Genomic DNA, 54,950 nt, shown 5'->3' with positions numbered 1-54,950 from the left:
CCAGACCGGGTTCTTGTCGTATTCGCCGAGGAAATGCGACAGGTAGCCTTGCGCCGCACCGATCCACGGGTTGAACTGCGGCGCATCCAGCATGAAGGCGATGAAGGCCTTGCAGGCATTCGGCACCTTGGTGAACTGGAAAGCGAGCATCGTGAAGGGCAGGTGCAGCTCGGTCGGCTTGCCGACGGGGCCGATCGGCATATAGGCGTGGTCCATGTCGGCCGCCATCTCGGGCTTTTCCTTCTTGGCCGCGACATAGACCGAGATGCCGTTGACGGTGGTGTGCAATTCGCCGGCGAGGAAGGCCTTGTTGTTCGAGGAATCGTTCCACGAAGCCGTGCCGGGAATGAAGGTCTCGTAGAGCGCCTTGCTGTATTCGAGCGCCTTGGCGGTTTCGGGCGAGTTGATGACGACCTTGTCGTTCTTGTCGACGAGGTTGCCGCCATGGCTCCAGAGCAGCCAATGCAGCCAGGTGTTGGCGTCGCCCGAGGCGTGGCCGAAGGCCATGCCCGCCGGGGTATTGTTCGCCTTCAGCGCCTTGCAGAGCTCGAGGAAACCGGCGGTGTCCTTCGGGAATTCCTTGAAGCCGGCCTTGTTGATCGAGGAGATGCGGTAATTCACCAGGCCGCCGCTGGCGGCGATCGGAATGCCGATCCATTTGTTGCCGAGCTTGCCGTAGGCCTCCGCCGAGGGGAACCAGCCGCCATGCTTCTCGCCGAGATATTTCGAGACATCCGAGAGATCGAGGCACTTCTGCGGGAACAGATGCGGCAGCGAATAGAGACCCCAGACCAGATCGAGTCCCTGCCCGGTATTGGCCACGACCGAGGCTTTGGGCTGCAGGTCGTCATAGGATTCGTTGGTGACGGTGATTTTGGCGCCGGTTGCCGCCTCGAAAGCCGCGACGAGCTTCATGAACTCGACGTCTTCGGCCTCGACGAAGCGCTTCCAGCGCATCAGGTTGATCTTGGCGTTCGGCTCCACCTTGAACGGCGAGGCCTGCGCCCAGGCCTTGGCATAGGCGAGCAGGTTCGTGCCGGCGCCGAGGCCCAGCGCAGCACCGCCCTTGATCAGCGATCTACGATCGAAATTCATTGTCATCCTCCCTGGGGATATGGGTCCGGCAGCTCTTTTTCGGCCGCCTTGAACCGGATCATCCGGTTTGCCTGTCAGCCCCGCCCGTTCGCGAAGGAATGGGCTGGGCTTGATGTCGTATATCGTTTCTCCTGATCGCCTGGACTGCTTGCTGCCGGCTTCGCGAAGCCGGACTCAGTCGATCCGCTTGCCTGTCGCCGCATCAAAGAGATGCGTCACATTGGTGTCGGGCGTGATGCCGATGTTCTCGCCGGGCTTCGCATCGATCCGCTCGCGGAAGACGCAGGTCATCTCCTGGCCGCCACAGCGCACCACCACCTGCGTCTCCGAGCCGGTCGGCTCGATGACCACGACCTCGGCCTTCAGGCCGTTGGGGTCGAGCCGGAAATGCTCGGGCCGGATGCCGTAGACCGCGGCCTTGCCGTTCGAATCCGCCGGGTGCTTGCCGATCGGCCAGGTGACACCGCCCTCGGTCACAAAGCCCTCGGGCTTGATCGTGCCCTTCAGCAGATTCATCGAGGGCGAGCCGATGAAGGCGGCGACGAAGAGGTTGTTGGGCTTGTCGTAGAGATCGAGCGGGGCGCCCATCTGCTCGACGATGCCGTCATGCATCACGACGATCTTGTCGGCCATGGTCATGGCCTCGATCTGGTCGTGGGTGACGTAGACCGTGGTGGTCTTCAGGCGCTGATGCAGCTCCTTGATCTCGGTGCGCATCTGCACGCGCAGCTTGGCGTCGAGATTGGAGAGCGGCTCGTCGAACAGGAAGACCTGCGGATCGCGCACGATGGCGCGGCCCATGGCGACGCGCTGGCGCTGGCCGCCGGAGAGCTGTCGCGGATAACGGTCGAGCAATTTGTCGAGCCCGAGAATCCCCGCCGCCTTGCCGACGCGCTCGTCGATCTCGGCCTTCGGAGCTTTGCGGAGCTTCATCGAGAAGGCCATGTTGTCGGCCACCGTCATATGCGGATAGAGCGCATAATTCTGGAACACCATGGCGATATCACGCTCTTTCGGCGGCACGTCGTTGACGACGCGCGGGCCGATGCGGATTTCGCCACCGGAGATGTTCTCAAGGCCGGCGATCATGCGCAGCAGGGTGGACTTTCCGCAGCCGGACGGACCGACGAGGATGACGAATTCGCCGTCGCTGATGTCGATGTCGACGCCATGGATGACTTGCGTCGTACCATAGGCCTTGCGCACGTCGGCAATCTGGACTGAGGCCATGTGAGCCTTCCTTTGGACTTGCTTCCCCGAGGACATGGTGCCGTCCGGACCAAGGCCCGAGCGTTCCACGCCGCTTGCTCTATCGGCTTCTTGTGACCGATCGATGCCAATGGCCGCAGTCCAGGCCACGCCTGTTGCGTCCAATTTCATCTGCGATAAAGTCATACGATACGGACAGGCGTGTCAAGCGCCGGAAGCGCAGTGAAGGCACCGGGTTTCCCGGCGCGTTTTGTTGCAATGCGGAAGGAACGCCAAGACGATGCGGGTGCGCGATTTTTCGCGGCCGACGACCTTGAACGCCGACCGCCTGTTCGGGCAGGTCGCGCAGAAACTCGCTGTCGCCATCATCTCCGGAACCTTCAAAGCCGGCGAGCTCTTGCCCAATGAGGACGCGTTGCGCTCCGAGATCTCGGTCTCGCGCACCGCCTATCGCGAGGCGGTCAAGGTGCTCACCGCCAAGGGGCTGGTCGAGTCCCGGCCGAAAAGCGGCACCCGCGTCGCGCCTCGCGAGAGCTGGAACCTGCTCGATCCTGATGTCCTGTCCTGGCATTTCAAGGCTGATCCGAACGAGAAATTCATCCGCGATCTCTTCGAGTTGCGCCGTTTCGTCGAGCCCAGCGCCGCGCGACTTGCCGCGATCCGCCGCTCTCCCGCCGACCTTGCACGCATCGAGGCGTCCTATCGCGGCATGACCGACAATCCGCCCTATGCCGAGGCGACGATCCGGGCCGATCTCGCCTTCCATGAGGCGATTTTCGCCGCGACGCAGAACTCCGCCCTGCAATGCCTGACGAGCGTCGTCACCGCGGCGATTCAGTGGACGCTGCTGCTCAAATCGACCGATGACCGCAATTATTTCGTCGAATCCCTCGTCGATCATGAGCGCGTCTTGGAGGCGATCATTCAGCGCGACGGCGACCTTGCGGCCTCGCGGATGACAGCGCTGGTGATCGACGCCCTGAATTCGACGCTGGCCTTTCTGGGGCCGAACAGCAGCGTGCAAACCCACAAAATCGCGTGAATAAGTCATACTACATATGCGCCCATCAGCGCTTTTCCCGCGTCGCGGGACGTGTAGAGATGGGCAGCAGTTGCGCGCGGAAGCACTCGACGCCGCAATCTAATCGATTCAGATTCGCCGAATCAAGTTTTCTCCCATTCTCCCCCAGACGATGGAAACGCACGCCATGACACGGCCCAACGCAACCGAGATCATCATGACGGGCCCGCTGATGGCCTATGCCGCCGACCAGCTGAAGGCGCGCTTCACCGTGCACGAGCTCTGGAAGGCCGAGGACAAGGCCGCTTTCCTGCGCGAGGTCGGCGAGCGGGTGCGCGGCATCGCCGGCGGCGGCCATATCAGGATCGACGGGGCACTGTTCGACGCCCTGCCCAAGCTGGAGATGATCGCGAATTTCGGCGTCGGCTACGACAATGTCGATGCGACGGAGGCCGGCAAGCGCGGCCTTGTCGTCTCCAACACGCCCGATGTGCTCTCCGACGAGGTCGCCGACCTGACCATCGGCCTGCTGCTCTCGACGATCCGGCAGTTGCCGCAGGTCGACCGCTATCTGCGCGAAGGCAAGTGGCTGAAGGGCGCCTATCCGCTGACGACCTCGCTGCGCAAGCGCTCGATCGGCATCGTCGGGCTCGGCCGCATCGGCAAGGCGGTCGCGCACCGGCTCGAGGCTTTCGGCGTGCCGATCGCCTATCACGGCCGCACGCGCCAGGCCGATGTGCCCTATCGCTACTATCCCTCGCTGGTCGAGATGGCGGCGGATGTCGACACGCTGGTCTCGGTCGCGCCAGGCGGCGCCTCGACCCATCACATCATCAATGCCGAGGTCTTGAAGGCGCTCGGCCCCAACGGCATCGTCGTTAATGTCGGGCGCGGCACCGTCATCGATGAGAAGGCGCTGATCGCGGCGCTGCAGAACAAGACGATCCTGTCGGCCGGTCTCGACGTCTTCGAGGACGAGCCGCGCGTGCCCGCCGAGCTCATCGCGATCGAGCATGCCGTGCTCCTGCCCCATGTCGGCTCGGCCTCGGTCCACACCCGCGAGCAGATGGGCCAGCTTGTGGTCGACAACCTGCTGTCATGGTTCGATGGCAAGGGACCCCTCACCCCGGTTCCCGAGACGCCATGGAAAAAGGCCTGAGCTTGCAGCGCAAATCCCACGGGATGCGTGGCCTGCCGTTGCTCGCGGCAGGCCTGGTCGCATTCGCGTGCGCCGCCCAGGCGCAGACCCCGGCCCCGCCGCGCGGAGCCGACAAGGCGCCCGACAGCCTTCGCCCGCTGCTCGGCGCCTGGGACCTGGAACGGGTCGGAGCATCGCGCAAATGCACCATCACGCTCGGCATCGAGCCTGCCGGCAATGGCCGGCAGGTGCGCTTTCCCGCAATCTGCCGCCGGGCGCTACCGCTGCTCGACCAGGTCGCCGCCTGGAGCGTCACACCCGATGGCGCCCCGCGCCTCGACGACAGCTCCGGCAAGACCGTGCTCGCCTTCGGCCGGACAGGTACTGAGGCCGGGCTGCAGGGCAAGACGGCGGACGGGCAGCAATATTCGCTCGACCCCAAGGGTTACCCGCGCGCGGCTCGCCGCGCGCCGTCGAACCCGGCGGAGTCGGCTGCAATCGCAGCCCAGCGGCCGACCGCTATCGATCCGGCGCGCGCGCCTGCCGCCGACACCCTGCCCGGCCGCTATTCGGTGATGCGCCAGCAGAACCGCGAGGCCTGCAAGCTCGTCCTGACGCCCGGTCCGCCAGACCGCGCGCCGGCCGCTTTGGAAGGGCCGTGCCAGGATACCGGATTGACGATCTTCGATCCCGCCGGATGGCGCTATGGCGCAGGTCGGCTCACCCTAGTCGCACGCAAGGGCCATAGCCTCGATCTCGTCTTCGAGAGCGGACAATGGCGCAAGGATCCGGCGGTCGGCGCGCCCTTGCTGATGCGCAAGCTGCCTTAGATCACGTGGGATTCTAAAAGCTTGGAGCATTTTCGAGCGAAGCGGACACCGGTTCGCGTGAGGAAAATGCGATAAAACAAGCGCCAAGAGCATTTCTGCGCTTCGGAGAAACGCGACAATGCTCTCGCACTCAGATGAAGAACTCGTTCTTCAGTTCCTGCGGAAAAAGCCGCTCGGCATAGAGCTTTCGAAAGCGCTCGGCGCCAATCGATTCCGCGGCATCCTGATTCAATCTCAGGATCGAAAGGACATGCCCGGTCCGAACGCCGAAGGGACTTGACGTCACCATCGGGTCGATGCGCTGATCCTTCAGCATCACCTGCTCGCCGGACGCACCCCCCTTGTCGTGTTCCCGCTTGAAATGGACGATATGCCGAATCGTCTCTTCGCCGCAGATGCCGTCGATGTTGAGTTGTCTGCCGCCGCTCGGAATGAAATTGTACTGTTCGCCGTCGAATTTCTGCGGCTGATCCTGAAGCAGCCGGATGAAGAACTGGACGAGCAGGACGTCACCCCGCTTGTTGGGGCAGCCTCGACCGACAGCCAGGTCGATCTGGTACATGATCTGGAGCGTTCTCGTCTCTCTGCTCAGAACCTTGAGGCGCGGCATGGCTTGTCTCTCCAAACCCATCGCGCCCCAATAATAGCAGAACGCGCGCCGGCTGAATACGAGCCGGCGCGCGTTCTGCGAGGTAGCTCCTATGCGTATCTCAGACCGCAGTTTGCGCCGGCTCGCCCTCGGCGTCGAACCCGGTCTCCTTGTCGAGAATCGCGTGCATGCGCTTCTCGTCGAGCGAGTTCTCCCATTTCGAGACCACGATGGTGGCGACGCCGTTGCCGATCAGATTGGTCAGCGCGCGCGCCTCCGACATGAAACGGTCGATGCCGAGGATCAGCGCGATCGAGGCCACGGGGATATGGCCGACCGAGGCCAGCGTCGCCGCCAGCACGATGAAGCCCGAGCCGGTGACGCCGGCCGCACCCTTCGAGGTCAGCAGCAGCACGGCGATGATGCCGATCTCCTGCGAAAGCGTCAGGTCGATATTGGTCGCCTGCGCCAGGAAGATCGCGGCCATGGTCAGGTAGATGCAGGTGCCGTCGAGATTAAAGGAATAACCGGTCGGGATGACAAGCCCGACGACGCTTTCCTTGCAGCCGAGATGGCTCATCTTGGCGATCATGCGCGGCAGCACGCTCTCGGATGACGAGGTGCCGAGTACGATCAGGAGCTCTTCCTTGATATAGGCGATGAACTTGATGATCGAGAAACCAGTCAGCCGCGCGATCGTGCCCAGCACCAGGAAGATGAAGAGCAGGCAGGTGGCGTAGAAGGCCGCCATGAAGCTGCCGAGCGAGACCAGCGTGCCGATGCCGAACTTGCCGATGGTAAAGGCCATCGCGCCGAAGGCGCCGATCGGCGCCGCCTTCATGATGATGCCGACGATCTTGAAGAAGACCAGCGAGATGTCGTCGACGAATTTCAGCACCGGCTTGCCGCGCTCGCCGATCATCTGCAGGCCGAAGGCGAAGAGCAGGGCGAAGAACAGAACCTGCAGGATTTCACCATTGGCGAAGGCGCCGACCACCGTGTCCGGGATGATCGCCATCAGGAAGGCTATGGTGCTCTGGTCGTGCGCCTTGGCCGTGAAAGCGGCGATGCCCGAGGTGTTGATCGTGTTGACGTCGACATTCATGCCGACGCCCGGCTTCCAGAGATTGATCACGACGAGGCCGACGACGAGCGCCAGCGTCGTGACCAATTCGAAATAGAGCAGCGCCTTGAGGCCGACCCGGCCGACCTTCTTCATGTCGTCCATCGAGGCGACGCCGTGGACGACCGTGAGGAAGATGATCGGCGCGATGATCATCTTGATCGCCTTGATGAAGGCGTCGCCGAACGGCTTCATCGCCTCGCCGGTCTGCGGGTAGAAATGCCCGAGCAAGGCGCCGATCGTGATCGCCGTCAGAACCTGCACGTAAAGATGGGTCCACCAGGGACCTTGATGGCCGCGAGTGAGCTCCGCCGTCGCCGTTGCCATGACCGTCCCTCCGAGCGCGCATCTGTTCCGATGCATCACGACAGCCGCTACGCCGATTTCTGCGGGACGACAAGATACCCCCAGCCAAACCGCCTGGCTGCTTGCGGACGGCGCCAAGCGCCGCCCGCGGTCATTCCGATATACGCTGGGGCGCGGGCCAGCCGAGCTGACGCCCGACTTCAGTCGTGTGACAGGCGGAGAGTGCAAGCAGCGCCAAGGCCGCGATCGTGACTCGTATCATGCTGACCTCTGGAGGTTGTTAGGGACTATGGGGATGAAGGCCGCCGCGGGCTCCGGCCACAATGTCTCAATCGTGATCACCCAAGATCCGGATCGAGCAGGATGCGAAAAAGTGGGAACCGGTTTCTCGCATTGATCCTGCTCTCGCTTTTAGATGAGAGACGGATTCAGATTTCGGCTGGGATCACTTCGTGATTCCAGCTGAAATCATCCGGCTCCAACGAGGCTTTCGACCTGATCGCGATGCGCGAACACGACGAGCCCGCTGAGGACGAACAGCACGATCGCCGGGATCGGCGAGCCCGGGATGGCGAGGAGATGAGCCAGGGTGGCGCCGACCATGATGGCCGCGAGAAGCGCGCCGCCGAAAGCGGCGAAGGCGGGAAGCAGGATCACGATGGCGCCGATCACCTCCAGCATCCCGGTGACATAGCGGAACCACTGGCCCAAGCCGAGATGCTCGAAATTCTCGACCATCATCGGCACGCCTGCGAGCTTGGCGCCGCCGGCCGCAAGGAAAACCGCGGCGAGCAGAACCTTCAGGCTCCATAGACCGATCCGCCGCCAGCGCGGCACCGTCTCAACATGGGTGAGTGACATGAATTCCTGCCGAACAAGGGGGAAGCGAGGGGAAAGCGGCCCTTCACCGACCGCTTCCTTCACTCACAATTCGGAGGCAGGATTGAAAACACAAGAAGGATGCTTTTTGTAACGCAGTATGAAAAACAAGACTATTGAAGCCCAAGACCCGATCGGCAACGCCGAATCCGACACGGATTCAAAGGCCTGCGCCGGCGCGCCGCCAGTCCGGCAATTTCAGGCGGCGATGCACATCCTGACCGGCAAATGGAAGGGCGAGATCCTCTGGCAGCTCACTCAAGGCACCTTGCGCTTCGGCGAATTGCGCCGGGCGATCCCCGGCATCACCCAGCATATGCTGACTACGCAGCTACGCGACCTGGAGAGGCATGGCCTCGTCAAGCGCACGCTCTATGCCGAGGTGCCGCCGCGCGTGGAATACGAACTCACCCGAGCCGCCTTCGATCTGCGGCCGGTTTTCGAGGCGATCCAGCGCTGGTCGGAGGCACATGCGATCATGCTGCATTCCGCGGCAGACGAGGCCGAGCCGCATGACGGGCCGGCGCGCCCGCGCCGCCGGAACCCGTGAACGGAAAGCTGCGTTCCAAAGGAAAGGGCGCAGCCATGCCGCCCTTCACTCGGCCGCCTGTGGGGCGGAAAGCACGCCGCGCCGGATCTGGTCCTCCTCGATCGACTCGAACAGCGCTCGGAAATTGCCTTCGCCGAAGCCGTCATCGCCCTTGCGCTGGATGAACTCGAAGAAGATCGGCCCGAGCACCGTGCCGGAGAAGATCTGAAGCAGGACCTTGCTCATGCGGCCCTCCTTCTCGCCGAGCGCGACTGCGCCCTCGCCATCGATCAGGATGCCGTTCGCCTTCAGCCGCTCGACCGGCTCGCCATGGCCTGGCACGCGCGCATCGACCTTCTCGTAATAGGTCTCAGGGGGAGCCGGCATGAAGGGCAGCGCATTGCGGCGCAGCCGTTCGACGGTGGCGTAGATATCGCGCGCGCCCATCGCGACATGCTGGATGCCTTCGCCCTTGTACTGGCGCAGATATTCCTCGATCTGGCTCTTGTCGTCGAGCGACTCGTTGATCGGGATGCGGATCTTGCCGCAGGGCGAGGTCAGGGCCCGCGAGATCAGCCCGGTCAACTTGCCTTCGATGTTGAAGAAGCGGATCTCGCGGAAATTGAACAGCTTGCCGTACCAGCCGGCCCAGTGATCCATGCGACCGCGATGGACGTTGTGGGTCAGGTGGTCGAGGTAATACAGCCCGGCCTGCTCGGGATGGGGATCGCGCTCAGCCGTCCATTCGAAATCGACATCCCAGATCGAACCCTTCTCGCCATAGCGATCGACGAAATAGAGGATCGAGCCACCGATGCCCTGCACCGCCGGGATCGCCAATTCGCCTGGGCCGACCTTGCTCTCATAGGGCTCGGCGCCGAGCGAGACCGCACGCTCGAAGGCATGTTTGGCGTCGACGACGCGAAAGGCCATGGCGCAGGCGCAAGGGCCGTGCTCGACCGCAAAGCCCTGGGCGAACGAGTTCGGTTCGGCATTGACGACGAAATTGACGTCGCCCTGACGGTAGAGCGTCACCTTCTTGGAGCGGTGCTGCGCGACCCGCGTGAACCCCATCCGCTCGAACAGCTCACCCAGCTTCTCCGGCTCGGGATGGGCGTATTCAACGAATTCGAAACCATCCGTTCCCATCGGATTGGCCTCGGAAATGGCGGGCGGGGCGGCGTCGAACGGAAACGGACCCATGGAGATTCTCCTGCAGATGACCTGCCATTATCCTTGCGCGTGAACAGGGCACGAAGCGTGCAAAAGCGCTTGCATGACCGCAGATTGCGCACAGAATGCGCGCATGAGAGGGGCATCATGCAAACACCACCCAATCTCGACAGCTTCGACTGGCGCCTGCTCGAGGCGCTCCAGCAGGACGCATCGCTGACCAACGGCGCCCTGGCCGAGAAGGTCGGCCTCTCCGCGAGCCAGATCTCGCGGCGTCGCCAGCGGCTGGAGCAGGACGGTACGATTCGCGGTTATCGCGCCCTGATCGAGCCCTCCGCCATCGGGCTCGGCATCACCGTCTTCATCCATGTCGCGCTCAACACGCATTCGCGCGACAATGCGCGGCGCTTCCGCGATCTGGTCCGGCTGACGCCGGCAATCCTTGAGGCCCATGCCCTGACAGGGGAAGCCGATTATCTGCTCAAGGTCGCAGTCGGCGATCTCAAGGAGCTGTCGCGTTTCATCAACGAAATCCTGATGCCGCATGAGAGCGTGGCGCGGGTGCGCTCCGAAATCGCACTCGAAACGTTGAAGGAACCCGGCCTGCTGCCATTGGCCGGATCTTAGCGCGCTTCGAGCTAAACGGGCACCGGTTCGCGCGAAGAAAACGCGTTAGAACAATGACGTAGAGCAATTGAGCGGCCCAAATAGATCGGAAATTGTTCTCGCCGCGTCATCATATTTTCGCAGGTCTGACCTGGAGATTGTACCGGATGGCGCTTACGTGCAGGCTACCACAATCACGGATTCTGGAGACCGCTCGATGTTCAACGCCAAATCGCTTCTCGATGCCCTGGTCAGTGCCGGCAGCCAGGCCGGCCAGGCAGGCGGACAATCGGGAGGCCTCGGCGCAGTGCTCGGCGGGCTGGCGGAACAGGTGCAGAAAGCCGGCGGCGTTGGCGGACTTGCCGGCATGGCCGGCCAGATTCTTGGTCAGGCGACGCAAGGTGTCGGCGATGCCGCCCGCCAAACCGGCGTCCAGCAGAAGACCAATGATGCGCTCGGCCAGGCCACTGGCGGGCGTACGCCGCAGGACATTCTGGCCCAGGCCAAGGGCATGTTCGACAAGAACCCGGCGATGGCAACGGCCGTACTTGGCGGGCTCGGCGCGCTGGTTTTCGGCTCCTCGGCCGGGCGGGCCGTCGTCGGCTCCGCCGCCAAGCTGGGCGGCCTCGCGCTGATCGGCGGGCTGGCCTACAAGGCCTATCAGAATCATCAGGCCGGCAAGCCGTTGCTTGACGCGCAGGAGCCGGTCCAGCCGGCTCCTGCCGGCACCGGCTTCGAGCCCGCGGCGGCAAACGAGGCGACGGCGCTGATCTTCATCCGCGCGATGATCGCAGCGGCCGCCGCCGATGGGGCAATCGACGAGGACGAGCGCAAGAGCATCCTCGGCGGCCTGCGCGAAGCCGGCTTCGACCCCGAGGCCAATGAGTGGCTAGCCAATGAGATGGCGCATCCAGCCTCGGTCGACACCTTGGTCGAAGGCGCAACCAGCCCCGAATTGGCAGCGCAAATCTATACGGCGGCGCGCATTGCCATCAATCCCGACACGGCCAAGGAGAAGGACTTCCTCGCCGGGCTGGCGGGCGCGCTCGGGCTCGACGCCGAGCTGGTCGCGAATATCGATGCGGCGGCGAGCGCCGCGAAGGTCTAGACCAGGGTGCGAAAAAGTGGGAACCGGTTTTTCGCACCAATCCTGCTCTAACTTTTTGATGAGAGCCGGATGACGCAGATCCGGGGTGCGTCGAGCACGGATTGACCATCCGGCTGACCCGGCCGACCTATGCGGTATGCAATCCCCCTCCCCGCATTGGTCGGCGCGCCTGCCATTCTACTATGGCTGGCTCATCATCGGTATCGCCTTCGTCACCATGGCGGTCGCCGTCAGCGCACGCACGGCGTTCTCACTGCTGCTGCCGCCGCTGATCGACGAGTTCGGCTGGGATCGCGGGCTCGCATCGGGCGCCTTCTCGTTTGGCTTCCTGCTTTCGGCCGCGACCAGCACATTCGTCGGCCGCGTCATGGACAAGCATGGCCCGCGCGTCGTGATCGAGACGGGCGTGGCGATGCTGGCGACGGGCATGCTGGTCGCGCCTGCAATCAGCACGGCCTGGCATCTCTACCTGACGCTCGGCGTGCTCGTCGGCTGCGGCGCCAACCTGATGAGCTTTTCGGCACAGTCGCTGTTCCTGCCGAACTGGTTCGTGCGCCGCCGGGCCTTTGCGATCAGCATCGCGTTTTCCGGCGTCGGCGTCGGTGCGCTGCTGCTGTTGCCCTGGCTGCAATCGATCATCAGCCGGGAGGGCTGGCGCGCCGCCTGCTGGATCATGGGCCTGCTCGTGCTTTTTCTGCTCGGCCCGCTCAATCTGCTGGTCCGCCGCAGACCCCAGGATCTCGGCCTCCTCCCCGATGGCGAGACCGGCTCGGCTGGAACCGGTGCGGCGCAGCGTGCGGCGGCCGTGGCCGATCCGGCCTGGGTCGCAGTGGAATGGACGCTGGCGCGAGCACTGCGCACCGCGCGCCTCTGGTGGATCATGCTCGGCTATTTCTGCGCATTGGTTGCCTGGTATGCCGTGCAGGTCCACCAGACCAAATACCTGATCGAGATCGGCTTCACCCCACTCACGGCCGCCTGGGCGCTCGGACTGGTCAGCGCCGTCGCCATCCCCGGTCAGATCGGCCTCGGCGCGCTGTCCGATCGCATCGGCCGCGAATGGATCTGGATGGTCGGCTGCCTGGGCTTTGCCATCTGCTACGCCGCGCTGATCGCGCTGGAGCAAAGGCCCTCGCCCGTGCTGCTCTATGTGATGGTGATCGCGCAGGGTTTCCTGGGCTACGCGCTCGCCTCGGTGATGGGCGCGATCGTCTTCGAGATTTTCGAAGGGCCACATTTCGGGGCGATCTTCGGGACGGTCACGGTGGCCCTGCTCGGTGGCGGCGCGGTCGGGCCCTGGCTCGCCGGCACGATTCACGATGCGACCGGCAGCTATCGCCTGGCCTTCCTGCTGGCGATCGCCTGCTGCTTCGTCTCGGCGACAGCGATCTGGCTGGCGGCGCCACGCAAGGTGCGGCTGGTACCCGGGCGCGTCAGGCGGTCGCCTTTGGCCGCGGAGTGAGCGCCATCAGTTCGACGAACCGTCACTCCGCTGTGCCTGACACCCCCGAACTGCTTCGCCGCTAGGGCCGGGTGGCCGGCGGCTCAATGGGCCGCGGATTCCGAGAACAGGTTGATGACGATCACCCCGGCCACGATCATGGCCATGCCGATCATCGCCGGGGCATCGAGTGTCTGGCCGAACAGCACAAGCGCGATCAGGCTGATCAGCACGATGCCGACGCCGGACCAGATCGCATAGGCGATGCCGACCGGGATCGTGCGCAAGGTCAGCGACAGGAAGTAGAACGCGCTGGCGAAGGCGATCACCGTGATCAGCGAGGGCACGAGCCGCGTGAACTCGTTCGACGCCTTCAGCGCCGAGGTACCGATGACCTCGCTGACGATGGCGATCGCGAGATAGAGATAGCTCATGCGGCCAGGCTCCGGCCCGCATCCGCGAGCGTTCGGTGGTCTTCAGGAAGAGGCGCGGCAGTCGGCGCTCTGGACACCGCGCTTCAAGGCAATGCCTCGATGTCGACCCTCAGCGCTCAAGGCGCGCGGCGCGCGCCCTGGTCGTCCTCGAAGACCGGCCTGAAGAAGGAGCGTTCATAGCTGAGGATGAAGCGGTCCTTCTCGTTCATCGCGAAGGCGGCCTGGCATTCGGGATCGTCGAAGGAGCGCTTGCGATAGTCCTCGTATGCCGCGAGCGATGGGAAGCTGAACATCGCCAGCGCCACATTGGAGACGCCCTCCGACGGCATGAAATAGCCGTGATGCTTGCCGCCGAATTTCTCGACGAGCCGGATCCAGAGCTTGCCATAGGCCTCGAAGGCCGGCAGCTGATAGGGGTCGACGATATAGCGCAGATGGCAGGTGATCATGCTCAGCTCGCCCTGGCGCTCTTGAGGAAGTCATCCATCCGCGCCAGCGCCCGCTCGATATTCTCCAGCGAGTTCGCATAGGACAGCCGGATATAGCCCTCGCCATGGACGCCGAAATCGGGCCCGCCGATGGTGGCGACGCCTGCCTCTTCCAGCAGGGCGGAGGCCAGCTTCTTCGCCTTCCAACCGGTCTGAGAGACATTGGGGAAGGCGTAGAACGCTCCCTTCGGCACAGCGCAGGAGACGTTGGGCAAGGCGTTCAGCCCCTTGACCACGGCCTTCCGGCGCCGGTCGAACTCGGCCAGCATCATATGGACTGCATCCTGCGGGCCGGTCAGGGCCGCGAGCCCGGCCCATTGCGCCGGCGCGTTGACGCAGGAATGCGAGTTCACCGCGAGCTTGCGGGCGTTCTCGTAAAGCGGCTTGGGCCAGACCGAAAAGCCCATGCGCCAGCCGGTCATGGCATAGGTCTTCGACCAGCCATTCAGCAGGATGAGGCGGTCGCGGATTTCCGGATAGCTCAGCAGGCAGACATGCTTCTCGCCGTCATAGAGCATCTGGTCGTAGATCTCGTCCGACATCACCGCGACATCGGGGAAATCAGCCAGCCCCGCGACCAGCTTGTCGACTTCCGCTTTCGGCGTGACACCGCCGGTCGGATTCGCCGGCGAGTTGATGATCAGGAGCCGCGTCTTCGGCGTGATCAGCGAGAGCGTCTCCTCCGCCGAGAAGGCAAAACCATTCTCTTCGCGGATCGGCACCGGAATCGGGGTCGCCCCGGTATATTCGATCATCGAGCGATAGATCGGGAAGCCGGGATCGGGATAGAGGATCTCGGCGCCGGGCTCGCCGAACATCAGGATCGCCATGAACATGGTGACCTTGCCGCCCGGCACGATCATCACCGCTTCCGGCGAGACCTCGACCTGGAAGCGCTTGTGCAGATCGGCGGCGACCGCCTCGCGCAGCGGCAAGATGCCGTTGGCCGGCGTATAGCCGTGATGACCGTCGCGCAAAGCCTTCACCGCCGCCTCGACGATATGGTCCGGCGTCGGGAAATCGGGCTGGCCGATGCCGAGATTGATGATGTCCTTGCCCTGGCGCTGCAATTCGGTCGCGCGCGCCAGCACGGCGAAGGCGTTCTCCTCGCCGATGCGGGCGAAGGACGGGACGACATGGAGCGTCATGACGGCGTTTCCTTAGGATAGGTCGAGGTCGATGCGGCCAGCTCTCATCGGGGCCTTAGGCCTGTCTTGGCCGCAAAGCCGCGCGCGATGCAAGTCGCGCGATGCACAAGTCACGCAATGCAGATGTCGCATGCGAGCCGCGCGATTGCGCCAGCCGCTGGCCCGCCCCCGCACGCCTGACACTTGTCACCCCGGTGCGCCGGGCCTTTCCTGCGCGTGCACGAGATCGAGCGTTCGGCATTGGCGGGCGATCCTGCATGCTGTATGCAGCAATCTCCAATAGTATGATTATCTGCGTCCAGGCCTCTTGCCGCGCCGTGGATCATCGGCAAAGTTGCGTGTCTCAAATCGTTTTAAAGAGACCGGCAAGCGGCCATCAGCGCCGCGCCGCGCGAGAGGAAAAGACGAGGATGGCCAAAGCACCTGCCGGCAAGAAGCCGGTCCGCAAGATCAAGCCCGAACAGCTGCGCTCGAAGGCCTGGTTCGACAATCCCGCCAATGCCGACATGACGGCGCTCTATATCGAGCGCACCATGAATTTCGGCCTGTCGCGCGACGAATTGCAGTCCGGCCGCCCGATTATCGGCATCGCCCAGACCGGCTCCGACATCGCGCCCTGCAACCGCCACCATATCGAGCTCGCCCATCGCGTCCGCGACGGCATCCGCGAGCGCGGCGGCGTGCCCTTCGAGTTTCCGATCCACCCGATCCAGGAAACCTGCAAGCGCCCGACCGCGAGCCTCGACCGCAACCTGCAATATCTCTCGCTCGTCGAAATCCTCTACGGCTACCCGCTCGACGGCGTCGTGCTGACGACCGGCTGCGACAAGACCACGCCGGCCCAGCTGATGGCGGCAGCGACCGTCGACATCCCCGCGATCGCCCTGCCCGGCGGCCCGATGCTGAACGGCAATTTCCGCGGCGAGCGCACGGGCTCCGGCACGATCGTCTGGAAGGCGCGCCAGATGATGGCCGCTGGCGAGATCGACTATAAGGGCTTCGTCGATCTGGTTGCGTCCTCGGCGCCCTCAGCCGGCCATTGCAACACCATGGGCACGGCGACGACGATGAACTCGATCGCCGAGGCGCTCGGCATGACGCTGCCCGGCGCCGCCGCGATCCCCGCGCCTTACCGCGACCGCTATGAGATGGCCTACCTCACCGGCCTTCGCATCGTCGACATGGTCTGGGAGAATTTGATCCCGTCCAAGATCATGACGCGCGAGGCCTTCGAGAACGCGATCGTGGTCAACTCGGCCATCGGCGGCTCGACCAACGCGCCGATCTCGGTCAACGCCATCGCCAAGCATATCGGCGTTCCCCTCGACAACGAGGATTGGACGGCGGTCGGCTATGATATCCCGCTGCTGGTGAACCTGCAGCCCGCCGGCGAATATCTCGGCGAGGATTACTACCGCGCCGGCGGCGTTCCCGCCGTGGTCGCCGAACTCGTCGCCAAGGGCAAGATCAAGCCCGCCATCACCGCCAATGGCAAGACGCTGGCGGAGAATTGCGAGGGCTTCTTCGCCGAGGACCGCCGCGTCATCAAGGCCTATGACGAGCCGATGAAGGCCCATTCCGGCTTCCTCAATCTGCGCGGCAATCTGTTCGATTCCGCCATCATGAAGACCAGCGTGATCACGCCGGAATTCCGCAAGCGCTATCTTGAGAACCCGAAGGATCCCAACGCCTTCGAAGGCAAGGCGATCGTCTTCGACGGGCCGGAGGACTACCACCACCGCATCGACGACCCGGCGCTCGCGATCGACGAGCACTCGATCCTGTTCATCCGCGGCGTCGGTCCGGTCGGCTATCCCGGCGCGGCCGAGGTCGTGAACATGCGGCCGCCGGACTACCTGATCAAGAAGGGCGTCACCGCGCTCGCCTGCGTCGGCGACGGCCGGCAATCGGGCACCTCCGGCTCGCCCTCGATCCTGAACGCCTCGCCGGAAGCGGCGACCGGCGGCGGGCTCGCACTTCTCAGGACCGGCGACAAGGTCCGCATCGACCTCAACAAGCGCAGCGCCGACATCCTGATCTCCGAGAAGGAGCTCGAGGAACGCCGCGCCGCGTTGAAGGCCGCCGGCGGCTACAAATACCCCAGGAGCCAGACCCCCTGGCAGGAGATCCAGCGCAAGATCGTCGGCGAGCTCTCCGAGGGCATGGTGCTGAAGCCTGCGGTCAAGTACCAGAAGATCCACAAGAAGTTCGGCGTGCCGCGCGACAACCACTGACGCACGAGCACGTACCGAACGCTATCCTCGTCATTGCGAGCACCCGGGTCTTGCCTTCGGCAAGCCCGAGTACAGGCGCCGCGAAGCAACCCAGGAATCACGTACTCCCCTGGATTGCTTCGTTGGCTTCGCCTCCTCGCAATGACGGCGACGGGCGCAGGAGCGCGGAACCATGCAGCTCACGCTGCGCCAGATCGAGGTGTTCCGGGCGCTGATGCGCTGCCGCACCGTGGTTGGCGCAGCCAGGGAGCTACGCATCGCCCAGCCGACCGTGACCAAGACGATCCGGCGCATCGAGGACGTTTGCGCGCTTGCCCTCTTCGACCGGCATGGCGGCCGGCTCGTGCCGACGGCGGAAGCGCACCGGCTGCTCGGGGAGGTCGATCTCGCCTTCGAGCAGATGGAGGGCGCGCTCGCCCGCGCATTGCGCATCACCCGCGCCGATGGCGGCTCGCTGCGCCTGGGAGCCTCGCCCAGCGTCGGGCGGCTCCTGGTCCCGCTGGCCACGGCCGATCTGCTGAAGGAGCATCCGGGCCTGAGCCTGCATGTCGATATCCTCTTCGTCAGCCAGGTGATGGACTATCTGCTCTCGGGCCAGGGCGAATGCGCCGTGACCTTGTTCCCGATCCTGCATGCCGGAATCCGCAGCGTGCCTGTCGCCAAGGCTCCGGTCATGGCGGTCGCCCCAAGCGACTGGCTGCCGGCCGGCGACGGCCCGCTGGCGCCGTCCTGCCTGATTGACCGGCCGATCATCGTGTTCGAGCCGCATTCCGTGCACGGTCTGGCGGTCGACGCTGTCTTGCGGGCGGGCGGCGTCACGCCGACGCGCACCCATGTCGCGCGCTTCGCCGAAACCGCGATCGGCCTGGCGGAAGCCGGGATCGGCGTCGCAATCGTCGATGCGTTCAGCGCGCTCGCAGCCGACCGGAACCGGGTCGCGGTCAGACGGCTCGACCATCCCCCGCCCTACGACATCTATCTGCATCGACCGATCGAGCGTGCGCGCAGCCAGCTGATGCAGCATTTCGAGATGGCCTTGCGGCACCAAGCGGCGGAACTCAGCGCGCAACCATAGCCTCAGGCTATGACGCACTCCAGATTTCGCCCTTGTGGCAGCTCGCCATCGCTGGCTTTCTCGCCGCTGGAGCGTTTTCGCGCGAAGTGGCCACCGGTTTTTCGCATCCTGCTCTAGCAAAAAAACAAAACTGATCCGGGGAGATGACCATGACCGAATGCGACGGCGCCCATGGAGGCGACATGATCTCACGCCGCGCGGCCCTGACTGGCGCCCTGGCGATCCTGGCGAGCGCGACCGCGCGACCCGCCTTGGCGCAGGCCTACCCCACGCGCGTGATGCAGTTGATCGTGCCCTTCGCGGCCGGCGGTGGCGTCGATGTCGTGGTGCGCGTCGTGGCGGAAGCCGCCGGCGACATCCTCAAGCAGCGCCTCGTCATCGAGAACCGCGGCGGCGCCGGCACGGTGCTGGGCTCGCAGGCCGTCGCCAAAGCCGAACCCGACGGCTACACGCTGCTCGCCGCACCCACCACCATGGTGATCAACCCGGCGCTGCGCAGCAGCCTGCCCTTCGACTGGAAGACCGATCTCGTCCCCGTGGCGATGATCGCAAAGCTGCCCTTCGTGGTGACCTCGGGCCTGAAACTGCCGGCCAGGACGATGAAGGAGCTCGAGGCGCTGGGCAAGACGCGCGGCACGCCGATCACCTTCGGCTCGGGCGGCGCCAACACCGTGGCGCATCTCGCCGGCGAGGTCTTTGGGCTCGTCTCCGGTGCGCCGGTCCTGCATGTCGCCTATCGCGGCGAGGCCCCGGCCCTGACCGATGCGATGAGCGGCAATATCGACGTGATGTTCTCGACGCTGGCTGGCGCCTCCGCTCATGTGAAGGCCGGCACCTTGCGAGCGCTCGGCGTCACCACGGCCAAGCGCACGAGCCTGCTGCCCGATGTCCCGACCGTCGCCGAGCAAGGCTATGCCGGCTACGACCTTTCCGCCTGGGTCGCGCTGGTCGCGCCGAAGAACACGCCGCCCGCCGTGGTCGCGACCCTCAACGCGGCGGTGAACGGCGCCCTTGCAAAGCCGGAGATCGCCGCCCGGCTGATCGAGATCGGCGCAGAACCCGCTCCCGACACCACCGAGGCGCTCGCAAGCTTCATGGCTAGGGATGGGCAGACCTGGGCCGGCGTGATCAAGGCGGCCGGCATCAAGGGCGAGTAGAGCGTTTTCGCGCGAAGCGGGCACCAGTTCGCGCGAAGAAAACACGTTGAAACAAAGATCTAGGCCGCGCCTTCGACAGGGACAACGGCATGCTAGCGCTTCGAAAACTCGCGCCCGAGCCGGGGATCGCCCTGTGCGACATATCCGAGCCGGCCGCGCCCGGGCCTGACGAAGTCGTCGTCGCGATCACGGCCGCCGGCATCTGCGGCACCGACCTCCACATCGCCGACTGGACCGCCGGCTATGCCGCGATGGCGCAGGCGATGCCGGTGACGATGGGCCATGAATTCGCCGGCAGGGTGGCCCGTCTGGGCGACGCTGTCTCGGATTTGCGCCTGGGCGACCGGGTCGTCATCCGGCCCTCCGTCGTCTGCGGCCAATGCGAACGCTGCCGTACCGGGCAGGCGGAGGATTGCGTCACGCGGCGTGGCATCGGCATCATGCGCGATGGCGGTTTCGCCGCTCTCGCCTGCGTGCCTGCCGAGAACTGTGTGCCGGTGCCCGAGCCACTGTCCGACACGCTCGCCGCATTGACCGAGCCGATGACCGTCTCGGCCGAGGCTGTCGATACCGCCGGAGTGAGGCAAGGCGACAGCGTGCTCATCATCGGCCCCGGCACGATCGGCCAAGGCATTGCGCTCTTCACTGAGGCGGCCGGCGCCGACCGCATCGTCATCGCCGGATACGACGACGCCGCGCGCCTGGCGACCCTGCGCGAAATGGGCTTCGTCGATACGCTCGACACGATCGGCACCTCGCTGCGCAAAGGCCTGGAACGGGCCGGGTTGCCTGTGTCCTATGACCGGATCATCGAGGCCGCCGGCGTGCCGACGCTTGTCGGCGAGGCGCTCGATCTGCTCGCTTTGCGCGGGGTGCTGACGATCTGCGGCATCCATGCCAAACCGGCCGCTGTCGATCTGACGAGCTTGGTCAGGCGCCACCAGCAGATCCGCGGCTCCTATCGCGCGCCCCTGGCGACATGGCCGCGCGTGCTCGGCTACCTCGCCGCCCATAGTGCGCGCATCTCCCACATGATCACGGAGGAGGTCGCGCTGGCGGATGCGTCCGCCGCCTTCGCGCGCGCCAAGAACCGCTCTGCCTCCAAGATCATGCTGCGGCCATGACGGCGAACGGAGCGGGCATGGACTGGCGCGGAGCTGGCTTCCTCGTCATCGCCAACTCGGTCGAGCCGGCGGCGCTTGCAGACTATGAGGCCTGGCACAGCTTCGAGCATGTGCCGGAGCGTTTGACCATGCCCGGTTTCCTTGGCGGCCGGCGTTTCGTGCGAGGCCGCGGACAGGAGCGCCGCTTCCTGACGCTCTATGATCTCGACAGCCCCGACGCGCTGGAAACCCCCGAATATCGCCGTCTCCTGGCGAATCCGACGCCAGCCTCGCGCCTTATGCGCCCGCTGATGGGCGACTTCCGGCGCTTCGTCTATCGCGAGCGCGTCCGTTTCGGCGCCGGCTGCGGCAGCCATCTCGGCTTTCTGCGCTGGGTGGCGCAAGCGGACGGCATGCAAGAGGAAGGCATGCAGAACGATATCGCGGCTCTCTCCGCCCTGATCGGGCAAAGCGGCATCGCCGCACTGCGCATCGGAAGCTCGCAGGAGACCGCGCCTCATCCCGCCTTCGCGCCCGATCCCGCCCTGTCGGTCAGGCATGCCGCTGCGATGCTGAGCGGAACCGATGGCGCCAGCCTGACGACCGCGCTCAAATCCATCGCGAACCGCCTGAGCGGGCCGGTGCTCGAACGCAACGTCTATGATCTGATCCTCGCCTATTGAGGCTCATGCCTGAGGCGCATTCGGGGCGAGCGCTTGCGCATGAAAGGAAGGGCTGACAAGAGCGCTCTTGCCGGACAGTATGGCTGCCCGAAGAACCAGCCGATTTGAAACGATTTAAAATGGGCTACTCCCCTCAGGTCGATGCCTTTCGCAAGCTGCACGAAGCCGGTTGCTTCGTGATGCCCAACCCTTGGGATCTCGGCTCCGCGCGCTGGCTGCATGGCCAGGACTTCAAGGCGCTGGCGACGACGAGCGCGGGCTTCGCCTTCACGCAAGGCCGCGCCGACCAGGACGTGCCGCGCGACATGATGCTCGCCCATATCGCCGAGATGGTGAAGGCGGTACCGGATTTGCCGGTCAATGCCGATTTCGAGAACGGCTATGCCGACACGCCCGACGGCGTCGCGGCCAACACCAAGCTCTGCATCGCGACCGGCGTCGCCGGCCTCTCGATCGAGGATGCGACCGGCCAGGCGGATGAACCGCTCTACCCGTTCGAACTGGCGGTCGAGCGCATCAAGGCGGCGCGGCGCGCCGTCGACGAGACCGGCTCCGGCGTCGTGCTGACGGCGCGGGCCGAATGCTTCCTCACCGGCCACCCCGATGCGCTGAACGAAGCGGCGCGGCGCATCGCGGCCTATGCCGAGGCCGGCGCCGACGTGCTCTATGCGCCCGGCCCGAAGACGAAGGAACAGATCGCGACGATCGTCGCCGCTGCCGGTGGCAAGCCGGTCAACCAATTGATCTATGGCGATTTCGGCCTCACCGTGCCGGAGATCGCCGCGCTCGGCATCCGCCGCATCTCGATCGGCGGAGCTCTGGCACGCGCAGCCTGGGCGGCCTTCATCGAGGCAACCCGCCTGATCCGGGACGAGGGCAGCTTCAAGGGTTTCGCCGGCAACGGCCCCTCCGCGCCGCTTAACCCATTCTTCACCGCCGATCTGAAGGCGCGCGACCTGAAGGCGCATTCGTGAGCGGCACGCTATTGATCGCACCGGCCTGGCTCGGCCTGAGCGGCCTCTGGACGCTCGACGCCAAGGGCAAGCGCAAACCGGTCGATGCCGAGGATATCGGCCTGTCCGAAGACCTTGCAGACAGGCTGGAGGCCTGGATGGATGCTTTCGACGCCATCTATGAAGAGGACAACGAAGCCCGCTCGCGCTTTCCCGACGCCGTCGAACAATTGGCGTGGGAGGCCGAGGGCGCAGCCCTCACCGAGGCGATCCGCGAGGAACTCGGCGCGAGCTGGACGGTGACGACGGATTTGAACGGCTGGCGGGAGACCACCCAACCATGACGACGCTGCTCGACTGGAAGGCGCCACCCTTCCCGCCCGCCAAGGTGCTCGAAGGCCAGTATTGCCGACTTGAGCCGCTCGACGTCGCGCGCCATCTCGACGAGATCTGGGCCGCCACGGCTGGCCACGACCATATCTGGGACTGGCTGCCAGCAGCACCGCCCAAGGACAAGGAGGCCTATCGCGCCTTGCTGACCTCGATGGTCGAGAAGGCCGGCATCGTTCCGCTCGCCGTGATCGACAAGGTCGACGGCAAGGCCAAAGGCCATCTCTGGATCATGGAGATCCGGCCCGAGCAGGGTGTGTTCGAAGTCGGTTGGATCACCTATGCGCCAAGCCTGCAGCGGACGCGGCCGGCGACCGAAGCGATCTACCTTGTCGGCGAATACGGCTTCTCCCTCGGCTATCGCCGCTATGAGTGGAAGTGCAACAATCTGAACGAGCCCTCCAAGCGCGCCGCCTTGCGCTTCGGCTTCCAATATGAAGGGCTGTTCCGCCAGCACATGGTGGTCAAGGGCAGGAATCGCGACACCGCTTGGTTCTCGATCCTCGACAGCGAATGGCCGGTCCGCGCGCAAGGCTTCCGGCGCTGGCTTGCGCCGGAGAATTTCGACGCGAACGGCGCGCAGAAGCTCTCGCTTGGCGCCTTCAACCAGCCGACGGCGCTCGCCGGCACGGTCCCGCTGCGCCGAGCCACCACGAACGACATTCCGGCAATCCTGGCGCTGAAGAACGCAGCCTACACGCCCAATGAAAGCATCATCGGCGTGCCTTCGCTGCCGCGCATCGCCGATTACGCCCAGGTCGTCGCCGAGCACGAAGTCTGGCTGGCTGATGGCGCAAGCGGGCTCGAAGCCGCGCTCGTGCTCGAGATCGAGGACGGCAAGTTCACGCTCTGGAGCATCGCTGTCGCGCCCGAAGCTGCCGGGCGCAAACTCGGCCGCGCGCTGATGGACTTTGCCGATGAGCGCGCCCTGGCGCTGCAATTCGACGCGGTCCATCTCTACACCCACGCCAAGCTGACCCAGCGCATCGGCTGGTATGAGCGGCTCGGCTACGTCATCACCCATCATCAGGAGTTGGCCGACCGGCGGCTCACTCACATGCGCAAGCAACTGCAAAAAGCCGGCTGAACAGGGACGAGATACCATGGCAGGACGTTTGAAGGGCAAGGTCGCGGTCGTCACCGCGGCCGGACAGGGCATCGGCCGCGCAATCGCCGAAGCCTTCGTCGCCGAGGGCGCGACGGTCTATGCGACCGACAAGGATGTCGCCTTGCTGGAGGGCATTCCGAAGGCGAAAAAGCGCAAGCTCGACGTGCTCTCGACCAAGGCGGTCGAGGCCTTCGCCGAGAAGATCGGCACCATCGACATTCTGGTGAACGCGGCCGGCTTCGTGCACCACGGCACGATCCTGGAATGCGACGACAAGGCCTGGGAGTTCTCCTTCGATCTCAACGTCAAGTCGATGCACCGCACGATCAAGGCCTTCGTTCCCGGCATGCTCGCCGCCGGCAAGGGCTCGATCGTCAACATCGCCTCGGGCGCTGGCTCGGTACGCGGCATCCCGAACCGCTATGTCTATGGGGCGACCAAGGCGGCGGTGATCGGCCTGACCAAGGCGGTGGCGGCCGACTACATCAAGAAGGGTATTCGCTCGAACGCGATCTGCCCGGGCACGATTCAGTCGCCCTCGCTCGATCACCGCATCAAGGATCTGGCTGCGCTGACCAAGACCAGCGAGGCCGCCGCCCGTCAGGCCTTCATCGACCGCCAGCCCATGGGCCGGCTCGGCACGGCCGAGGAGATCGCCTGGCTTGCTGTCTATCTCGGCTCCGACGAGGCGAGCTACACCACGGGCCAGATCCATCTCGCCGATGGCGGCTTCGCGCTCTAAGGCACAGAATGCGGGCGCAGGCTGTCAGGCTAGCGCCCGCAAAATCGGGCAACTGCGATCAACGCAGGCCATCCGCAGAGGAAACCCCAAGGGGAAGCCATGCATGTCCTCGTTACCGGTGCAGCCGGCATGGTCGGCCGCAAGCTCGCCGAACGCCTCGCGCGTGAGGGACAGGTCGCCGGACGCAGCATCAGCCGGCTGACGCTGACCGATGTCGTCCCGCCCACACTGCCTCCCGAACTCGCCGGTCGCGCCGAGGCGCGCACGGAAGATTTCGCCGATCCCGCCATCGCCGCGGCATTGATCGCGTCGCGACCGGATCTGATCTTCCATCTCGCGGCGATCATCTCGGGCGAAGCGGAGCGCGATTTCGACAAGGGCTACCGCGTCAATCTCGACGGCACCCGCCTATTGCTCGAAGCCATCCGCGGTGAAGGCGGCGGCGCCCGAGAAGGCGGCAGGGCCTATGTGCCGAAGCTCGTCTTCACCACCTCGAGCGGCGTCTTCGGCGCGCCCTATCCAGCGGCGATTCCTGACGAATTCCACGTCACGCCGCTGACGAGCTACGGTACGCAGAAGGCGATCGGCGAATTGCTGCTGGCCGATTACGCGCGTCGGGGCTTCCTGGACGGCGTCGGTATCCGCTTCCCCTCCATCGTCGTGCGACCGGGCAAGCCCAACGCTTCGGCGGGCGGCTTCTTCTCCGGTATCATTCGCGAGCCACTGCAGGGCCTGGAGGCTCTGCTTCCGGTCTCCGACGACACCCTCTTCACCCATGCCAGCCCGCGCTCGGCGGTCGGCTTCCTGATCCATGCGGCCGGGCTCACACGCGAGGCACTGGGACCGCGGATCAATCTGTCGATGCCCGGCGTCTGCGTCACCGTTGGCGAGCAGATCGAAGCGCTGCGCCGCGTCGCGGGCGACAAGGCGGTGAAGCTGATCCGCCGCGCGCCCGACAAGACTGTGGCCGACATCGTCGCCGGCTGGCCGACCCATTTCGATACGGCCCGCGCGACGGCGCTTGGTTTCCGGGCCGAACGCGATTTCGACGAGATCATCCGCGTTCATATCGAGGATGATCTCGGCGGCCGCCTGCCCGACTGAATTCATTCATCCAGAAGAATCACCAGAGGAACCCCAATGCATATTCTCGTTCTCGGCGGCGCCGGCATGGTCGGCCGCAAATTCATCGAACGGCTGGCCCATACCGGCGAACTCGGCGGCAAATCGATCGACAAGGTCACGGCGCAGGATGTCGTCGCCGCGACTGCGCCTGCGGCGTGCCCCTTCATCTTCGACGCGGTGGTCTCCGACCTCGCCAATGAAGGCGAGGCCGAAGGGTTGATCGCCTCGCGCCCGGAACTGATCGTGCATCTCGCCGCCGTCGTCTCCGGCGAGGCCGAGGCCGATTTCGACAAGGGCTACCGCATCAATCTCGACGGCACGCGCCATCTCTTCGAGGCGATCCGCAAGGCCGGCGACGGTTACAAGCCGCGCCTGGTCTTCACCTCCTCGGTCGCCGTGTTCGGCGCGCCGTTCCACGACAAGATCGAAGACGAGTTCTTCACCACGCCGCTGACCAGCTACGGCACGCAGAAGGCGATCTGCGAATTGCTGCTCTCCGACTATAGCCGCCGCGGCTTCTTCGACGGCGTCGGCATCCGCTTCCCGACGATCTGCGTCAGGCCGGGCTCGCCCAACAAGGCGGCTTCGGGCTTCTTTTCCAACATCCTCCGCGAACCGCTCAACGGCATCGACGCCGTGCTGCCGGTTTCCGACCAGGTGCGTCATTGGCACGCTTCGCCGCGCTCGGCCGTCGGCTTCCTGGTTCACGCCGCGACGATGGATACGGCCGCGATCGGCCCGCGCCGCAACCTGACGATGCCCGGCTATTCCTGCACCGTCGCCGAGCAGATCGAGGCGTTGCGCAAGGTCGCCGGCGACAATGTCGTGGCGCGCATCAAGCGCGTGCCCGATCCGGTCATCGACGGCATCGTCGCGGGCTGGCCGCGCAATTTCGATCCGCAGCGGGCGACCGCGCTCGGCTTCACCGCCGAATCGAACTTCGAGGAGATCATCCGCATCCATATCGAGGACGAGCTGGGCGGAAACTTCGTGAAATGACGCCGCTTCTCCGGCCATGACTTCTCTGGCCATGAATTGAAACAGGCCCCGGATCGCTCCGGGGCCTGTCTTGTTTCATGTCAGGGCAGGCTTCACGCCGTCATGCCGGGCAGGGCTCGCCGGATGCCGCCTCGACCTCGGGCGCGAAGTCGGGCGCATGCGCCCAGCCGCTCGAACCCCAGCTCTTCAGCGCCGCCCAGGTCGAGCGATCGAGCCGGAACTGCTCGCAGGGGAAGAGCCCGCCGCGCGCCGGCAGCGACTTGAGGAAAGAGCCCTCCTGCCGGAAGCCGGACTTCTCCAGCACGCGGCGCGAGGCCGGGTTGATGACGCGGGTGTCGGCATCGATCGCCGGCACGTCGACAAGCGTGAACAGCGTGTCGATCAGCGCCTGCACGGCCTCCGTCGCAAAGCCCTTGCCCCAATGCGGAGTGCCGAGCCAGTAGCCGATGAAGGGGACGCCCGTCGCCTGCTTATGCGCGCCGATCATGCCGATCAACTCGTTGGGCTTGGCGCGCGGCGTGATCGCCAGCACGAGATGCTCGCCCAGTGCGTTGCCCTTGCGCATCGCGAAGATGAAAGGCTCGACCGCATCGACCGGGTAGGGATGCGGAATCGCGGCCGTCATCTCGGCCACGGCTTTCTCCCCCGCGAGGCGCAGGATGGCGGAAGCATCGGCCATGCGGGTCCAGCGCAGCCAGAGGCGGCGGGTCTCGAGCCGGAAGACATCGTCGCGGGTCAATTCGGGGAACATCGGTCTCTCCGTCGGCGCAAACGAAAAAAGGAGCTGGGATTTTGTCCCACCTCCCCTTTTCCTTGACCTTCGGGAAACCCGCTTAGGGTTTAGACCCTTGATCCGATCCGGTTCGGTGGAACCGGCGGATCGAGGAAATTCCCTATCCGCCGTTTATTCTGCGGCCTGTTGGGCCGGGACTACGTTCACGAAAGCTCGGCCGAGCTTCGTAATGAATCGGACGCGGCCGGACGTGAGCGCGAACAAGGTATGATCCTTGCCCATGCCGACATTCACGCCCGCGTGCCATTTGGTTCCGCGCTGGCGGATGATGATATTGCCGGGAACGACCGCCTGGTCGCCGAAGCGCTTCACGCCGAGGCGTTTGCTTTCGGAGTCGCGACCGTTGCGGGACGAACCGCCTGCCTTTTTGTGAGCCATAACGCCCTACCTCAAAAACTCTGTAGCCTGCTTAACCCGAATCGGCGGCAAAAGCCACCGGGTTCGGAGATGAAACTGCGGGGATGCCTGACAGGAGCTGTCAGTAGTCCTCGCCGGACGCCAGTTCGGCCTGGTCCGCCTTGGCCCGCGGGGGCTTGCCGGCCAGGAGTTCCTTGGCCTGCTCGACCCATTCCTCGCGGGTGGCGCGGCCGCGGAGCTTCAGCTCCTCGTCCCACTTGGCGACATCGGCCTCGCTCCAGGCGGCGATCTCGTTCCACGAGACGATGCCGGCGGCGCGCAGCTTCTTCTCGATGGTCGGGCCGACGCCCGAGATCAGCGAGAGGTTCGAAGCGTCGATGCCCTCGGCCTTGGCAGCGCTCTTGGCGGCCTTCGGCTCGGCCTTGCCCTTGGTCGCGGGCGAAGCAGCCTTCAGAGCCACGGCGGAAGCGTCGCCCTTCTTCATCTCCGGCTTCTTGCCGCCGGTGAGGATGTCGGTGATGCGCACGATCGTCAGCTCGGCACGGAAGCCGCGCTTGCGCTTCGAGTTCTGGCGGCGGCGCTTCTTGAAGGCGATGACCTTCTCGCCGCGCGCCTGCTTGACGATCTCGCCGGCGACGGTGATGTCGCCGAGGAAGGGCGCGCCGACGGTCGACTTCTCGCCATCGGTCAGCATCAGCACCTCGCCGAAGGCGACGGTGTCGCCAGGCTCTCCAACGAGCTTGGCGATGGTGATTTCATCGTTCGCGGCGACGCGGAATTGCTTGCCGCCGGTTTTGATGACTGCGAACATCATTGTTCTCCATGTTCAGCCCTGCCCTGTCATGGCCCCCTCGAGGAGGCGCACGCGGGACAGCTTTTTGGCAGTCGGTTGCGTGGTTTGGTTTGCTCTGTCGGGTGCGGCACGCGAAACGCGAAACCAGAACGCCAAAAGAGATCGGGCGCGGGTTTCCCCACGCCGGACGAGGCTCGATAGTCCTTGGGCTAGGCGAGGTCAAGCAAAAGCACGTCAGGCTTGCCGATTTATGACGTTGCCAAGGCTTGTCTCCGCCCGATGTGGCGTGTAGTAACCAGCCCGCTTCGACGAAGTGCGACCGCGGACAGGTGGCAGAGTGGTTGAATGCACCGCACTCGAAATGCGGCATACCCGCAAGGGTATCGGGGGTTCAAATCCCTCCCTGTCCGCCACTTCCCGCTCGCAAGTATCTGGGATTAGCCGGGATTTCGTGGGGTTACCCCACCATTTGTCCCACCGGCCGGCAATGCACTCACTCGCATTCGATTCCTCGGCACTCCAGCCCGCCTCTGCCTCGAAACTGGCGATGCCCTTGGCAATTTCCTTTTTGCGCTCCTCCAGCGCATCAACAATGTTGAGGCCTCCGATACCATCGATGTGACCCACCGCCCCGCGGCGTGAACCGGATCGTTGTCTGACGGTGGTATCGGGAGGCCGGCTACCGAAACAGCTCGCGAAAATCGAACTTGCCCTTGGTAGCTGCCCTTCTGGCGACAATCCCATGGTCGGTCTGCCAGGATAACGGGAATTTTGAATCCTCTGCGTTACCAAGTTTTTTATTTACGTATGTTTCAATCGCCTTCAATCTTTCGCATGCAAGTATCATATCGTTTTCGAGCATCCGAAAAAGCATCACGAATATGCGGACAATCATAACAGCGGCAATCACTGCGAAGATAATGACTCCTACCTTCCTATTTGCAGAGACGAATCCGATCAGGCTTACCAAAGCTGCCAAGCATGCAAGCCCGCAGTAGAATGATTGGGTATTTCGCTGCAATACCTCTGCATTAAGCGCTTTATATTCCTCCAGCGCTACCGATACGTTGGGATCGGGGTCGGGCATTGATCGCTCCGCAGCTGTCGTGCTCGGGCATTTTCGTTATCAAAAATAATGCCAACCCCCAAATCACAGGATGAAGCTGCAGCGAGCGCAACAAATGAAGAAAGAGGGCTCGATCCGCTTTCGAGCCATCGGATGCCTGAGGAGGGCTGATTGAAAGACAGGGGAATCTACGTGTGGATTGCCGTCTTCGCCGTGGTCGTGGGCGTTCTGGTTTGGAGCCTCAGCCCCCGCCATTCGGAATATCCATCGATCGGCGGGGGCGGTTATGACCTCTCGGGCCTGGTCTACACCCTGGCGCTGCTCGCATTCACGGGCCTCTGGACGCTTGCGACACTGCTGATCGGCTTGAATCACCGCGCGGCAGGGACCCGTCGTCGCGCGTTCATCCTGGCGGTGATCGGCCTCGTTACCTTCTCGCTGTCGATCTTGGTCTGGGGCCAAAACCTTAGTTAGCAGGCGCGCGGACGTAACACTTGAAACAGGCTATTCGCGCCGCCCAGGTGGCAACTTGATAGGAACCGGATCTCCGTGAAGCCGCTGTTCCCGAGCGGCGCCAAGCGCCCCGATGCTAATTCGAGATGGAGATGGTGGCCGACCATCCAGAGCATATTGGGAAAAATCCCGGAAAGTGGGTCTGGTTGTCCCGGCTCAGGACGCGCTGCAAAAAGCGAAAGCGCAGATCGACAAATTCCGCGATCTGTAAACGTGAAAGGTGGCTGCTCCAGCGAGATTAGAGCAGCCACCTCTCCAGCCGCGAAATCGTCCGTGGCTGGCTGGTCGAATGCTCTGGTCTACTTCATCACCTGCACATCGTTTTGATGATTGCGGAGGATCGGAAGCATTTCCGCTGCGTAGCTTTTCAGCGTCGGTTCCGAGCCGATAGCAGCGTAGTTTGTGAACATCTCGACTTCCGCCTTATGCGCCGTCTGCTGCAACTGGATGTAGACGGCATCGAACTCCATCGGTGACGCCGCCGCGAGCCGGGCCATTGCCTTGTCGTGCTCAGCGTCTAATTCCATCGGTACGGTCAACACGCTTCCTGCGACAAGCTGAGAAAGCCGTGTGCTACTTGCAGAGTTGTCCAACACCATTCGCTCGGCAAAGGCTCGCGTCGCTGGCAACTGCGCACGCTGAAGAGCCAGTCTGCTCGACTCAATTTCGAACATGTCGGACACGGCGGCTCGATCGACGAACTGCTGAGGGGTGGTATCACTCTGCGCAAACGCGCTGGTAGCACTTAGCGCGACGACTGCGGCAAACAAGCTGCGCCTGATCATGGTCGTTCTCCCGGTTATGCCCCAGCAGAGGGCCAACTGCGGGAGGGGGCTTCAGTTCCGTGCCGCCCGATACGGTTTCCAACCTCTCCGTCGATTTGCCGCTACGGTTTCCCGTCGAGGCGGCTATGATGTTGGAAACTCTGATCAGCGCAGGGAAGCCCCATGGCCGATCCTAAGTCAGACAAGCCCTATCGGACCTCTCCTGGGAACCGGTTTGAAACTCGTCCCGCTCAAAACGTGCATTCCACGTCGGGCGCAGATCATCCCAAGGTCATGCAAACGGGGGAAGACATCCCCTACGACGTGAGCGACGCGCACGTCGTAGCTGGCGGCGCGAAGGGGAAACAACCGACCTCTTCGCGTTCCTGACCACGGCGCCGAATGCAGAAGTCGGCGCAGCCTCTTCCCAGGAAGCACGTCCGCCCCGCCTAGGGCGCAATTTCGCGGTGATCGAGCGACGGAAATTGGCCGGCCGGACCGCATCCGGCTTATCTCGGTCGGGAAGCCTAAATTCGGTTTCGAGCGTGTCGTAACGTGTCAGACCGGTTGCTTCGAACCAAAGTGTCCAAGGCCAAGGAATCTGATTTACCGCGCCGTGTTCCCCCTCAGGCGTCACCTCGGAGATCGCCCACAGATACAGCGATTTAGCTCGCTCTCGGTAGACAGGATCACCCGTCGATCGACGTGATATTCCAAGCGCGCCTCCCCAGCAGAACCCAGAGCAAGCCACGTTTTGGATTGCGACGAAAGCCGAGACGCGGAACTGCCATTCTCTATTGCCCCGGGCCAAAGGCGTTCAGCCATTCGCGCTCCGGCATGATCGGGCTGAGTTCGGCGCAATCTTGCATCAGCGATTTGGCCGAGTTCGGGCCGGCTAGGCGCTCGCGGACCTCGACTCACTCGTCATGGACACGCCTCTCCCAATATTCCAGTTGCCTGACCACGGAACAGGCACGGCCCCCAACCGTTCTCCAGCTGACCTATTCAGACGGGAGATTTCAGATGGGCATTTTCGACAGCATTAAGAAGGCGATTTTTGGCGAAGCCAAGGCCGGCACAGCCGGCGGGTCATCGACAGCGAGCGTTGGTTCGGCAACGGCGACCCAGCAGGTCGATGTCGCGCCGATCCTCGACAAGGCCGTCATGGATAGCGGGCAGACCCTCGCCTGGAAGACATCCATCGTCGACCTGCTGAAGGCTTTGAAGATCGACAGCAGCCTTACGGCTCGGAAGGAGCTTGCGCATGAGCTGGGCTATACCGGCAGCACCGACGATAGCGCCACGATGAACGTCTGGCTGCACAAGGCTGTCATCAAGAAGCTGTCCGAGAACGGCGGCAAAGTGCCGGCCGACCTGCTGGATTGATCGGCTACGAAAGTGCCGGGCCTGGCGACTGTGGTCGCCGGGCCTTTGCGTCACAACGGCCCCTGCCTGATTACAATCGATTGTTTCACAGACGGGTCGATGCGCAGCGGAACGGCTTTTGAATGCGCCGAGCGACGTTCGTTCTCCTGATGGCGCTTCTGCTTTCGTGCGGCCCCCATCCCTTGGCCTCATTGCTGTTCGTCTTGTGCTGCGGCTGGCATGTAACCCGGCACGCCCTACGACCGGACAATTTCCTTAGGTGGCCCACCTGAACTGAGGCCCCCAATCTGGCCGACTTCATCGGAGATGCTGCCGATCAGCTTCATTGCAGCTGGGCTCTTTGCCGCCATCCTCGTGAGGGCTTGAAGCTGCTTCACGTCATCGGATGCCAGCATCTCGCCACCGGCAGTAATTGCGTATCGGGTCGGTGGATGAGCAGCCCGGCCGCACGCTTTGTGATACCGCTATCGGAAGGAAGCGGAACCAAACCACCTGACCTGAATAATTGGAAACAGTCTCGGCTATGGAATCGCGAGCTAGTCATACGCTTGTCGGACTGTTCACGCTCGCGGCTCTGGCCGCGCTATTCGGGTTCGTCTACTGGTTCAATAACGGTAGCGGCGATAAAAAGGAGGCCGTCCGGCTCGTCTTCAACGACAAGGTATCGGGCCTTGGCCGCGGCTCCAGCGTGCTTTTCAACGGCTTGCGCGTCGGCGAGGTGACGCAAATCGACCTTCATCCTGACGATCCGCGCCAAATCTATGCCGTGATCAAGGTTGAGCGCTCGACGCCGCTCCGCGTCGATACCCGCGCGCGCATCGAGGCGCAGGGACTTGCCGGTGTCGTCGCCGTTCAGCTTCTTGGTGGCGATTCGAATTCACCGGTTTTGACCAAGCTGCCCGGTCAATCCTTCCCGACCATCATCGCCGAACCTTCAGAAAGCATACTGGAGACCGTGCGCACGGTCGCCAAGCGCGTCGACGAGGCGCTGGGCGGGATCGAGGAGACGGTCAAGGCAAATTCTGGCTCGATCGGCGACACAATCAAAAACGCGGAGAAATTCTCAGCGGCACTCGGCGACAATTCACGCTATGTCGAAAAGGTGATGCAGAGCATCGGCTCGGTTGCCGAGTTTATCGCCCCGTTCACGGAGAAGCTCGGCGCGTTCAGCGAGGAACTCACCGAGACCATCCGCTCGCTCGATCAAAAGAAAGTCGCCTTGGTTATCGACGACGTCGACAGATTTACCGGGGCGCTCGGAAGTGGCAATGTCAGAAAGGCATTGAAGGACGTGACGTCGATTGCCGAAAAGCTCAACAGGGCGGCCGATCAGGTGGAGGGCGTGCTGATTGGCGCGCAGTCGTTCCTGAATAAAGCCGCCGGTCAGGACGGTCGCAGCGCCTTCGACGATGTCAGCGAGGTTGCGAAGTCTCTCCGCGTGCTCGCCGACAATCTTGATAAGCGCACGGCGGAGATTACCGCTGAGATCAGCCGCTTCACTGGTGCCGGTCTGCGCAGCATCGAAACCTTGACAAGCGACGGCCGGCGATTGCTTACGGGCTTTGGTCGCACCTTGCAGGGTGTGGAACGGGATCCGCAGAGTTTAATTTTCGGCAGCAAGCCCCAACTTCCTAAATACAATGGATCCCGCTAGCCACGGCATGCTACCGCCAGTTGACAGCCGAGCTAATTGCCAATGACCAACCTGAAGGCATTTCAGGTGGAAGTGACGTCCAAACCGGACGTCGCTTCTCAGATATTCTTCGTTGCCGCTGAATCGGGGGTCAGCTTGGGCCGACCTGCGGAAACCGCATCTTGCCTACCGGCAGGACGACAGGCAGTCCTTCGCTGACCAGGATGCGCTCTTTCCTGCCGTCCGGCAGGACGCGCAGAACGCCCTCGGATTCATCGAGAAAATAGGCCGGGATGCCTGCTTCCCGCGCTTTCTCGACCGATTTGCACCGGAATTCCCTTAGTCTCTCGTGGAGCATTGTATCCCTCCGCCAAGTGACCCCTTTGAAGGAGAGATAGTCCGCCATTCGGCTTCCGCAAGCCGCGCGCTATCTCACGAATCGTTCATTTGGCGACCTCGGCGCGGCCTGCGCCTTAACCGCCACCGCTCGACTTCGATGCGAACCCCAGGTCACGTTCCAGACTTCACCGGACGACGAGGCCTCGCGCCCGGCCGCCAGTTGGCAGGCGGCATGAACATCCGGTTCCGGCAGGAGCCCGGCTCGCCAGAACGCAAACCCTTCGCTCGCTTTGGCAATGACGACCGAGCCGCGGGGCTTGGTTTGTCTCGGCGCCGAAATACCCAAGCGATTGTGGGCGCCCATAGGGGCCGATGTCGCGGCGTCCGTAGTCGATCGGCGGTCCGGCGCCGGGCATGCCGCCTCCATCCGAGTGCAATCGGAGATCGGGCACATTATCGGTGATCGAGGGCGGGCCAAGACCGCGCCGAGGACCGTCGGGCGTGAGCGGGCCGTTGCCTGGCGTCCCGACAAGCTGCGCATTGGCTGGCGGCGCGGCGAGCAGCGCCATCATGAGCGACAGCGCCAGTGCGGGCCTCAGCCTCATAACGTTTCGCTCCGCCCCGATAGTGTCGTCCTCATGCCGAGCCTCCCGTTTTTCATCCGTCTGTCAGAGCTTTCGGCGTTTCCCCCGCCCGGTCTTGCGCTTCCGTTTCGATGACCATCGCACCGCGTTTCAGCAGGTCGAAGGCGCAACGCATCAGCAAGTCGCTTGATCCGGCGCTCACGCGCTTTTCATCGCAGCGCCTCCTTTCAGCCGCCGGCGGGGGCTCGGCGAGGTTGACCCGGCGGCGATTTCCGCGAGCAATGGGCGCCTTGCCCGAATCTGAGCCGGACCATCTCCCATGACCTTGCACCAGCCCGCCACCTCTCCCGCGATCGATCCCGTGAAGCTCGACAAGCTCGCCGAAGTCGCCATCCGGGTCGGGCTCAACCTGCAGCCCGGCCAGGATCTGTTCCTGACGGCGCCGATCGCCGCGCTGCCATTGGTGCGCCGCATCGCCGAGCATGCCTACAAGGCGGGCGCCGGCCTGGTGACGCCGATCTTCTCCGATGAGGAGATCACGCTGGCGCGCTATCGTTTCGCGCCCGATGAGAGTTTTGACCGCGCCGCCGGCTGGCTCCATGAGGGCGTGGCAAAAGCTTTCGCCAACAATACGGCGCGGCTCGCCGTCGTCGGCGACAATCCGATGCTGCTCTCGGGCGAGGACGCAGCCAAGGTCGGGCGCGCCAGCAAGGCCAACTCCATTGCCTATCGTCCCGCCCTGGAGAAGATCACCGGCTTCGACATCAACTGGAACATCCTCGCTTTTCCCAGCGCTTCCTGGGCCAGGCAGGTCTTTCCCGACGACGCCGAGGAGATCGCGGTCGCCAAGCTAGCCGACGCCATCTTCGCGGCCTCGCGGGTCGATCTCGACGATCCGATCGCGGCCTGGACTGCCCATAACGCCGCGCTGCGCAGCCGCAGGGAATGGCTCAACGGCCAGCGCTTCCAGGCGCTTCGCTTCCGCGGCCCCGGCACGGATCTGACGGTTGGGCTGGCCGACGGCCATGAATGGCAGGGCGGTTCCTCCACCGCCAAGAACGGCGTCACCTGCAACGCCAACATCCCCACCGAAGAGGTCTTCACCACACCCCATGCCCGGCGTGTCCAGGGCCATGTCTCCAGCACCAAGCCCCTCTCCTATCAGGGCACGCTGATCGACAACATCTCGGTGCGCTTCGAGGATGGCCGCATCGTCGAGGCCAAGGCCACGCGCGGCGAGGAGGTCCTGAACAAGGTGCTCGACACCGATGACGGCTCGCGCCGCCTCGGCGAGGTCGCCCTGGTGCCGCATTCCTCGCCGATCTCGAAAAGCGGGCTTCTGTTCTTCAACACGCTCTTCGACGAGAACGCCGCCTGCCACATCGCGCTCGGCCAGTGCTATTCGAAATGCTTCATCGACGGCGCGAAGCTGACGCCGGAGCAGATCGCCGAGCAGGGCGGCAATAAGAGCTTCATCCATATCGACTGGATGATCGGCTCGGATCAGGTCGACATCGACGGCCTGCACGCCGACGGCACGGCCGTGCCGGTCTTCCGGAAAGGCGAGTGGGCGTAAGTCGCCCCGACCCGCTCGGGCTCTCAGCGCATCTGCAGCGGATCGACCGAGATGGCGCGCTTCAGCGCCCTCAACCCGAAGGTCGTCCGCGTCTGCCTGATGCCGGGCAGGCGGTAGAGCGTCTCGCGCAGGAAGCGCTCGTAATGGTCCGTGCCGCTGACCACCACCTTGACCAGAAAATCATAGTCGCCGGTGACGAGATAAGCCTCGATGACCTCGGGCGTCCGCGCCAGCGCCTCGCCGAACAGGTCGAGCACCTTGTCGTCGTGCTTGTCGAGCGTCACCTCGACGAAGACCGTGTTGCTGAGCCCGAGCGCGCCGTGGTTGAGCACCGCGACATAGTTCTCGATGACGCCACTCTCCTCGAGCCGTTTGACCCGCGTCCAGCAGGGCGAGGGCGAGAGCCCGACCTTCTCGGCCAGCGCCTGCGTGGTCAGGCGCCCGTCGGCCCGCAGCGCCGACAGAATCCGCCGGTCGATGGCGTCGAGATCGTCATGGCGTTTGGGTTTCGCAGTCATCGGGAATCCATTCTGTCAAAAGCGTAATTTGCAGAAGATCATTCCGCCAGAATGCCATGGCGCGGGTATTTACGGGAGGTTTCTTTTCCTGGGACGGGCTAGCCTTTTGTCCAAGGGAGAGAGCGGTGACGAAGCGCACGCAGAGGCGGATCGTGATCAAGGAGCCGGCCGGCAGCACTGCCGAAGCCGCGTTCCGTGCTGTTGTCTCACCCGTTCAGCCCATCCGGCCTGCCATGACGGCGCCACGCCGCTGCGTCGCGCCGGTCGCCGTGGACATCGGCCGTGAGCGGGCGTTTGATCTGCCCCGGGACCGGCGGCGAGGCGTGTTGCCCGCCCTTGCAGGAGTGCGGCCATGAGTCGGCAAACACCCAGTTCGCAAGCACCCTTGCATTTCCATGTGCCCGAGCCGGCGAGCCGGCCCGGCGGCAAGCCCGACTTCTCCAATGTCGTGATTCCGGAGGCGGGCTCGGTGCGCCGCCCGCCGGTCGATGTCGACCCCAAGGAGATCCGCGACCTCGCCTATTCGATCATCCGCGTGCTCGATCGCGACGGCCAGGCTGTCGGCCCCTGGGTTCCCGAGCTCGGCCATGACGCGTTGATCCGCGGCCTGCGCCATATGATGACGCTGCGCAGCTTCGACGCCCGCATGCAGATGGCCCAGCGCCAGGGCAAGACTTCCTTCTACATGCAGCACACCGGCGAGGAGGCCGTCAGCTGCGCCTTCCGCATCGCGCTCTCGCCCGGCGACATGAATTTCCCGACCTATCGCCAGGCCGGACTATTGATCGCTCACGACTACCCGCTCGTCGACATGATGTGCCAGATCTACTCGAATGAGCGCGACCCGCTGAAGGGCCGGCAATTGCCGGTGATGTATTCATCAAAAGAGCACGGCTTCTTCTCGATCTCGGGCAACCTCACCACCCAGTTCGTCCAGGCCGTCGGCTGGGCGATGGCCTCGGCCATCAAGGGCGACACCAGGATCGCGGCCGCCTGGGTCGGCGACGGTTCGACGGCGGAATCCGACTTCCACGCCGCGCTCGTCTTCGCCTCGACCTACAAGGCACCCATCGTCCTCAATGTCGTCAACAACCAGTGGGCGATCTCGACCTTCCAGGGCATCGCGCGCGGTGGCTCGGGCACCTTCGCGGCGCGGGGCCTCGGCTTCGGCATCCCGGCGCTGCGGGTCGACGGCAATGACTACCTCGCGGTCTACGCCGTCGCGCAATGGGCGGTCGAGCGGGCGCGGCGCAATCTCGGGCCGACGCTGGTCGAATACGTGACCTATCGCGCCGGCGCGCATTCGACCTCCGACGACCCGTCGGCCTATCGGCCAAAGCATGAATCGGATGGCTGGCCGCTGGGCGATCCGTTGATCCGCTTGAAGAACCATCTCATCGCAGCGGGAGCCTGGTCGGAGGAGCGCCACAAGCAGACCGAGGCCGAGATCCTGGAGACCGTCATCGCCGCGCAGAAGGAGGCCGAGAGCTTCGGCACCTTGCATTCCGGCTCGAAACCCTCGGCCCGCGACATGTTCGAGGATGTCTACGCCGAATTGCCGCCGCATCTGCGCCGGCAGCGCCAGCAGATCGGAATCTGACGCCATGGCCCGGATGACGATGATCGAGGCGATCCGTTCAGGCCTGGACGTCGCGATGGGGCGCGACGAGAATGTCGTGGTCTATGGCGAGGATGTCGGCTTCTTCGGCGGCGTCTTCCGCTGCACCCATGGCCTGCAGCAGAAATACGGCGTCAATCGCTGCTTCGACGCCCCGATCAGCGAGGCCGGCATCGTCGGCACCGCAATCGGCATGGCGGCCTATGGGCTGCGCCCCTGCGTCGAGATCCAGTTCGCCGACTACATGTATCCCGCCTATGACCAGATCGTCTCGGAAGCGGCCCGGCTGCGCTACCGCTCGGCCGGCGATTTCACCTGCCCGCTGGTCATCCGCATGCCCACGGGCGGCGGCATCTTCGGCGGGCAGACCCACAGCCAGAGCCCCGAAGCGCTCTTCACCCATGTCTCGGGCTTGAAGACCGTGGTGCCGTCCAACCCCTATGACGCCAAGGGCCTGCTGATCGCGGCGATCGAGGATCCCGACCCCGTGATCTTCCTCGAGCCGAAGCGGCTCTATAACGGCCCCTTCGATGGCCATCACGACCGGCCGGTGACGCCCTGGTCGAAGCATGATTTGGGCGAGGTGCCCGACGGGCATTTTTCCCTACCGCTCGGCAAGGCCGCGATCCGCCGCGAGGGCGCAGCCGTCACCATCGTGACCTATGGCACCATGGTCCATGTCGCGCTCGCCGCCGTCGAGGAGAGCGGCATCGATGCGGAGGTGATCGACCTGCGCACGCTGCTGCCGCTCGACCTCGACGCGATCCTGGCCTCGGTCCAGAAGACCGGCCGCTGCATCGTGCTGCATGAGGCGACGCTGACGTCGGGCTTCGGCGCGGAACTGACCGCGCTGGTGCAGGAGCACTGCTTCTACCATCTCGAAGCGCCGGTCATGCGCGTCACCGGCTGGGACACGCCCTATCCGCATGCGCAGGAATGGGATTACTTTCCCGGCCCGGCCCGCGTCGGGGCGGCCCTTCGCCAGATCATGGAGAGCCGCTGATGGCCGAGCGCATCATCAAGCTGCCCGATGTCGGCGAGGGCATCGCCGAGGCGGAACTGGTCGAATGGCACGTCAAAATCGGCGACATCATCCGGGAGGATGATCTGCTCGCCGCCGTGATGACCGACAAGGCGACGGTCGAGATCCCCTCCCCCGTCGATGGCGAGGTCACCTGGATCGGCGCCGAAATCGGCGACACCGTCGCGATCGGCTCGGCCCTGGTGAAGCTCAAGGTCGCGGGCTCAGCCGGCGCGGAAGACCCCGCAGCCGAGCCCGAAGCGCCCAAGCCCGCGTCTAAGCCGGCAGCTGCGGCCGAAGCCTCGGCAGCGAAAGCCGAAGCGCCCAAAGCCGAAGCGCAAAAACCCGCGCCGACCGTCGAGCCACCCAAGGCAATGACGGTGCCCAAGCCCACACGCGGCGTGGTCCAGGCGACCGCTCAAAACCCGGCACCGCGCCGCGCACCGGGTGAAAAGCCGCTCGCTTCGCCGGCCGTACGCTTGAAAGCGCGCGAGGCCGGCATCGATCTGCGCCAGCTCTCCGGCACAGGCCCCGCCGGGCGCATCCTGCATGAAGACCTCGACGCCTTCCTGCTGCGCGGCCCCGACGCCGAGCGCGCGCCTGGCTTGTCCCAGAAGAGTGCCGTCACCGACATCAAGGTGGTGGGCCTCCGGCGCAAGATCGCCGAGAAGATGGCGCTGTCGAAATCGCGCATCCCGCACATCACCATCGTCGAGGAAATCAACGTCACCCCGCTCGAGGATCTGCGCGCGACGTTGAACAAGAAGCCTGCGCCCGAACGCCCGAAGCTGACCTTGCTGCCCTTCCTGATGCGGGCGATGGTGAAGGCGATCTCGGAGCAGCCGAACCTCAACGCGCTCTATGACGACGATGCCGGCATCATCCACCAGCATGCCGGCATCCATATCGGCATCGCGACGCAGACGCCGACAGGGCTGATGGTGCCGGTGGTCAAGCATGCCGAGGCGCGCGACATCTGGGGCTGCGGCATCGAACTCAACCGCATCGCCGAGCGGGCGCGCGACGGCACCGCGACGCGCGACGAGCTCACCGGCTCGACCATCACCATCACCTCGCTCGGGGCGCTCGGCGGCATAGCGACGACCCCGGTGATCAACTATCCCGAAGTCGCGATCGTCGGCGTCAACAAGATGATGATCCGGCCGGTCTGGGACGGCACCACCTTCGTGCCGCGCAAGATGATGAACCTGTCGTCGAGCTTCGACCACCGCGTCATCGACGGCTGGGACGCCGCCGTCTTCGTGCAGCGCCTCAAGGAGCTGCTGGAGAATCCGGCAACGCTGTTCATCGATGTCTGAAGCCGGAAACGCATCATGACCGAGATCGGGCTATGACAGAAATCACGTGCAAGCTGCTCGTCATCGGCGCCGGTCCCGGCGGCTATGTCTGCGCCATCCGCGCCGGCCAGCTCGGCCTCGACACCGTCATCGTCGAGAGCACCAAGCTCGGCGGCAGCTGTCTCAATGTCGGCTGCATTCCGTCCAAGGCGATGATCCATGTCGCCGAGGAATTCGAGAAGGCAGCCCATGCCGCCGCCGGCAAGACGCCCTTCGGCCTGACGGCCTCGGCGCCCAAGCTCGACCTGAAGCAGGCCGTGGCCTGGAAGGACGGCATCGTCCAACGCCTCAACAACGGCGTCGCCGCGCTGCTGCGCAAGTCCAAGGTCAAGATCGTCCATGGCCGCGCCCGCTTCCGCGATGGCAAGACCGTCATCGTCGAGACCGAAACCGGGCCGCGGACGATCAAGGCCGAGACGATCGTGATCGCGACGGGCTCGGCTCCAGTCGAGCTGCCCTTCCTGCCCTTCGGCGGCAACGTCATCTCCTCGACCGGCGCGCTGGCGCTGACCGAGGTTCCCAAGCGCCTCGCCGTGGTCGGCGGCGGCTATATCGGGCTGGAACTCGGCACCGCCTTCGCCAAGCTCGGTGCGAAGGTCACGGTCGTCGAGGCTCAGGCAAGCATCCTGCCGCTTTATGACGCCGAACTGACCGCTCCCGTCGCGAAGCATCTCGCCAGTCTCGGCGTCGAGGTCCTGCTCGGCGCGAAAGCCAGGGGCATGACGCCAAAGGGCGACGGGCTGCTCATCGAAACCGCCGCAGGTGAAGAGAAGCGCATCGAAGCCGACAAGGTCCTCGTCACGGTCGGCCGGATCCCGGTCACCAACGGGCTCGGCCTCGAGGAACTCGTGCTCGACATGGATGGCCGCTTCATCCGCATCGGCGAGCGCTGCGAGACCTCGATGCGCGGCATCCATGCCATCGGCGACGTCACCGGCGAGCCGATGCTGGCGCATCGCGCCATGGCCCAGGGCGAGATGGTGGCCGAGATCGCCGCCGGTCTCCCGCGCGCCTGGGATAAGCGCTGCATTCCGGCGGTCTGCTTCACCGATCCCGAGATCGTCTCGGTCGGGCTCTCGCCGGAGGAGGCCGGCAAGACTGGGCTCGAGATCAAGACCGGGAAATTCCCTTTCGCGGCCAATGGCCGGGCCATGACCCGCCATGGTGAGCAGGGTTTTGTCCGCATCGTCGCGCAGGCGCAGACGCAGCTCGTGCTTGGCATCCAGGCGGTCGGCCAGGGCGTCTCGGAACTGTCTTCGACCTTCGGCCTCGCCATCGAGATGGGCGCCACGCTGGAGGACATCGCCGGCACGATCCACGCCCATCCGACGCTTGGCGAAGCCGTGCAGGAGGCGGCCCTGATGGCGCTGGGCCACGCCATTCACATTTGAGAGCGGGCTCGCGCTCTCGAGCATTTTCGAGCGAAGTGGACACCGGTTCGCGTGAAGAAAATGCGATAAAACAAGGAGGTAGACCATGTCCGCGATTCGGAGAAACGCGGAAATGCTCTAAAACCGCGCCATGCGCCGGTCGATCGCGTCCTGCAGATGATACCAGCCGCTGACGATCGGCAGGAACCAGGGCGTGCCGTTGTAGAGCGGCACCACCGGGAAAGCCGGATCATCGAAGGCGCAGGCCCGGTTCTGCCGGCCCAGCAGCTTCAGCGCCGATTGATGGCCGAGATAGCTCATCAGCGCGACGCCATTGCCGTTGCATCCGATGGCGAAATCGACACCGTCGCGGCGGCCCATATGGGCGATCTTGTCGGCGGTCATGCCGACCTTGCCACTCCAGCAATGCGTGACCTTGTAATCGGCGAGCTGCGGCCAGACCTTCAGCATCATCGCATGGAGCCTAGGCGCGGCCTCGCGCTCCGCCATGCTGAACATGCCCGGCCGGCTGCCGAAGAGGATGCGCGTGCCGTCCGGCGAGGGGCGGCTATAGATCAACTCGCGCTTGCTGTCGGTGATCATGCGCCGGCCGGGATTGATCTCGTCCATCAGTCCGGGCGGCAACGGCTCGGTCGCGATCTGGTAGCTGCGCACCGGCACGATGCGGCGTTGCAGATAGGGTTGCGCCTTGTCGGTGTAGCCATTCGTACCGAAAAAGACGTTGCGGGCGCGGATCATGCCGCGACCGGTCTCGACCATATGGAAACCGCCCTCCGCCGGGCCGACCTTCAGCACCGGCGCGTGCGAACGCAGGGTCGCGCCATTGGCGGCGGCGAGGTGGCGCAGCGCGCGGTGGTATTTCGCCGGATGAAGCCCGCCATAGTCGTCGATGACGATGCCGCCATGGTAGAAATCCGTTGCGGTGATCTCGTGCTGACGGGCCCTAGGGATGTCGTGGACGGTCACGCCGGTGTGTTTCGCCAGGAGTTCGCCCTGCCTGCGCAGGCGATCGTAATGGCTGGGCACATGCGCACCGAAATAGCGTCCGAGCACGGCGAGATCGGCATCGAGCCCCTGCTCGCGGATCAATGTCTTGAGATGATCGTAGGAGGCTAGCGAATCCTCCAGCAGCCGCTCCATTCGGGCCGCGTCGACGCCCTTGATCGCGCCGCCGATGACGAGCTTCTGGCCGCTGGAGACCATGCCGCCGGAGCGGGTCGAGGCACCCGCCCCAAGCTCCTCGGCATCGACCACGGTCACGTCGACGCCGTTGCGCGCGAGCTCGGCTGCGGCCGAAAGCCCGCAATAACCGGAGCCGACGACAAGCACGTCCGTCCGCGTCGGCAGGGGATCGCGCGCCGCCTCGGGCGGAGCCGCATCCCACCAATAGGGATCGGTGGTGAAGTTCGGCGCCAGCACGCTGGTCTGGTCAGGCATGGTTCGCCTCCCCGAAGGATCTGATGTTGGACAGGAAGGCGCGCGTGCGCTCATGCCGTGGATTGGCGAAGAATTCGGCGGGCGGCCCCTGCTCGACGATGCGGCCATCGGCCATGAAGACGACGCGGTCGGCGACCTCGCGGGCAAAGCCCATCTCATGGGTGACGACGACCATGGTGGTGCCCTCGCGGGCGAGATCGCGCATCACGTCGAGCACGCTGGTGATGGTCTCGGGGTCGAGCGCCGAGGTCGGCTCGTCGAACAGGATCGCCTTGGGCTGCATGGCGAGCGCCCTGACGATGGCGATGCGCTGCTGCTGCCCACCGGAGAGCGCGGATGGATAGTCGTCAGCCTTGTGGGCGAGGCCGACGCAAGCGAGCAGCTTGCGCGCCTCCTCCTCAGCGACCGCGCGCGACACTTTGCGACGACGTTGCGGCGTCAGCGTCATGTTGCGCATCACGGTGAGGTGCGGAAACAGCGCATAGTCCTGGAAAACCATGCCGATCTGTGTGCGCAACGCCTGCCAGGCGCCCTCATTGTGAATGTCGATCGCACGGCCGGCGACCGTCAGCGAGCCCTCATCGGGCCGCACCAGCCCGTTGATGCAGCGGATCAGCGTGCTCTTGCCCGAGCCGCTCGGACCGATCAGCACGACGACGCTGCCGGCCGCGACATCGAGATCGATACCCTGCAGCGCGGCATGGGAGCCGAAACGCTTGCCGATGCCTTTCAGCGAGATCAGCGGGCTGGCATGGCTCATGAGGCGAGCTGGCGCATGTCGCGCTTCAGGGCCTCGCGCGCCTGCTGCAAGCGGCTGCGCTTGCCGGCGAGATCGGCGCGGCGCGTCTCCAGCCGCGCCTGGGCCGCCTCGACCGAACGCGCGACGGCCTCGGGCGCCGGACCGCCCGGCAGGGTGCGGGCCGCGACGCTTGCGGTCGGGTCGAGACTGACGCGCACGAGCTCCGGCGACAGGCCGAGCGGCCGGCCGAGCTGGTCGCGGGCCGCGTCATCGACCATTTCAGTCGTAATCCCGTCAGCCGCGAGCCCGCGATCCATCGCCGCGCGCACGACCGCGCCGACGATGTGATGCGCCTCGCGGAAGGAGAGATCGGCGTCGCGCACCAGCACATCGGCAAGGTCCGTCGCCGAGGCGAAATCCTCGGTGACGCGGCGCTTCATCAGGGCGGCATTGGGCCGGCCGGTGGCGATGATCAGGTCGAACAGGGCAAGGCAGCGCAGAGCTTCCTCGCCCGCCTCCCAGACGCCGCGCATGCCCTCGCGGTTGCCGTCGATGGTGTTGGTGAAATGCGTGCCCTTCACCGCCGTGGCGGAGGCGACATAGAGCCCGAGCAGATGGCCTGCCTTGCCCTTGAGGTGCTCCAGCACGACCGGGTTCTTCTTCTGCGGCATGATGCTGGAGGTACCGGTGACGCGATCGGGGAACTCGATCGTCTGGAACTCATGCGAGACCAGCACATGATAGTCCTGCGCGACGCGGCTCCAGCCGATCGCGATCTGCGAGAGGTCGGCCAGGATCTCGAGACCGAAATCGCGGGTCGCCACCGCATCGAGCGTGTTCTCGATCAGCCCTTCGAAACCGAGCGTGGCGGCGACCGCATGCCGGTCGATGGCGAAGGTCGTGCCGGCAAGCGCGCCAGCGCCGAGCGGGCTGATATTGGTGCGCGCCCAGGCATCGGCGAGCCGGCCGAAATCGCGCTCGAAGGATTGCGCCACGCCGGCGAGGTAGAAGCCATAGGTCACGGGCTGGGCCGGCTGCAGATGGGTGTAGCCCGGCATCACCGCATCGCGGAAGCGGAAGGCGCCGTCGAGCGCATGCTCCTCGACCTGGAGCAGCGCCTGCCCGGCGTCGAGCAGGAGATCGCGGGCGCGCAGCCGGTCGAGCGCGGCGGTGAGGTCGTTGCGGCTGCGGGCGATATGCATGCGCCCGCCCGCATCCGTGCCGATCAGCTTGATCAGATGGGCTTCGTAGTTGAAGTAGGAATCCTCGCGCTGCGGATCGAGCTCGACGACCTCGGGCCCCTCCTCCTCCATGCGCAGCAGGCCGGCCGCCAGCGCCTTGGCGGCATCAGGCGAGATCAGCCCGCAGCGCGCCAGCATCAGCACATGGGCCTGGTTGAGATCGGTCATGTAGCCGAAGACGGCGCGGAAATCGCGGGCGAGGCGCGGCCCGTAGATATGGTCGCAGACTTCCTGCGCGACCGTCTCGGTCAAGCGGCGGCTGACTTTCGATTCCATGGCGATATCCTCGGGCGTTGTCTTGTTGTGCGGCAGGTGTCGTCTTGCTGTGCGGAAAAAGTCAGGGCAGCTGCGTCAGCGGCTTGACGAGCAGCGGACCCGCCGAGACGGGCCTGCGCTGATCGTTCTTCAACCGGCGTTCGAGCCAGCGGCCGAACCAGGTCAGCGCGGAGCAGATGACGAAATAGATCAGCAGCACCGCGCCATAGACGGTGAAGGCCGGGTTCCAGCCCTCCATCATCGTGGTGCGCTCGACGATGATCTGGCCGACCTTGAAGAACTCGCTGACGCCGACGAGGGCGCCGAGCGAGGTCGCCTGCACGAGCAAAGTCAGCAGGCCGACGAAGGGCGGCAGGATCGAGCGCAGCGCCTGCGGGCCGGTGATGAAGAGATAGACCTCCCAGGGCTTCAGCCCGAGCGCGGCTGCACTCTGCCACTGATGCCTGGGCACCGAGGCGAAGCCGGCGCGCACGATCTCGGTGCCGTTGGCGCTGCCCCAGAGCGAGAGGCCGACAGTGACGGCCGCGAAAGGCGACAGCTCCATGCCGAACAGCGGCGCGACGAAGAAGACGAAGAAGATGTTCACGATCAAAGGGATGTCGCGGAACAATTCAACATAGGCCTTGACCAGCCAGCGCAGCCAACGGAAGCGCAGGGTCGCCAGGATGCCCAGGATGAAGGCGATCACGGTCGAGATCAGCAGCGTCGCCAGCGCCAGCGCCAGCGTCATGCCGATGCCCTGGAGGATGAAGGGCAGGTTCTTGAAAAGGAGTGTCATGGCCCTCTCCTCAAACCCGGAACGGCTTGTTCAGCCGGTTCTCGAGGCGGTTGGCGAAGACGGAAAGCACCAGGACGAGCGCGAGATAGATCACGCAGATCGCGACGAACATCTCGATCGTGCGGAAATCCATCGAGATCCGGTCGATCGCGACATAGGTCAGCTCGGCCAGGCCGATCGCCTGGAGATAGGACGAGTTCTTCAACAGCGAGATCGAGGTGTTGAGCATCGAGGGCAGGCCGACCCGGATCGCCATCGGCGCCGCGATCAGGCGGAAGAAGCGCCAGGGCGTGAGGCCCAGCGAGAAGGCTGCCTCGCGCAGGCCTTTCGCAACCGTCTCAAGCCCGCCGCGGATGTTCTCGACCTGATAGGCGCCGGCCCAGAGCGTCAGGCTCAGCACGCCCGACCAGAACAGCGAGAGCTTGAGGCCGATCGACGGCAGCCCGTAGAAGATAAAGAAGAGCTGGGCGAGCAGCGGCGTGTTGCGGATGAATTCGACATAACCGATGACGAGCTTGTCCAGCACCGGCAGCTTCAGCACCCGGACTGCCGCGCCCATCAATCCGATGGCGATCGAGAGCACGATGGAGATCGCGCTGACCTGCACGGTCAGCCACAGGCCGCGCATCAGCGCCGGCCCTTGCGCCATCAGATAGGCAAGGTCGAATTCCATCTTGCGGATATCCCCTGCGCGACAAAGCGAAGGCCGGAAGAAAAGGCCGGAGCGGCGTCGCCGCCCCGGCGATCGCGGCCTAGATCACGTCGCATTCGGACGTTGCCGTCCGAATGCGACGTGATCGATTCTAAAAGTTGAGAGCATTGCTCACGCGAAAAACCGGTACCCACTTTTTCGCGCAATGCTCTAACGCGCGGTCGGCTTCGGCTTCTCGAAGGCCTCGGTGTAGAAGGGCCGGATATCGGCCGGGATCCACTTGTCGACCCATTTCGCGTAGAGGCCCTCGGCCTTCATGCGGTCGAGCGACGCATCGACATAGGCAAGCCATTCCGCCTCGTTCTTGCGCACGCCGACGGCGGCATCGGAAATCGCGAAGGGCTCCCCGACGAGGCGCAGGGTCGGGTCCTTCGCCGCGATCACGATCAGCGTTGCGGCGTCATGGGTATAGGCGTCGCCGCGCCCCTGCTTCAGCGACTGCAACGCGTCTGAAGCCGTGTTGAGCCTGAGGTTGTCGACCTTCGGCATGTTGTCCTCGAACCATTTCGCCTGGGTCGAGCCCTTCAGCATGATCACGATCTTGCCGGCGACATCGTCGAGCTTCTTGATCGGGCTGTCCTTGGCGACCAGCATGTCGCTGCCACCCCAGCGATAGGGCTTCGAGAAATCGATGACGCGGGCGCGCTCGGGCGTGACGCCGAGCGTTGCGATCAGCAGATCGACCTTCTTGCCGGAAAGCTGCGGGATACGGTTCTCCGCGGTCACGCAGGTCAATTCGATCTTGTCGGGCGAGCCGAAGGCCCAGGCGGCGATCTGGATCGCCATGTCGGTCTCGACGCCGGCGAACTTGCCCGTCTCGTCCTTGTAGCCATAGGGCGGCTGGTCGCAGCGCACGCCGGCCTTGAGAAGGCCTGCGGCCTTGATCGCCGCGGGCAGCGGCGGCAGGGTCTGCGCGCTCGCGAGCCCCGCGGACAAGGCGGTCGCGGCAAGCGCCGCGAGCGTCGAAAGCACCGGCAGGCGCCTGCCGTGAGACTGCGTCCGGCTCTGAAATTGTGTCCAAGTCTGAAACTGCGTCATGGTCATCCGTTATCCCTCTGATCGGGCCATTTGGCCTGTTGTTGATTCCGTTCCGACTGAGCCCGGCCCGCCGCGCCATCCGCATCGCGGAGGCCCGCCTCTTCATCCGCCATCTCAGTCAAATCCCTGAAGCCCGATCCGGTCAGGATCAGCACGGCGTGGCGCCCGCCAAGCGAGCCATCCCGCGCCAGTTCGACGAGCGCAGCGAGAGCCGCCGCCGCCGACAGCTCGGCGTGGAAGCCGATTGCGCTAAGTCTTGCGCCAGCCGCGCACGCGGCATCGTCGCCGACCGGGACAGCGCAGCCGCTGCTGCCCCGCAAGGCCTGGACGGCCTGCCAGGTGACGGTGCTGCCGGCGATCGAGAATTGCGCGGTCGCGCCGGCAAAGTCGCCGCGATAATCCTCACCCGCCATCACGCGCGAAAGCCGCGGGAAGGGCTCGGCCGCCACCAGCCTCGGCATGCCGCGCCCGATCTCCGCGAAGCCGAGCGACAGGCCCGACAAAAGATCGCCGCGCGAGCAGGGCACGACGACGAGATCGGGCATGGCGGAGGCGGCGATCTCGGCGGCGACCGTCTTGTATCCCTCGATCCCGAACGGGTCGGTTCCAACAGCCGGCAGATGATAATTGGTCGCGGCGAACGCCCCTTCCGCCACGCGGATGGCGAGATGGCGCCAGCGCTCCAGGCTGTCGGCGAAGGTCACGATGCCGGCGCCATGGGCGTTGATCGCCCGGCGATAGGAGGCCGGCAAATCATCCGTCGCCGCGATCTCGGCGGCGAGGCCGGCGCGCGCCGCGTAAGCCGCCACCGACAAGCCGCCATTGCCGCTGGACGCGGCGACGACCAGCCGCGCGCCGCGATCCTGCGCCCGCGCCAGCAATTGCGCGCTCATCCGGTCCTTGTGCGAGCCGGTCGGGTTGCACCATTCGAGCTTCAGCGACAGCCGGCCGATGCCGACAGCCGCGGCAAGCTCCGGGACCTCGACCAAGGGTGTTCCGCCCTCGCCCAGTGAAAGCGCCTCGGGAAATGGCAGCGCGATCTTTGTCGCCTGCGCCTCTCCATCCCGCGCATAGACCAGGCGCAGATTGGAGGCATGGCCGTCGCGCGCGCAGCGTGGACAACCGCCCTCATGCGTCGCGACCGGCAAAACCAGATCGCAGCGCAGACAGGCGAGGCCGGTCAAACGCGGATTGCGGACTGGGGCCAAGGCTTGGGCTGAGGGCATGACCATGGGTAAAAAGTATTGAGGTCCCTCCCCATCTGGTCAAATCTCATTTTCTCGGGTTGCTATTCATTTTTGATATGGGGTTTTGCATGAATCTGAGGCAAGTCGAGGCTTTCCGCCTCATCATGCTGCGCGGCTCGATGACGGCGGCCGCGCAGGAGCTGCACACCTCACAGCCCAGCATCAGCCGTTTGATCGCCGAACTCGAAGCCTCGATCGAGTTGCGGCTGTTCGAACGCAAAGCCGGCCGCCTGACGCCGACCGACGAGGGGCTGACCTTCTATCGCGAGGTCGAGCGCAGCTTCCTCGGCCTGGAAAACCTGGCGCAAGCCGCCAAGGACATCCGCTTCTTCGGCACCGGGCGCCTGCGTATCGCGGCCATGCCGGCGGTGGCGCTGGGCTTCGTGCCGCGCTGCATCCGCATCTTCAAGGAGCGTTATCCGAATGTGACGATCTCGCTGCAGATGCGCAGCGAAGCGACGGTGACGCGCTGGTCGTCCTCGCATTATTGCGACATCGGCTTCGTCGCCAATATCGTCGGTTCGCCCTCGATCGAGGTCCGCCATCTCTACAGTCTGCCGGGCTATTGCGCGCTGCCGCCGGGACATAGGCTGGCGAGCCGCGAGGTCATCGTCCCCGAGGATCTGGAGGGAGAATCCTTCATCTCGCTGGCGCTGGAGGACGGCGCCCGGGCGCGCGTCGACCGCGTCTTCGAGCGGCTGGGCGTCAAGCGCCAGCTCGCGCTGGAATCGCCCTTCGGGGCGACGATCTGCGCGCTTGTCGGGCAGGGCCTCGGTATCGGCATCGTCAACCCGATCGTCGCCGACGATTATCGGCATACGGGGATCACATTCCGCCCGTTCAAGCCCGCGATCGTTTTCGAGGGCAATGCGCTGTTTCCGACGCATCACGAAGCCAATGTCCTCGTCGACGGCTTCCTGCAGATCGTCCGCGACGAGTTGCGGCAATACGAACCGGCGGAATGACCAACGCGCGGCATGGCGCAGAGCGTACCAGATCAGGAGGCGGGTGAATTCGAGGGCGGCAGGCTCGCAAAACCGGCATCGGCATCGCGCGCGAGCTCGGCGATCGCCGCGCGGACCTTGTCGGCGAGTTCCAGCGCCAGCGCCGAGCGCAAGCGCCCGGTCGCCCAGACCACGCCGATATCGTATTTCAACGCCGGCGCGAAAGGGCGCACGACGATACCGCGCCCATCGTACTCGGCCGCGGTGAACGGATCGACGATCGAGAGCCCAGCGCCAGCCGCCACCAGCGAACACGCGATCATCGACAGAGGCGTCTCGACCCGCGTCAAACGGGTCACACCCGCGCTCGCGAATATCGCGTCGATCCGGTAGCGCGTCTGTGTGGATTGTTCGAGCGAGACGAAAGGCTCGTCGACGAAGTCCAGCGGCCCCAGCACAGCCTTCGCCGCCAGCCTGTGCCCCGCCGGAATGACCGCCACGCTCTGCACCAGCGGCAGCCATTCGACGTCGATATTGGGGAAGTCGAGCGGCCCCTGTGCGAAGCCGACATCGCAGAAACCGCTCGCGACCCACTCGACAACCTGCGACGAAATGCTGCCGTAGATAGCGAGCTCGATCTCGGACTTTTCCTTGAGGAAAGCGCCGACGATATGCTGCAGGAATCCGACATTGAAGGTCGGCAGCGCCGCGATCCGCAGCCGCCCGGAGCGGCCTTCGCGCAGATTCTTCGCCGCACTCTCGATGCGCTCCAGGCCGACGAACTGGCGCTCGACCTCGCGATAAAGCGAAAGCGCCTCATTGGTCGGGACCAGGCGCGTGCCGCGCCGCTCGAACAGGCGCAGGCCAAGCGCATATTGCAGATCATGGATCAGTCGCGTCACCGCCGGCTGAGTGATGTGCAGCGCGCGCGACGCCGCGGTCACGCCGCCGGTGACGATCACGGTGCGGAAAGCCTCGATCTGGCGCGGATTTAGCATGTGGTGACCTTGCTCTCCGCAAACCATAACATTTCGGCATGGATTGAACGAATCATTCGATTTGACCAAGTCGAAACTGTCGCAGACCCTCCCGCCATCACTCAAAAAATGAGGAGGGGTCTATGAAATTCGCTTGGGTAGGACTGTTGATGACCACGACGGCGCTCGGCACGGCCGGAGCGGCCATGGCGCAGCAGAAGACGTTGTTCGTCGCCGGCTATGGCGGCTCCTATGAGCAGACGATGCGCAAGGAGGTCATTCCGGCCTTCGAGAAGCAGGCCAACGTCAAGATCGAATACGTCGCCGGCAACTCCACGGACACGCTGGCCAAGCTGCAGGCCCAGAAGGGCAACCAGCAGATCGACGTCGCCATCGTCGATGACGGCCCGGCCTATCAGGCTGTGGCGCTCGGCTTTTGCGGCACGCTGACCGACGGCCCCGTCTACAAGGACGTCGCGCCGGTGATGAAGTTCAAGTCGAACAAGGGCGTGGGGCTCGGCCTCGTCGGCACTGGCCTGTTCTACAACAAGAAGGTCTTCGACGAGAACAAGTGGCCGGCTCCGACCTCCTGGAACGACCTCAAGGCCAAGACCTACGGCAAGAAGATCGTGGTCCCGCCGATCAACAACACCTACGGCCTGCACGCCCTCATCGCCTTCGCGCAGCTCGGCGGCGGCGGCGAGAGCAATATCGAGTCCGGCTTCAAGGCCTTCAAGGACGAGATCAACCCCAACATCGTCGCCTATGAGCCTTCGCCGGCGAAGATGACCGAACTCTTCCAGAACGGGCAGGCTGTGCTCGGCGTCTGGGGTTCGGGCCGCGTCAAGGCCTTCGCCGACACCGGCTTCCCCGTCGAGTTCGTCTATCCCAAGGAAGGCGGCTATGCGCTCGGCGTTGCCGCCTGCCCGATCGACGGCTCCAAGAACGCAGCCGAGGCCAATGCGTTCATCCAGTTCATGCTCTCGCCGCCGATCCAGAAGGTGATGGCGACCGGAGCCGGCTTCGGCCCGGCCAACACCACGGTGACGCTGACGACCGAGGAGCAGAAGGGCCTGCCCTATGGCGAGGACGTGAAGAAGCTCAAGGCGGTCGACTGGGACATCGCCAACGCCAAGCGCGAGGAATGGACCAAGCGCTGGAACCGCGAGGTTGAGCGGTAAGCCATAAAGCCGTCATTCTCGGGCGCCGCGCGCAGCGGCGACCCGAGAATCTCGTGACCTGGGCATTCGCCCAAACCGCATGAGATGCTCGGGGCAAGCCCGACCATGACGCCCGCGCTCAAGCAAAAGCGATTCAAAACACATGTCGCATCTCGTTCTCGAAGGGCTGGGCAAGTCCTACGGCAGCGCCGTCGCCGTCGAAGGGCTCGACCTTTCGGTCGAGCGTGGAGAGTTCGTCTCGCTGCTCGGCCCCTCCGGCTGCGGCAAGACCACGACCTTGCAGATGATCGCCGGCTTCGTGCCCGTCGACCGGGGCCGCATCCTGCTCGATGGCAGCGATCTCGTCGCCGTGCCGCCCAATAAGCGTGGGTTGGGCATCGTCTTCCAGAGCTATGCGCTGTTCCCGCATATGACAGTGGCTGAGAATATCGCCTTCGGGCTCGAGATGCGCGGGATCGGCAAGGCCGAGCGCGAGACGCGCACGCTGGAGGCGATGGCGCTGGTCGGGCTGAAGGGCTTCGCCGAGCGCTATCCGAGGCGCATGTCGGGCGGGCAGCAGCAGCGCGTCGCGCTTGCCCGCGCTCTGGTGATCAAGCCGGCCCTGCTCCTGCTCGACGAGCCCCTCTCCAATCTCGACGCCAAGCTGCGCGAGGAGATGCAGAGCGAGTTGCGCCAGATCCAGCGCTCGATCGGTACGACGACGATCCTCGTCACCCATGACCAGCACGAGGCGATGGCGCTGTCGGACCGGATCGTGCTGATGAACCAGGGCCGCGTCGAGCAGATCGGAGCGCCCGACGCCGTCTATGGCAAGCCCGCCAGCGCCTTCGTTGCAAGCTTCCTCGGCAAGACCAACGTACTGCGCGGCACGGGCGATGGCAGCGGTGCGGTCAGCATCGGCGCCTTCTCCCTGCCGATCGCAGGCGCGGGCCCAGGCCCAGTCCAGCTCGCGGTCCGGCCGGAGCGACTCAGCCTGGCTGCGGCAGGTACGCCAGGCTTCGAGGCGCGCGTGACGAGCCGCGTCTTCCAGGGCGCGCATTGGCTGCTGACGGCCGACAGCGCCGCCGGCCCGCTCATCCTGATGCGCCATAATGACGGCCACCCCGTCCCGGCCGAGGGCGAGGCCGTGAGGCTGAGCTTCGCAGCGGCGGACGCCGCGCTGCTTGCGACGGGGGATGCGCGATGAGTCGCGCCCTCTCGCAACGCGCCACACCCTATTGGCTGACGGGACCGGCCCTGCTCGTCTTCCTCGGCCTGGTCGTCATTCCGCTAGTGATGACCGTGCTGCTCTCCTTCTACGATTGGGGCCAGTACAAGGGCATCGTGCCGGAGTTCACGCTGAAGAACTTCCACGAGATCTTCACCGATTCCTATTTCTTCGAGATCTTCCTGCGCACCTTCCGGATTGCCGTGCTGGTGACACTGTTTTGCATGCTGATCGGCGTGCCGGAGGCCTATATCCTCAACCGCATGTCGCCCGCCTGGCGCGGCATTTGCCTGCTCGCCATCATCGGGCCGCTCCTGGTCTCGGTCGTGGCGCGCACGCTCGGCTGGGCGCTGCTCTTGGGCTCGACCGGCCTCGTCAACCAGGGACTGATTGCGGCGGGGCTGATCCGCGCTCCACTCGAATTCATGTTCACCGAAACGGGCGTGGTCGTGGCGTTGATCCATGTCCTCATCCCTTTCATGATCCTCGCCGTCTGGGCCTCGCTGCAGCGGCTCGACCCGCAGATCGAGAACGCCGCGCTCTCGCTCGGAGCAAACAGGCTGACGATCTGGCGTCGCGTGATCCTGCCGCAGATCGTGCCCGGCATGCTGTCTGGCGGCATCATCGTCTTCGCGCTGGCGGCAAGCGCCTTCGCCTCGCCCGCGATCATTGGCGGAAGGCGACTCAAGGTCGCCTCCACGCTCGCCTATGACGAGTTCCTGAACACGCTGAACTGGCCGCTCGGCGCGGCCGTCGCCGTGCTGCTGCTCGCAGCCC

Annotated in this window: 54 protein-coding genes, 1 tRNA gene and 1 pseudogene (2 of these 56 only partly in view); 32 read left to right on the top strand and 24 right to left on the bottom strand. The window is 64.7% G+C overall.

Features of this window, described 5'->3' with window-relative positions; translation table 11 throughout:
• Positions 1–1,095: the 5' portion of an ABC transporter substrate-binding protein gene (locus J2Y55_RS26910; protein WP_404979048.1), read on the bottom strand. It extends 207 nt beyond the left edge of the window; the window shows 1,095 of its 1,302 coding nt (coding positions 1–1,095); the start codon lies at positions 1,093–1,095; its stop codon lies off the left edge, out of view.
• Positions 1,096–1,269: 174 nt separating this feature from the next.
• On the bottom strand, positions 1,270–2,325 hold the full coding sequence (locus J2Y55_RS26905) for an ABC transporter ATP-binding protein (protein ID WP_310159570.1): 1,056 nt from the start codon (positions 2,323–2,325) through the stop codon (positions 1,270–1,272).
• 259 nt (positions 2,326–2,584) lie between these two features.
• Between J2Y55_RS26905 and J2Y55_RS26900 the strand changes: the two genes are divergently transcribed.
• The 3 genes from J2Y55_RS26900 to J2Y55_RS26890 all read left to right on the top strand — a co-directional run bounded on the left by J2Y55_RS26900 (position 2,585) and on the right by J2Y55_RS26890 (position 5,293).
• Positions 2,585–3,346 carry a FadR/GntR family transcriptional regulator gene (locus J2Y55_RS26900; protein WP_310159569.1) on the top strand — a complete coding sequence of 254 codons (762 nt, stop codon included), beginning with the start codon at positions 2,585–2,587 and terminating at the stop codon, positions 3,344–3,346.
• Positions 3,347–3,512: 166 nt separating this feature from the next.
• On the top strand, positions 3,513–4,484 hold the full coding sequence (locus J2Y55_RS26895) for a 2-hydroxyacid dehydrogenase (protein WP_310159567.1): 972 nt from the start codon (positions 3,513–3,515) through the stop codon (positions 4,482–4,484).
• Entirely contained in the window at positions 4,469–5,293 is an 825-nt protein-coding gene (locus tag J2Y55_RS26890) for an AprI/Inh family metalloprotease inhibitor (RefSeq protein ID WP_310159566.1), read from the top strand. The genes J2Y55_RS26895 and J2Y55_RS26890 overlap by 16 nt, the downstream gene beginning before the upstream one ends.
• A 130-nt stretch (positions 5,294–5,423) precedes the next feature.
• Here J2Y55_RS26890 and J2Y55_RS26885 read toward each other — a convergent pair whose 3' ends face one another.
• The 3 genes from J2Y55_RS26885 to J2Y55_RS26875 form a co-directional block, all read right to left on the bottom strand.
• Positions 5,424–5,903 carry a hypothetical protein gene (locus J2Y55_RS26885; protein WP_310159565.1) on the bottom strand — a complete coding sequence of 160 codons (480 nt, stop codon included), beginning with the start codon at positions 5,901–5,903 and terminating at the stop codon, positions 5,424–5,426.
• Between the two features lie 100 nt (positions 5,904–6,003).
• The gene (locus J2Y55_RS26880; protein ID WP_310159564.1) at positions 6,004–7,332 is read right to left on the bottom strand and encodes a dicarboxylate/amino acid:cation symporter; all 1,329 of its coding nucleotides are present in this window, start codon (positions 7,330–7,332) and stop codon (positions 6,004–6,006) included.
• A 447-nt stretch (positions 7,333–7,779) separates the two neighbouring features.
• Complete coding sequence (locus J2Y55_RS26875; protein ID WP_310159563.1) at positions 7,780–8,172, bottom strand: DoxX family protein; 393 nt, start codon at positions 8,170–8,172, stop codon at positions 7,780–7,782.
• 226 nt (positions 8,173–8,398) lie between these two features.
• Between J2Y55_RS26875 and J2Y55_RS26870 the strand changes: the two genes are divergently transcribed.
• Positions 8,399–8,740: a winged helix-turn-helix transcriptional regulator gene (locus tag J2Y55_RS26870; RefSeq protein WP_310159647.1), complete on the top strand. Its 342-nt coding sequence runs from the start codon at positions 8,399–8,401 to the stop codon at positions 8,738–8,740.
• A 45-nt stretch (positions 8,741–8,785) separates the two neighbouring features.
• On the opposite strand, the gene hppD is transcribed toward J2Y55_RS26870, so the two are convergent.
• Entirely contained in the window at positions 8,786–9,922 is a 1,137-nt protein-coding gene (gene hppD / locus J2Y55_RS26865) for a 4-hydroxyphenylpyruvate dioxygenase (RefSeq protein WP_310159562.1), read from the bottom strand.
• Positions 9,923–10,039: 117 nt separating this feature from the next.
• Here hppD and J2Y55_RS26860 point away from each other — a divergent pair, with 117 nt between their 5' ends.
• The 3 genes from J2Y55_RS26860 to J2Y55_RS26850 all read left to right on the top strand — a co-directional run bounded on the left by J2Y55_RS26860 (position 10,040) and on the right by J2Y55_RS26850 (position 13,068).
• Positions 10,040–10,519, top strand: coding sequence for an Lrp/AsnC family transcriptional regulator (locus J2Y55_RS26860; protein ID WP_310159561.1), 480 nt, complete (start codon positions 10,040–10,042; stop codon positions 10,517–10,519).
• A gap of 196 nt (positions 10,520–10,715) precedes the next feature.
• The gene (locus J2Y55_RS26855) at positions 10,716–11,606 is read left to right on the top strand and encodes a tellurite resistance TerB family protein (protein WP_310159560.1); all 891 of its coding nucleotides are present in this window, start codon (positions 10,716–10,718) and stop codon (positions 11,604–11,606) included.
• Positions 11,607–11,742: 136 nt separating this feature from the next.
• A complete protein-coding gene (locus tag J2Y55_RS26850) occupies positions 11,743–13,068 on the top strand; it encodes an MFS transporter (protein ID WP_310159559.1) in 1,326 nt (441 codons plus the stop codon).
• An 83-nt stretch (positions 13,069–13,151) separates the two neighbouring features.
• On the opposite strand, the gene J2Y55_RS26845 is transcribed toward J2Y55_RS26850, so the two are convergent.
• The 3 genes from J2Y55_RS26845 to J2Y55_RS26835 all read right to left on the bottom strand — a co-directional run bounded on the left by J2Y55_RS26845 (position 13,152) and on the right by J2Y55_RS26835 (position 15,117).
• Positions 13,152–13,481 (bottom strand): SMR family transporter, encoded by a 330-nt coding sequence (locus J2Y55_RS26845; RefSeq protein WP_310159558.1) that lies wholly within the window; start codon positions 13,479–13,481, stop codon positions 13,152–13,154.
• 116 nt (positions 13,482–13,597) lie between these two features.
• Entirely contained in the window at positions 13,598–13,930 is a 333-nt protein-coding gene (locus J2Y55_RS26840) for an NIPSNAP family protein (protein WP_310159557.1), read from the bottom strand.
• A gap of 2 nt (positions 13,931–13,932) precedes the next feature.
• A complete protein-coding gene (locus J2Y55_RS26835; RefSeq protein ID WP_310159556.1) occupies positions 13,933–15,117 on the bottom strand; it encodes a pyridoxal phosphate-dependent aminotransferase in 1,185 nt (394 codons plus the stop codon).
• Between the two features lie 410 nt (positions 15,118–15,527).
• Between J2Y55_RS26835 and J2Y55_RS26830 the strand changes: the two genes are divergently transcribed.
• The 12 genes and pseudogenes from J2Y55_RS26830 (at position 15,528) to denD (J2Y55_RS26780) (ending at position 26,686) form a co-directional block, all read left to right on the top strand.
• A complete protein-coding gene (locus J2Y55_RS26830; protein ID WP_310159555.1) occupies positions 15,528–17,351 on the top strand; it encodes an IlvD/Edd family dehydratase in 1,824 nt (607 codons plus the stop codon).
• A gap of 172 nt (positions 17,352–17,523) precedes the next feature.
• On the top strand, positions 17,524–18,426 hold the full coding sequence (locus J2Y55_RS26825; RefSeq protein WP_310159554.1) for a LysR family transcriptional regulator: 903 nt from the start codon (positions 17,524–17,526) through the stop codon (positions 18,424–18,426).
• A 149-nt stretch (positions 18,427–18,575) separates the two neighbouring features.
• Positions 18,576–19,583 carry a Bug family tripartite tricarboxylate transporter substrate binding protein gene (locus J2Y55_RS26820; RefSeq protein WP_310159553.1) on the top strand — a complete coding sequence of 336 codons (1,008 nt, stop codon included), beginning with the start codon at positions 18,576–18,578 and terminating at the stop codon, positions 19,581–19,583.
• Between the two features lie 89 nt (positions 19,584–19,672).
• Positions 19,673–20,707 carry a zinc-dependent alcohol dehydrogenase gene (locus tag J2Y55_RS26815; protein ID WP_310159551.1) on the top strand — a complete coding sequence of 345 codons (1,035 nt, stop codon included), beginning with the start codon at positions 19,673–19,675 and terminating at the stop codon, positions 20,705–20,707.
• A complete protein-coding gene (locus J2Y55_RS26810; protein WP_310159547.1) occupies positions 20,704–21,369 on the top strand; it encodes a hypothetical protein in 666 nt (221 codons plus the stop codon). The genes J2Y55_RS26815 and J2Y55_RS26810 overlap by 4 nt, the downstream gene beginning before the upstream one ends.
• Before the next feature lie 119 nt (positions 21,370–21,488).
• Positions 21,489–22,343, top strand: a complete 855-nt coding sequence (locus tag J2Y55_RS26805; RefSeq protein WP_310159546.1) for an isocitrate lyase/PEP mutase family protein — start codon at positions 21,489–21,491, stop codon at positions 22,341–22,343.
• The gene (locus tag J2Y55_RS26800) at positions 22,340–22,666 is read left to right on the top strand and encodes a hypothetical protein (RefSeq protein ID WP_310159544.1); all 327 of its coding nucleotides are present in this window, start codon (positions 22,340–22,342) and stop codon (positions 22,664–22,666) included. Before J2Y55_RS26805 ends, J2Y55_RS26800 begins: the two co-directional genes overlap by 4 nt.
• A pseudogene (locus J2Y55_RS30180) lies at positions 22,663–23,316 on the top strand (GNAT family N-acetyltransferase); the annotation flags it as partial. The gene J2Y55_RS26800 and the pseudogene J2Y55_RS30180, both read left to right, overlap by 4 nt.
• Before the next feature lie 117 nt (positions 23,317–23,433).
• Positions 23,434–23,799, top strand: a complete 366-nt coding sequence (locus J2Y55_RS30175) for a GNAT family N-acetyltransferase (RefSeq protein WP_404979049.1) — start codon at positions 23,434–23,436, stop codon at positions 23,797–23,799.
• 16 nt (positions 23,800–23,815) lie between these two features.
• Positions 23,816–24,562 carry an SDR family oxidoreductase gene (locus tag J2Y55_RS26790; protein ID WP_069688774.1) on the top strand — a complete coding sequence of 249 codons (747 nt, stop codon included), beginning with the start codon at positions 23,816–23,818 and terminating at the stop codon, positions 24,560–24,562.
• 99 nt (positions 24,563–24,661) lie between these two features.
• On the top strand, positions 24,662–25,666 hold the full coding sequence (denD, locus tag J2Y55_RS26785; RefSeq protein WP_310159536.1) for a D-erythronate dehydrogenase: 1,005 nt from the start codon (positions 24,662–24,664) through the stop codon (positions 25,664–25,666).
• A gap of 36 nt (positions 25,667–25,702) precedes the next feature.
• Positions 25,703–26,686, top strand: a complete 984-nt coding sequence (denD, locus tag J2Y55_RS26780) for a D-erythronate dehydrogenase (protein WP_310159533.1) — start codon at positions 25,703–25,705, stop codon at positions 26,684–26,686.
• A 100-nt stretch (positions 26,687–26,786) separates the two neighbouring features.
• On the opposite strand, the gene J2Y55_RS26775 is transcribed toward denD (J2Y55_RS26780), so the two are convergent.
• The 3 genes from J2Y55_RS26775 to J2Y55_RS26765 form a co-directional block, all read right to left on the bottom strand.
• Positions 26,787–27,437 carry a GNAT family N-acetyltransferase gene (locus J2Y55_RS26775; RefSeq protein WP_310159531.1) on the bottom strand — a complete coding sequence of 217 codons (651 nt, stop codon included), beginning with the start codon at positions 27,435–27,437 and terminating at the stop codon, positions 26,787–26,789.
• Positions 27,438–27,590: 153 nt separating this feature from the next.
• Positions 27,591–27,857, bottom strand: a complete 267-nt coding sequence (gene rpmA, locus J2Y55_RS26770) for a 50S ribosomal protein L27 (protein WP_092171825.1) — start codon at positions 27,855–27,857, stop codon at positions 27,591–27,593.
• A gap of 100 nt (positions 27,858–27,957) precedes the next feature.
• Entirely contained in the window at positions 27,958–28,647 is a 690-nt protein-coding gene (locus tag J2Y55_RS26765; protein ID WP_310159528.1) for a 50S ribosomal protein L21, read from the bottom strand.
• Positions 28,648–28,952: 305 nt separating this feature from the next.
• On the opposite strand from J2Y55_RS26765, the gene J2Y55_RS26760 reads away from it, so the two are divergent.
• A tRNA-Ser gene (locus tag J2Y55_RS26760) sits at positions 28,953–29,042 on the top strand.
• 266 nt (positions 29,043–29,308) lie between these two features.
• Here the strand turns inward: J2Y55_RS26760 and J2Y55_RS26755 are convergent.
• Positions 29,309–29,716, bottom strand: a complete 408-nt coding sequence (locus J2Y55_RS26755; RefSeq protein ID WP_310159527.1) for a hypothetical protein — start codon at positions 29,714–29,716, stop codon at positions 29,309–29,311.
• Between the two features lie 150 nt (positions 29,717–29,866).
• Between J2Y55_RS26755 and J2Y55_RS26750 the strand changes: the two genes are divergently transcribed.
• Entirely contained in the window at positions 29,867–30,169 is a 303-nt protein-coding gene (locus tag J2Y55_RS26750) for a hypothetical protein (RefSeq protein WP_310159525.1), read from the top strand.
• Positions 30,170–30,507: 338 nt separating this feature from the next.
• Here the strand turns inward: J2Y55_RS26750 and J2Y55_RS26745 are convergent, their stop codons facing one another.
• Positions 30,508–30,993 (bottom strand): DUF4142 domain-containing protein, encoded by a 486-nt coding sequence (locus tag J2Y55_RS26745; protein WP_310159523.1) that lies wholly within the window; start codon positions 30,991–30,993, stop codon positions 30,508–30,510.
• A gap of 1,002 nt (positions 30,994–31,995) precedes the next feature.
• Between J2Y55_RS26745 and J2Y55_RS26740 the strand changes: the two genes are divergently transcribed.
• A complete protein-coding gene (locus J2Y55_RS26740; protein WP_310159521.1) occupies positions 31,996–32,358 on the top strand; it encodes a DUF3597 domain-containing protein in 363 nt (120 codons plus the stop codon).
• A gap of 523 nt (positions 32,359–32,881) precedes the next feature.
• A complete protein-coding gene (locus J2Y55_RS26735) occupies positions 32,882–34,012 on the top strand; it encodes an MlaD family protein (protein WP_310159520.1) in 1,131 nt (376 codons plus the stop codon).
• 130 nt (positions 34,013–34,142) lie between these two features.
• On the opposite strand, the gene J2Y55_RS26730 is transcribed toward J2Y55_RS26735, so the two are convergent.
• Positions 34,143–34,397, bottom strand: coding sequence for a hypothetical protein (locus tag J2Y55_RS26730; protein WP_310159518.1), 255 nt, complete (start codon positions 34,395–34,397; stop codon positions 34,143–34,145).
• Positions 34,398–35,233: 836 nt separating this feature from the next.
• Here J2Y55_RS26730 and J2Y55_RS26725 point away from each other — a divergent pair.
• Complete coding sequence (locus tag J2Y55_RS26725; RefSeq protein WP_310159516.1) at positions 35,234–36,490, top strand: aminopeptidase; 1,257 nt, start codon at positions 35,234–35,236, stop codon at positions 36,488–36,490.
• Between the two features lie 23 nt (positions 36,491–36,513).
• Here the strand turns inward: J2Y55_RS26725 and J2Y55_RS26720 are convergent, their stop codons facing one another.
• A complete protein-coding gene (locus J2Y55_RS26720; protein ID WP_310159514.1) occupies positions 36,514–37,008 on the bottom strand; it encodes an Lrp/AsnC family transcriptional regulator in 495 nt (164 codons plus the stop codon).
• Positions 37,009–37,360: 352 nt separating this feature from the next.
• On the opposite strand from J2Y55_RS26720, the gene J2Y55_RS26715 reads away from it, so the two are divergent.
• Genes J2Y55_RS26715 through lpdA form a run of 4 tightly spaced genes read left to right on the top strand, consistent with a single transcriptional unit; the run spans position 37,361 to position 42,396 of the window.
• A complete protein-coding gene (locus J2Y55_RS26715) occupies positions 37,361–38,608 on the top strand; it encodes a 3-methyl-2-oxobutanoate dehydrogenase (2-methylpropanoyl-transferring) subunit alpha (RefSeq protein ID WP_310159513.1) in 1,248 nt (415 codons plus the stop codon).
• Between the two features lie 4 nt (positions 38,609–38,612).
• A complete protein-coding gene (locus J2Y55_RS26710) occupies positions 38,613–39,629 on the top strand; it encodes an alpha-ketoacid dehydrogenase subunit beta (RefSeq protein WP_310159511.1) in 1,017 nt (338 codons plus the stop codon).
• Positions 39,629–40,966, top strand: a complete 1,338-nt coding sequence (locus J2Y55_RS26705) for a dihydrolipoamide acetyltransferase family protein (protein WP_310159509.1) — start codon at positions 39,629–39,631, stop codon at positions 40,964–40,966. The genes J2Y55_RS26710 and J2Y55_RS26705 overlap by 1 nt, the downstream gene beginning before the upstream one ends.
• Before the next feature lie 32 nt (positions 40,967–40,998).
• Positions 40,999–42,396 (top strand): dihydrolipoyl dehydrogenase, encoded by a 1,398-nt coding sequence (gene lpdA, locus J2Y55_RS26700; protein WP_310159507.1) that lies wholly within the window; start codon positions 40,999–41,001, stop codon positions 42,394–42,396.
• Positions 42,397–42,513: 117 nt separating this feature from the next.
• Here the strand turns inward: lpdA and J2Y55_RS26695 are convergent, their stop codons facing one another.
• From J2Y55_RS26695 to J2Y55_RS26665, 7 genes are all read right to left on the bottom strand, one after another.
• Entirely contained in the window at positions 42,514–43,833 is a 1,320-nt protein-coding gene (locus J2Y55_RS26695; protein WP_310159505.1) for an NAD(P)/FAD-dependent oxidoreductase, read from the bottom strand.
• A complete protein-coding gene (locus J2Y55_RS26690) occupies positions 43,826–44,593 on the bottom strand; it encodes an amino acid ABC transporter ATP-binding protein (RefSeq protein WP_310159503.1) in 768 nt (255 codons plus the stop codon). Before J2Y55_RS26690 ends, J2Y55_RS26695 begins: the two co-directional genes overlap by 8 nt.
• On the bottom strand, positions 44,590–46,089 hold the full coding sequence (gene argH, locus J2Y55_RS26685; RefSeq protein WP_310159502.1) for an argininosuccinate lyase: 1,500 nt from the start codon (positions 46,087–46,089) through the stop codon (positions 44,590–44,592). The genes J2Y55_RS26690 and argH overlap by 4 nt, the downstream gene beginning before the upstream one ends.
• A 61-nt stretch (positions 46,090–46,150) precedes the next feature.
• Positions 46,151–46,867, bottom strand: coding sequence for an amino acid ABC transporter permease (locus J2Y55_RS26680; RefSeq protein ID WP_310159499.1), 717 nt, complete (start codon positions 46,865–46,867; stop codon positions 46,151–46,153).
• A gap of 10 nt (positions 46,868–46,877) precedes the next feature.
• Positions 46,878–47,540 carry an amino acid ABC transporter permease gene (locus J2Y55_RS26675; protein WP_310159495.1) on the bottom strand — a complete coding sequence of 221 codons (663 nt, stop codon included), beginning with the start codon at positions 47,538–47,540 and terminating at the stop codon, positions 46,878–46,880.
• Positions 47,541–47,729: 189 nt separating this feature from the next.
• Entirely contained in the window at positions 47,730–48,551 is an 822-nt protein-coding gene (locus tag J2Y55_RS26670) for a transporter substrate-binding domain-containing protein (RefSeq protein WP_310159492.1), read from the bottom strand.
• A 68-nt stretch (positions 48,552–48,619) separates the two neighbouring features.
• On the bottom strand, positions 48,620–49,849 hold the full coding sequence (locus J2Y55_RS26665; protein ID WP_310159489.1) for a PLP-dependent lyase/thiolase: 1,230 nt from the start codon (positions 49,847–49,849) through the stop codon (positions 48,620–48,622).
• An 83-nt stretch (positions 49,850–49,932) separates the two neighbouring features.
• Between J2Y55_RS26665 and J2Y55_RS26660 the strand changes: the two genes are divergently transcribed.
• A complete protein-coding gene (locus tag J2Y55_RS26660) occupies positions 49,933–50,829 on the top strand; it encodes a LysR substrate-binding domain-containing protein (protein ID WP_310159486.1) in 897 nt (298 codons plus the stop codon).
• 32 nt (positions 50,830–50,861) lie between these two features.
• Here J2Y55_RS26660 and J2Y55_RS26655 read toward each other — a convergent pair whose 3' ends face one another.
• Entirely contained in the window at positions 50,862–51,806 is a 945-nt protein-coding gene (locus tag J2Y55_RS26655) for a LysR substrate-binding domain-containing protein (protein ID WP_310159483.1), read from the bottom strand.
• Positions 51,807–51,928: 122 nt separating this feature from the next.
• Between J2Y55_RS26655 and J2Y55_RS26650 the strand changes: the two genes are divergently transcribed.
• The 3 genes from J2Y55_RS26650 to J2Y55_RS26640 form a co-directional block, all read left to right on the top strand.
• Positions 51,929–52,966, top strand: coding sequence for an ABC transporter substrate-binding protein (locus tag J2Y55_RS26650; protein ID WP_404979047.1), 1,038 nt, complete (start codon positions 51,929–51,931; stop codon positions 52,964–52,966).
• 142 nt (positions 52,967–53,108) lie between these two features.
• A complete protein-coding gene (locus tag J2Y55_RS26645; RefSeq protein ID WP_310159480.1) occupies positions 53,109–54,152 on the top strand; it encodes an ABC transporter ATP-binding protein in 1,044 nt (347 codons plus the stop codon).
• On the top strand, positions 54,149–54,950 hold the 5' portion of the coding sequence (locus J2Y55_RS26640; protein WP_310159477.1) for an ABC transporter permease. It continues 65 nt past the right edge of the window; 802 of the gene's 867 nt are visible here — the first part of the coding sequence; its start codon is at positions 54,149–54,151; its stop codon lies off the right edge, out of view. Before J2Y55_RS26645 ends, J2Y55_RS26640 begins: the two co-directional genes overlap by 4 nt.

The organism is Allobosea sp. BE125, assembly GCF_031456075.1.
In the GTDB taxonomy this organism is placed as follows: Bacteria; Pseudomonadota; Alphaproteobacteria; order Rhizobiales; family Beijerinckiaceae; genus Allobosea.
The sequence above is the reverse complement of the archived record's forward strand: the minus strand, read 5'-3'. Positions and strand labels throughout refer to the sequence as shown.

Excerpts from the sequence above, each read along its gene's own strand:
- J2Y55_RS26890 (WP_310159566.1), top strand. The coding sequence starts at position 4,469 with ATGGAAAAAGGCCTGAGCTTGCAGCGCAAATCCCACGGGATGCGTGGC.
- lpdA (WP_310159507.1), top strand. The coding sequence starts at position 40,999 with ATGACAGAAATCACGTGCAAGCTGCTCGTCATCGGCGCCGGTCCCGGC.
- J2Y55_RS26805 (WP_310159546.1), top strand. The coding sequence starts at position 21,489 with ATGGGCTACTCCCCTCAGGTCGATGCCTTTCGCAAGCTGCACGAAGCC.
- J2Y55_RS26710 (WP_310159511.1), top strand. The coding sequence starts at position 38,613 with ATGGCCCGGATGACGATGATCGAGGCGATCCGTTCAGGCCTGGACGTC.
- rpmA (WP_092171825.1), bottom strand. The coding sequence starts at position 27,857 with ATGGCTCACAAAAAGGCAGGCGGTTCGTCCCGCAACGGTCGCGACTCC.
- hppD (WP_310159562.1), bottom strand. The coding sequence starts at position 9,922 with ATGGGTCCGTTTCCGTTCGACGCCGCCCCGCCCGCCATTTCCGAGGCC.
- J2Y55_RS26875 (WP_310159563.1), bottom strand. The coding sequence starts at position 8,172 with ATGTCACTCACCCATGTTGAGACGGTGCCGCGCTGGCGGCGGATCGGT.
- J2Y55_RS26735 (WP_310159520.1), top strand. The coding sequence starts at position 32,882 with ATGGAATCGCGAGCTAGTCATACGCTTGTCGGACTGTTCACGCTCGCG.
- J2Y55_RS26725 (WP_310159516.1), top strand. The coding sequence starts at position 35,234 with ATGACCTTGCACCAGCCCGCCACCTCTCCCGCGATCGATCCCGTGAAG.
- J2Y55_RS26850 (WP_310159559.1), top strand. The coding sequence starts at position 11,743 with ATGCAATCCCCCTCCCCGCATTGGTCGGCGCGCCTGCCATTCTACTAT.
- J2Y55_RS26715 (WP_310159513.1), top strand. The coding sequence starts at position 37,361 with ATGAGTCGGCAAACACCCAGTTCGCAAGCACCCTTGCATTTCCATGTG.
- J2Y55_RS26885 (WP_310159565.1), bottom strand. The coding sequence starts at position 5,903 with ATGCCGCGCCTCAAGGTTCTGAGCAGAGAGACGAGAACGCTCCAGATC.
- J2Y55_RS26905 (WP_310159570.1), bottom strand. The coding sequence starts at position 2,325 with ATGGCCTCAGTCCAGATTGCCGACGTGCGCAAGGCCTATGGTACGACG.
- argH (WP_310159502.1), bottom strand. The coding sequence starts at position 46,089 with ATGGAATCGAAAGTCAGCCGCCGCTTGACCGAGACGGTCGCGCAGGAA.
- denD (WP_310159536.1), top strand. The coding sequence starts at position 24,662 with ATGCATGTCCTCGTTACCGGTGCAGCCGGCATGGTCGGCCGCAAGCTC.
- J2Y55_RS26705 (WP_310159509.1), top strand. The coding sequence starts at position 39,629 with ATGGCCGAGCGCATCATCAAGCTGCCCGATGTCGGCGAGGGCATCGCC.
- J2Y55_RS26900 (WP_310159569.1), top strand. The coding sequence starts at position 2,585 with ATGCGGGTGCGCGATTTTTCGCGGCCGACGACCTTGAACGCCGACCGC.
- J2Y55_RS26730 (WP_310159518.1), bottom strand. The coding sequence starts at position 34,397 with ATGGCGGACTATCTCTCCTTCAAAGGGGTCACTTGGCGGAGGGATACA.
- J2Y55_RS26775 (WP_310159531.1), bottom strand. The coding sequence starts at position 27,437 with ATGTTCCCCGAATTGACCCGCGACGATGTCTTCCGGCTCGAGACCCGC.
- J2Y55_RS26655 (WP_310159483.1), bottom strand. The coding sequence starts at position 51,806 with ATGCTAAATCCGCGCCAGATCGAGGCTTTCCGCACCGTGATCGTCACC.
- J2Y55_RS26835 (WP_310159556.1), bottom strand. The coding sequence starts at position 15,117 with ATGACGCTCCATGTCGTCCCGTCCTTCGCCCGCATCGGCGAGGAGAAC.
- J2Y55_RS26820 (WP_310159553.1), top strand. The coding sequence starts at position 18,576 with ATGACCGAATGCGACGGCGCCCATGGAGGCGACATGATCTCACGCCGC.
- J2Y55_RS26690 (WP_310159503.1), bottom strand. The coding sequence starts at position 44,593 with ATGAGCCATGCCAGCCCGCTGATCTCGCTGAAAGGCATCGGCAAGCGT.
- denD (WP_310159533.1), top strand. The coding sequence starts at position 25,703 with ATGCATATTCTCGTTCTCGGCGGCGCCGGCATGGTCGGCCGCAAATTC.
- J2Y55_RS26675 (WP_310159495.1), bottom strand. The coding sequence starts at position 47,540 with ATGGAATTCGACCTTGCCTATCTGATGGCGCAAGGGCCGGCGCTGATG.
- J2Y55_RS26745 (WP_310159523.1), bottom strand. The coding sequence starts at position 30,993 with ATGATCAGGCGCAGCTTGTTTGCCGCAGTCGTCGCGCTAAGTGCTACC.
- J2Y55_RS26855 (WP_310159560.1), top strand. The coding sequence starts at position 10,716 with ATGTTCAACGCCAAATCGCTTCTCGATGCCCTGGTCAGTGCCGGCAGC.
- J2Y55_RS26650 (WP_404979047.1), top strand. The coding sequence starts at position 51,929 with ATGAAATTCGCTTGGGTAGGACTGTTGATGACCACGACGGCGCTCGGC.
- J2Y55_RS26870 (WP_310159647.1), top strand. The coding sequence starts at position 8,399 with ATGCACATCCTGACCGGCAAATGGAAGGGCGAGATCCTCTGGCAGCTC.
- J2Y55_RS26830 (WP_310159555.1), top strand. The coding sequence starts at position 15,528 with ATGGCCAAAGCACCTGCCGGCAAGAAGCCGGTCCGCAAGATCAAGCCC.
- J2Y55_RS26645 (WP_310159480.1), top strand. The coding sequence starts at position 53,109 with ATGTCGCATCTCGTTCTCGAAGGGCTGGGCAAGTCCTACGGCAGCGCC.
- J2Y55_RS26880 (WP_310159564.1), bottom strand. The coding sequence starts at position 7,332 with ATGGCAACGGCGACGGCGGAGCTCACTCGCGGCCATCAAGGTCCCTGG.
- J2Y55_RS26810 (WP_310159547.1), top strand. The coding sequence starts at position 20,704 with ATGACGGCGAACGGAGCGGGCATGGACTGGCGCGGAGCTGGCTTCCTC.
- J2Y55_RS26680 (WP_310159499.1), bottom strand. The coding sequence starts at position 46,867 with ATGACACTCCTTTTCAAGAACCTGCCCTTCATCCTCCAGGGCATCGGC.
- J2Y55_RS26825 (WP_310159554.1), top strand. The coding sequence starts at position 17,524 with ATGCAGCTCACGCTGCGCCAGATCGAGGTGTTCCGGGCGCTGATGCGC.
- J2Y55_RS26845 (WP_310159558.1), bottom strand. The coding sequence starts at position 13,481 with ATGAGCTATCTCTATCTCGCGATCGCCATCGTCAGCGAGGTCATCGGT.
- J2Y55_RS26660 (WP_310159486.1), top strand. The coding sequence starts at position 49,933 with ATGAATCTGAGGCAAGTCGAGGCTTTCCGCCTCATCATGCTGCGCGGC.
- J2Y55_RS26695 (WP_310159505.1), bottom strand. The coding sequence starts at position 43,833 with ATGCCTGACCAGACCAGCGTGCTGGCGCCGAACTTCACCACCGATCCC.
- J2Y55_RS26840 (WP_310159557.1), bottom strand. The coding sequence starts at position 13,930 with ATGATCACCTGCCATCTGCGCTATATCGTCGACCCCTATCAGCTGCCG.
- J2Y55_RS26755 (WP_310159527.1), bottom strand. The coding sequence starts at position 29,716 with ATGCCCGACCCCGATCCCAACGTATCGGTAGCGCTGGAGGAATATAAA.
- J2Y55_RS26765 (WP_310159528.1), bottom strand. The coding sequence starts at position 28,647 with ATGTTCGCAGTCATCAAAACCGGCGGCAAGCAATTCCGCGTCGCCGCG.
- J2Y55_RS26720 (WP_310159514.1), bottom strand. The coding sequence starts at position 37,008 with ATGACTGCGAAACCCAAACGCCATGACGATCTCGACGCCATCGACCGG.
- J2Y55_RS26895 (WP_310159567.1), top strand. The coding sequence starts at position 3,513 with ATGACACGGCCCAACGCAACCGAGATCATCATGACGGGCCCGCTGATG.
- J2Y55_RS26815 (WP_310159551.1), top strand. The coding sequence starts at position 19,673 with ATGCTAGCGCTTCGAAAACTCGCGCCCGAGCCGGGGATCGCCCTGTGC.
- J2Y55_RS26860 (WP_310159561.1), top strand. The coding sequence starts at position 10,040 with ATGCAAACACCACCCAATCTCGACAGCTTCGACTGGCGCCTGCTCGAG.
- J2Y55_RS26740 (WP_310159521.1), top strand. The coding sequence starts at position 31,996 with ATGGGCATTTTCGACAGCATTAAGAAGGCGATTTTTGGCGAAGCCAAG.
- J2Y55_RS26790 (WP_069688774.1), top strand. The coding sequence starts at position 23,816 with ATGGCAGGACGTTTGAAGGGCAAGGTCGCGGTCGTCACCGCGGCCGGA.
- J2Y55_RS26665 (WP_310159489.1), bottom strand. The coding sequence starts at position 49,849 with ATGGTCATGCCCTCAGCCCAAGCCTTGGCCCCAGTCCGCAATCCGCGT.